The 57,671-nt window shown below is 46.9% G+C and carries 58 protein-coding genes and 1 riboswitch (1 of these 59 running past the window's edge); of the genes, 14 read left to right on the top strand and 44 right to left on the bottom strand.

Annotated features, from left to right (window positions below; all coding sequences use genetic code 11):
- Both AC6CIF_RS27825 and AC6CIF_RS27820 read right to left on the bottom strand, forming a co-directional pair.
- Positions 1 to 560, bottom strand: the 5' portion of a protein-coding gene (locus AC6CIF_RS27825) for a HAMP domain-containing sensor histidine kinase (RefSeq protein WP_307540032.1). Its footprint begins 529 nt before the window's first position; only the first 560 of its 1,089 coding nucleotides appear in the window; it begins with the start codon at positions 558 to 560; its stop codon lies beyond the left edge, outside the window.
- Positions 553 to 1,248 carry a response regulator transcription factor gene (locus tag AC6CIF_RS27820; RefSeq protein WP_211085189.1) on the bottom strand — a complete coding sequence of 232 codons (696 nt, stop codon included), beginning with the start codon at positions 1,246 to 1,248 and terminating at the stop codon, positions 553 to 555. Before AC6CIF_RS27820 ends, AC6CIF_RS27825 begins: the two co-directional genes overlap by 8 nt.
- Positions 1,249 to 1,332: 84 nt before the next feature.
- Between AC6CIF_RS27820 and AC6CIF_RS27815 the strand changes: the two genes are divergently transcribed.
- The 4 genes from AC6CIF_RS27815 to AC6CIF_RS27800 all read left to right on the top strand — a co-directional run bounded on the left by AC6CIF_RS27815 (position 1,333) and on the right by AC6CIF_RS27800 (position 4,676).
- On the top strand, positions 1,333 to 2,283 hold the full coding sequence (locus AC6CIF_RS27815) for a helix-turn-helix transcriptional regulator (protein ID WP_036614123.1): 951 nt from the start codon (positions 1,333 to 1,335) through the stop codon (positions 2,281 to 2,283).
- A 73-nt stretch (positions 2,284 to 2,356) separates the two neighbouring features.
- On the top strand, positions 2,357 to 3,178 hold the full coding sequence (locus AC6CIF_RS27810) for a zinc ribbon domain-containing protein (protein ID WP_498202340.1): 822 nt from the start codon (positions 2,357 to 2,359) through the stop codon (positions 3,176 to 3,178).
- Between the two features lie 466 nt (positions 3,179 to 3,644).
- Entirely contained in the window at positions 3,645 to 3,812 is a 168-nt protein-coding gene (locus AC6CIF_RS27805; RefSeq protein ID WP_017690769.1) for a hypothetical protein, read from the top strand.
- 177 nt (positions 3,813 to 3,989) lie between these two features.
- On the top strand, positions 3,990 to 4,676 hold the full coding sequence (locus AC6CIF_RS27800; RefSeq protein ID WP_498202339.1) for a hypothetical protein: 687 nt from the start codon (positions 3,990 to 3,992) through the stop codon (positions 4,674 to 4,676).
- A 453-nt stretch (positions 4,677 to 5,129) separates the two neighbouring features.
- On the opposite strand, the gene thiC is transcribed toward AC6CIF_RS27800, so the two are convergent.
- Positions 5,130 to 6,914 (bottom strand): phosphomethylpyrimidine synthase ThiC, encoded by a 1,785-nt coding sequence (gene thiC / locus AC6CIF_RS27795; protein ID WP_498202373.1) that lies wholly within the window; start codon positions 6,912 to 6,914, stop codon positions 5,130 to 5,132.
- Between the two features lie 424 nt (positions 6,915 to 7,338).
- Positions 7,339 to 7,452, bottom strand: a riboswitch (TPP riboswitch).
- A gap of 148 nt (positions 7,453 to 7,600) precedes the next feature.
- Complete coding sequence (locus AC6CIF_RS27790) at positions 7,601 to 8,344, bottom strand: IclR family transcriptional regulator (protein ID WP_221818682.1); 744 nt, start codon at positions 8,342 to 8,344, stop codon at positions 7,601 to 7,603.
- Positions 8,345 to 8,703: 359 nt separating this feature from the next.
- Between AC6CIF_RS27790 and AC6CIF_RS27785 the strand changes: the two genes are divergently transcribed.
- Together AC6CIF_RS27785 and AC6CIF_RS27780 are read left to right on the top strand one after the other, a co-directional pair.
- Positions 8,704 to 9,729: an alpha/beta hydrolase gene (locus AC6CIF_RS27785; protein WP_498202338.1), complete on the top strand. Its 1,026-nt coding sequence runs from the start codon at positions 8,704 to 8,706 to the stop codon at positions 9,727 to 9,729.
- A gap of 151 nt (positions 9,730 to 9,880) precedes the next feature.
- Positions 9,881 to 11,161 (top strand): Fe-Mn family superoxide dismutase, encoded by a 1,281-nt coding sequence (locus AC6CIF_RS27780; RefSeq protein WP_498202337.1) that lies wholly within the window; start codon positions 9,881 to 9,883, stop codon positions 11,159 to 11,161.
- Between the two features lie 145 nt (positions 11,162 to 11,306).
- Here the strand turns inward: AC6CIF_RS27780 and AC6CIF_RS27775 are convergent, their stop codons facing one another.
- From AC6CIF_RS27775 to AC6CIF_RS27740, 8 genes are all read right to left on the bottom strand, one after another.
- Positions 11,307 to 11,531 (bottom strand): hypothetical protein, encoded by a 225-nt coding sequence (locus AC6CIF_RS27775; RefSeq protein ID WP_036614132.1) that lies wholly within the window; start codon positions 11,529 to 11,531, stop codon positions 11,307 to 11,309.
- Between the two features lie 70 nt (positions 11,532 to 11,601).
- The gene (locus AC6CIF_RS27770; RefSeq protein ID WP_498202336.1) at positions 11,602 to 12,456 is read right to left on the bottom strand and encodes a lipoate--protein ligase family protein; all 855 of its coding nucleotides are present in this window, start codon (positions 12,454 to 12,456) and stop codon (positions 11,602 to 11,604) included.
- Between the two features lie 189 nt (positions 12,457 to 12,645).
- Positions 12,646 to 13,239 (bottom strand): GTP cyclohydrolase I FolE, encoded by a 594-nt coding sequence (gene folE, locus AC6CIF_RS27765; protein WP_036668229.1) that lies wholly within the window; start codon positions 13,237 to 13,239, stop codon positions 12,646 to 12,648.
- A 113-nt stretch (positions 13,240 to 13,352) separates the two neighbouring features.
- The gene (locus AC6CIF_RS27760) at positions 13,353 to 13,616 is read right to left on the bottom strand and encodes a YneF family protein (RefSeq protein ID WP_017690778.1); all 264 of its coding nucleotides are present in this window, start codon (positions 13,614 to 13,616) and stop codon (positions 13,353 to 13,355) included.
- A 166-nt stretch (positions 13,617 to 13,782) separates the two neighbouring features.
- Positions 13,783 to 14,814: an HD-GYP domain-containing protein gene (locus AC6CIF_RS27755; RefSeq protein WP_076216714.1), complete on the bottom strand. Its 1,032-nt coding sequence runs from the start codon at positions 14,812 to 14,814 to the stop codon at positions 13,783 to 13,785.
- 15 nt (positions 14,815 to 14,829) lie between these two features.
- Complete coding sequence (queG, locus tag AC6CIF_RS27750; protein WP_076329857.1) at positions 14,830 to 16,710, bottom strand: tRNA epoxyqueuosine(34) reductase QueG; 1,881 nt, start codon at positions 16,708 to 16,710, stop codon at positions 14,830 to 14,832.
- Between the two features lie 171 nt (positions 16,711 to 16,881).
- Entirely contained in the window at positions 16,882 to 17,466 is a 585-nt protein-coding gene (gene lepB / locus AC6CIF_RS27745; RefSeq protein WP_498202372.1) for a signal peptidase I, read from the bottom strand.
- A 347-nt stretch (positions 17,467 to 17,813) separates the two neighbouring features.
- A complete protein-coding gene (locus AC6CIF_RS27740) occupies positions 17,814 to 18,239 on the bottom strand; it encodes a GNAT family N-acetyltransferase (RefSeq protein ID WP_017690782.1) in 426 nt (141 codons plus the stop codon).
- A 420-nt stretch (positions 18,240 to 18,659) separates the two neighbouring features.
- Here AC6CIF_RS27740 and AC6CIF_RS27735 point away from each other — a divergent pair, with 420 nt between their 5' ends.
- The gene (locus tag AC6CIF_RS27735) at positions 18,660 to 19,271 is read left to right on the top strand and encodes a superoxide dismutase (RefSeq protein WP_145326472.1); all 612 of its coding nucleotides are present in this window, start codon (positions 18,660 to 18,662) and stop codon (positions 19,269 to 19,271) included.
- Between the two features lie 310 nt (positions 19,272 to 19,581).
- Here the strand turns inward: AC6CIF_RS27735 and mutY are convergent, their stop codons facing one another.
- Together mutY and acpS are read right to left on the bottom strand one after the other, a co-directional pair.
- The gene (gene mutY / locus AC6CIF_RS27730; RefSeq protein ID WP_498202335.1) at positions 19,582 to 20,949 is read right to left on the bottom strand and encodes an A/G-specific adenine glycosylase; all 1,368 of its coding nucleotides are present in this window, start codon (positions 20,947 to 20,949) and stop codon (positions 19,582 to 19,584) included.
- A gap of 34 nt (positions 20,950 to 20,983) precedes the next feature.
- A complete protein-coding gene (gene acpS, locus AC6CIF_RS27725; RefSeq protein WP_405171526.1) occupies positions 20,984 to 21,382 on the bottom strand; it encodes a holo-ACP synthase in 399 nt (132 codons plus the stop codon).
- A gap of 369 nt (positions 21,383 to 21,751) precedes the next feature.
- Here acpS and AC6CIF_RS27720 point away from each other — a divergent pair, with 369 nt between their 5' ends.
- Positions 21,752 to 22,567 carry an alpha/beta fold hydrolase gene (locus AC6CIF_RS27720; RefSeq protein WP_498202334.1) on the top strand — a complete coding sequence of 272 codons (816 nt, stop codon included), beginning with the start codon at positions 21,752 to 21,754 and terminating at the stop codon, positions 22,565 to 22,567.
- Positions 22,568 to 22,728: 161 nt separating this feature from the next.
- Here AC6CIF_RS27720 and nadE read toward each other — a convergent pair whose 3' ends face one another.
- The 3 genes from nadE to AC6CIF_RS27705 all read right to left on the bottom strand — a co-directional run bounded on the left by nadE (position 22,729) and on the right by AC6CIF_RS27705 (position 26,030).
- Positions 22,729 to 23,538, bottom strand: a complete 810-nt coding sequence (nadE, locus tag AC6CIF_RS27715) for an NAD(+) synthase (protein ID WP_221818675.1) — start codon at positions 23,536 to 23,538, stop codon at positions 22,729 to 22,731.
- A 140-nt stretch (positions 23,539 to 23,678) separates the two neighbouring features.
- The gene (locus tag AC6CIF_RS27710; RefSeq protein ID WP_017690788.1) at positions 23,679 to 24,113 is read right to left on the bottom strand and encodes a BrxA/BrxB family bacilliredoxin; all 435 of its coding nucleotides are present in this window, start codon (positions 24,111 to 24,113) and stop codon (positions 23,679 to 23,681) included.
- Positions 24,114 to 24,335: 222 nt separating this feature from the next.
- On the bottom strand, positions 24,336 to 26,030 hold the full coding sequence (locus tag AC6CIF_RS27705; RefSeq protein ID WP_498202333.1) for a two-component system sensor histidine kinase NtrB: 1,695 nt from the start codon (positions 26,028 to 26,030) through the stop codon (positions 24,336 to 24,338).
- 195 nt (positions 26,031 to 26,225) lie between these two features.
- Here AC6CIF_RS27705 and AC6CIF_RS27700 point away from each other — a divergent pair, with 195 nt between their 5' ends.
- On the top strand, positions 26,226 to 27,494 hold the full coding sequence (locus AC6CIF_RS27700; protein ID WP_076216708.1) for a BaiN/RdsA family NAD(P)/FAD-dependent oxidoreductase: 1,269 nt from the start codon (positions 26,226 to 26,228) through the stop codon (positions 27,492 to 27,494).
- A 177-nt stretch (positions 27,495 to 27,671) separates the two neighbouring features.
- Here AC6CIF_RS27700 and AC6CIF_RS27695 read toward each other — a convergent pair whose 3' ends face one another.
- From AC6CIF_RS27695 to AC6CIF_RS27670, 6 genes are all read right to left on the bottom strand, one after another.
- The gene (locus AC6CIF_RS27695) at positions 27,672 to 28,055 is read right to left on the bottom strand and encodes a hypothetical protein (protein ID WP_076216707.1); all 384 of its coding nucleotides are present in this window, start codon (positions 28,053 to 28,055) and stop codon (positions 27,672 to 27,674) included.
- A gap of 112 nt (positions 28,056 to 28,167) precedes the next feature.
- The gene (locus tag AC6CIF_RS27690; protein WP_076216706.1) at positions 28,168 to 29,415 is read right to left on the bottom strand and encodes an ABC transporter permease; all 1,248 of its coding nucleotides are present in this window, start codon (positions 29,413 to 29,415) and stop codon (positions 28,168 to 28,170) included.
- A gap of 21 nt (positions 29,416 to 29,436) precedes the next feature.
- Positions 29,437 to 30,168 (bottom strand): ABC transporter ATP-binding protein, encoded by a 732-nt coding sequence (locus tag AC6CIF_RS27685; protein WP_498202332.1) that lies wholly within the window; start codon positions 30,166 to 30,168, stop codon positions 29,437 to 29,439.
- 160 nt (positions 30,169 to 30,328) lie between these two features.
- Positions 30,329 to 30,736 carry a type II toxin-antitoxin system death-on-curing family toxin gene (locus AC6CIF_RS27680; RefSeq protein WP_498202331.1) on the bottom strand — a complete coding sequence of 136 codons (408 nt, stop codon included), beginning with the start codon at positions 30,734 to 30,736 and terminating at the stop codon, positions 30,329 to 30,331.
- On the bottom strand, positions 30,733 to 30,996 hold the full coding sequence (locus AC6CIF_RS27675; protein ID WP_498202330.1) for an AbrB/MazE/SpoVT family DNA-binding domain-containing protein: 264 nt from the start codon (positions 30,994 to 30,996) through the stop codon (positions 30,733 to 30,735). The genes AC6CIF_RS27680 and AC6CIF_RS27675 overlap by 4 nt, the downstream gene beginning before the upstream one ends.
- A gap of 151 nt (positions 30,997 to 31,147) precedes the next feature.
- Positions 31,148 to 31,276: a hypothetical protein gene (locus tag AC6CIF_RS27670; RefSeq protein WP_498202329.1), complete on the bottom strand. Its 129-nt coding sequence runs from the start codon at positions 31,274 to 31,276 to the stop codon at positions 31,148 to 31,150.
- Between the two features lie 382 nt (positions 31,277 to 31,658).
- Here AC6CIF_RS27670 and AC6CIF_RS27665 point away from each other — a divergent pair, with 382 nt between their 5' ends.
- A complete protein-coding gene (locus AC6CIF_RS27665; RefSeq protein WP_076216696.1) occupies positions 31,659 to 32,120 on the top strand; it encodes a MarR family winged helix-turn-helix transcriptional regulator in 462 nt (153 codons plus the stop codon).
- A gap of 84 nt (positions 32,121 to 32,204) precedes the next feature.
- Here the strand turns inward: AC6CIF_RS27665 and AC6CIF_RS27660 are convergent, their stop codons facing one another.
- From AC6CIF_RS27660 to AC6CIF_RS27650, 3 genes are all read right to left on the bottom strand, one after another.
- A complete protein-coding gene (locus AC6CIF_RS27660) occupies positions 32,205 to 33,710 on the bottom strand; it encodes an MDR family MFS transporter (protein ID WP_498202371.1) in 1,506 nt (501 codons plus the stop codon).
- Between the two features lie 128 nt (positions 33,711 to 33,838).
- A complete protein-coding gene (locus tag AC6CIF_RS27655) occupies positions 33,839 to 34,411 on the bottom strand; it encodes a GNAT family N-acetyltransferase (RefSeq protein WP_498202328.1) in 573 nt (190 codons plus the stop codon).
- A 199-nt stretch (positions 34,412 to 34,610) separates the two neighbouring features.
- Positions 34,611 to 34,907 (bottom strand): hypothetical protein, encoded by a 297-nt coding sequence (locus AC6CIF_RS27650; RefSeq protein ID WP_036614170.1) that lies wholly within the window; start codon positions 34,905 to 34,907, stop codon positions 34,611 to 34,613.
- A gap of 185 nt (positions 34,908 to 35,092) precedes the next feature.
- Between AC6CIF_RS27650 and AC6CIF_RS27645 the strand changes: the two genes are divergently transcribed.
- Entirely contained in the window at positions 35,093 to 35,590 is a 498-nt protein-coding gene (locus AC6CIF_RS27645; protein ID WP_498202327.1) for a GAF domain-containing protein, read from the top strand.
- Positions 35,591 to 35,741: 151 nt separating this feature from the next.
- On the opposite strand, the gene AC6CIF_RS27640 is transcribed toward AC6CIF_RS27645, so the two are convergent.
- From AC6CIF_RS27640 to AC6CIF_RS27610, 7 genes are all read right to left on the bottom strand, one after another.
- Positions 35,742 to 36,554, bottom strand: coding sequence for a MerR family transcriptional regulator (locus AC6CIF_RS27640; RefSeq protein WP_498202326.1), 813 nt, complete (start codon positions 36,552 to 36,554; stop codon positions 35,742 to 35,744).
- A gap of 369 nt (positions 36,555 to 36,923) precedes the next feature.
- Positions 36,924 to 38,348: an aldehyde dehydrogenase family protein gene (locus AC6CIF_RS27635; RefSeq protein WP_498202325.1), complete on the bottom strand. Its 1,425-nt coding sequence runs from the start codon at positions 38,346 to 38,348 to the stop codon at positions 36,924 to 36,926.
- Between the two features lie 162 nt (positions 38,349 to 38,510).
- The gene (locus tag AC6CIF_RS27630; protein WP_498202324.1) at positions 38,511 to 38,933 is read right to left on the bottom strand and encodes a universal stress protein; all 423 of its coding nucleotides are present in this window, start codon (positions 38,931 to 38,933) and stop codon (positions 38,511 to 38,513) included.
- Positions 38,934 to 38,951: 18 nt separating this feature from the next.
- Positions 38,952 to 40,172: an MFS transporter gene (locus tag AC6CIF_RS27625; RefSeq protein ID WP_498202323.1), complete on the bottom strand. Its 1,221-nt coding sequence runs from the start codon at positions 40,170 to 40,172 to the stop codon at positions 38,952 to 38,954.
- A gap of 228 nt (positions 40,173 to 40,400) precedes the next feature.
- Positions 40,401 to 40,853, bottom strand: coding sequence for a helix-turn-helix domain-containing protein (locus tag AC6CIF_RS27620; RefSeq protein WP_101315043.1), 453 nt, complete (start codon positions 40,851 to 40,853; stop codon positions 40,401 to 40,403).
- A gap of 198 nt (positions 40,854 to 41,051) precedes the next feature.
- On the bottom strand, positions 41,052 to 41,414 hold the full coding sequence (locus AC6CIF_RS27615) for an SdpI family protein (RefSeq protein ID WP_076216689.1): 363 nt from the start codon (positions 41,412 to 41,414) through the stop codon (positions 41,052 to 41,054).
- A gap of 103 nt (positions 41,415 to 41,517) precedes the next feature.
- A complete protein-coding gene (locus AC6CIF_RS27610; RefSeq protein ID WP_498202322.1) occupies positions 41,518 to 43,863 on the bottom strand; it encodes a heavy metal translocating P-type ATPase in 2,346 nt (781 codons plus the stop codon).
- A 227-nt stretch (positions 43,864 to 44,090) separates the two neighbouring features.
- Here AC6CIF_RS27610 and AC6CIF_RS27605 point away from each other — a divergent pair, with 227 nt between their 5' ends.
- A complete protein-coding gene (locus AC6CIF_RS27605; RefSeq protein ID WP_036614212.1) occupies positions 44,091 to 44,462 on the top strand; it encodes an ArsR/SmtB family transcription factor in 372 nt (123 codons plus the stop codon).
- 150 nt (positions 44,463 to 44,612) lie between these two features.
- Here the strand turns inward: AC6CIF_RS27605 and AC6CIF_RS27600 are convergent, their stop codons facing one another.
- The 11 genes from AC6CIF_RS27600 to AC6CIF_RS27550 all read right to left on the bottom strand — a co-directional run bounded on the left by AC6CIF_RS27600 (position 44,613) and on the right by AC6CIF_RS27550 (position 55,221).
- A complete protein-coding gene (locus tag AC6CIF_RS27600) occupies positions 44,613 to 45,773 on the bottom strand; it encodes an AI-2E family transporter (protein WP_047841385.1) in 1,161 nt (386 codons plus the stop codon).
- 315 nt (positions 45,774 to 46,088) lie between these two features.
- Positions 46,089 to 47,123 carry an LLM class flavin-dependent oxidoreductase gene (locus tag AC6CIF_RS27595; RefSeq protein ID WP_051449565.1) on the bottom strand — a complete coding sequence of 345 codons (1,035 nt, stop codon included), beginning with the start codon at positions 47,121 to 47,123 and terminating at the stop codon, positions 46,089 to 46,091.
- A 159-nt stretch (positions 47,124 to 47,282) separates the two neighbouring features.
- Positions 47,283 to 47,594: an ArsR/SmtB family transcription factor gene (locus AC6CIF_RS27590; protein ID WP_036668255.1), complete on the bottom strand. Its 312-nt coding sequence runs from the start codon at positions 47,592 to 47,594 to the stop codon at positions 47,283 to 47,285.
- Between the two features lie 114 nt (positions 47,595 to 47,708).
- Positions 47,709 to 48,290 (bottom strand): NAD(P)H-dependent oxidoreductase, encoded by a 582-nt coding sequence (locus AC6CIF_RS27585; RefSeq protein WP_498202321.1) that lies wholly within the window; start codon positions 48,288 to 48,290, stop codon positions 47,709 to 47,711.
- A 166-nt stretch (positions 48,291 to 48,456) separates the two neighbouring features.
- Positions 48,457 to 48,879, bottom strand: coding sequence for a MarR family winged helix-turn-helix transcriptional regulator (locus tag AC6CIF_RS27580; protein ID WP_338590618.1), 423 nt, complete (start codon positions 48,877 to 48,879; stop codon positions 48,457 to 48,459).
- 181 nt (positions 48,880 to 49,060) lie between these two features.
- Positions 49,061 to 49,738, bottom strand: coding sequence for an NAD(P)H-dependent oxidoreductase (locus AC6CIF_RS27575; RefSeq protein WP_338590616.1), 678 nt, complete (start codon positions 49,736 to 49,738; stop codon positions 49,061 to 49,063).
- A 210-nt stretch (positions 49,739 to 49,948) separates the two neighbouring features.
- Positions 49,949 to 51,694, bottom strand: a complete 1,746-nt coding sequence (locus tag AC6CIF_RS27570; RefSeq protein WP_498202320.1) for a methyl-accepting chemotaxis protein — start codon at positions 51,692 to 51,694, stop codon at positions 49,949 to 49,951.
- A 195-nt stretch (positions 51,695 to 51,889) separates the two neighbouring features.
- Positions 51,890 to 52,348, bottom strand: coding sequence for a 2-thiouracil desulfurase family protein (locus AC6CIF_RS27565; protein ID WP_340965714.1), 459 nt, complete (start codon positions 52,346 to 52,348; stop codon positions 51,890 to 51,892).
- 58 nt (positions 52,349 to 52,406) lie between these two features.
- Positions 52,407 to 53,681: a hypothetical protein gene (locus AC6CIF_RS27560; protein WP_498202319.1), complete on the bottom strand. Its 1,275-nt coding sequence runs from the start codon at positions 53,679 to 53,681 to the stop codon at positions 52,407 to 52,409.
- The gene (locus AC6CIF_RS27555) at positions 53,678 to 54,256 is read right to left on the bottom strand and encodes an RNA polymerase sigma factor (RefSeq protein ID WP_498202318.1); all 579 of its coding nucleotides are present in this window, start codon (positions 54,254 to 54,256) and stop codon (positions 53,678 to 53,680) included. The genes AC6CIF_RS27560 and AC6CIF_RS27555 overlap by 4 nt, the downstream gene beginning before the upstream one ends.
- Positions 54,257 to 54,486: 230 nt before the next feature.
- Positions 54,487 to 55,221: a class I SAM-dependent methyltransferase gene (locus AC6CIF_RS27550; protein ID WP_498202317.1), complete on the bottom strand. Its 735-nt coding sequence runs from the start codon at positions 55,219 to 55,221 to the stop codon at positions 54,487 to 54,489.
- Between the two features lie 162 nt (positions 55,222 to 55,383).
- Here AC6CIF_RS27550 and AC6CIF_RS27545 point away from each other — a divergent pair, with 162 nt between their 5' ends.
- A complete protein-coding gene (locus AC6CIF_RS27545) occupies positions 55,384 to 56,739 on the top strand; it encodes an MATE family efflux transporter (protein WP_498202316.1) in 1,356 nt (451 codons plus the stop codon).
- Positions 56,740 to 57,109: 370 nt separating this feature from the next.
- Positions 57,110 to 57,532: a hypothetical protein gene (locus AC6CIF_RS27540; RefSeq protein ID WP_498202315.1), complete on the top strand. Its 423-nt coding sequence runs from the start codon at positions 57,110 to 57,112 to the stop codon at positions 57,530 to 57,532.
- The last annotated feature ends 139 nt before the right edge of the window (positions 57,533 to 57,671 follow it).

The following is a 57,671-nucleotide window of genomic DNA, read 5'->3' as shown; positions in this document are numbered from 1 at the left end:
GATTTGGTGAATGCAATCGACGTAAAGTGCCGCACCTGCTCCTCCGTTAGCTGATCATCCTTCATGAGCAGATCCAAATATCCAAGCACAGACGTCAGCGGTGTTCGCAGGTCATGCGCCAGATTGACAACAAGCTGGTCCTTACTATTTTCAGCAAAATCCCCTCGTTCCACCGCTTCCCTTAACTTCTCACTTGCCAGGTTCACATCCTCCGCAATCGTACCTAACTCGTCCTTCGAGGAAATCTGCACACGGTGCTGAAAGTCTCCATTGGCCAAATGTCTGATCCCTGTAGAAATGTCCTTGAAATACGTCGCGTAAGGCTTGGTAAACCAAAAGAAAAACAGAATGGCCAGTGGGATAAATAAAATCAGGAAGAAATAAATATCTCCGATACTTTTCATAAAATGACGATATTCAGCGAGCTGATCTTCTGCACGGACACCCGAATAATAGGCTTGTAAAAGCTTGTAAATCCCATAGGTAATTGCGCCAGAGGCAAGCATGCTTAACCCTAACAACATAATCATGGTTGTGCGAAAACTTCTTCGTTTAGTCATTAAACGTGTACCCCACACCCCAGATGGTTTTGATAAACTTGTTCTTGTTCACATCTTCCCCCAGCTTTTTACGCAGGGTCCGAATATGGACCATCACGGTATTCCCACTCTCGTAATAGGCTTCTCCCCATACCTGTTCAAAAATATTTTCTGCACTGAACACCTGCTTGGGGTGGCTCGCGAGCAGATACAGAATATCGAACTCCTTCGGTGTTAGTTCCACTGGTTTGCCGTAGAGTGTAACACGATGTTGATCTGGCGTGATGATGAGCCCACCCTTCTCCAGAATGGACCTCTGAACAGGCACAGACTGGCTGAATTGCAGAGAACGACGCAACTGAGAGTTGACCCGGGCAACAAGCTCCATCGGATTAAACGGTTTGGTCATATAATCGTCCGCGCCCATCACAAGTCCCGTAATTTTGTCCATATCTGACGTTTTGGCACTTAGGAAAATGATTGGTAAATGATGCTGCTCCCGAATTTTACGGGTCACCTCATACCCGTCCATGCCAGGCATCATAATGTCCAGAATCGCCAAATCTATCGCTTGGGTCTGAACAGCTTGAACCGCCGCCTTCCCGTCAAAGGCCTTGATGGTGTGATATCCTTCTTTTTGTAAATGTAAAGCAACCAGATCAGCGATCTCAACTTCATCGTCTGCGATCAGAATCGTAATTCGCTTCATTGCTTATTCCACTCCTATGTGTGATGCTCAACAATATAACATATTTGAATCCAACAGATAAACCAATGAAAGGAATCCATACATATGAAACTGGAGCGTTTATTAGCCATCGTAGTGCTACTAATCAATCGTGGGCGAGTCCAAGCCAAAGACCTGGCAGATATGTTCGAAGTATCGATCCGGACCATCTACCGAGACATCGATACATTGGGTCAAGCAGGCATCCCTGTGGTGACCTATCAAGGGGCAAGCGGCGGGATTGGTCTGGCAGAGGGTTACCGTCTGGATCGAAACGTATTAACAGACAAGGACCTCGCTTCCATCGTCACTGCACTGCGCAGTGTGTCCACTTCCCATGCTAATGCGGCGCGTGAGCTTCTGGTCGAAAAACTCAGCAGTATCGTACCTGAATCCAAAAATGATGATTTTCAGGCCAATACCAATCGATTCATCGTTGATTATTCAACCTGGACGCATCCCGAAGCGCTGAAAATTAAGCTTGAACTTATCGAACAGGGTATGGATCAATTACGCCCCGTAACCTTTACCTACTGCAGTGCGGAAGGTATCCATACTCACCGAACTGCCGACCCTCATACCATCGTACTCAAGAAGCATTCCTGGTATCTGTATGCTTTTTGTCACGAGCGGAATCAATTTCGCATGTTCAAGCTTGTGCGTATGCAAGATGTCACACTTGCTAATGAGCACTTCGAGCGTAAAGTCATCAACCCACAGGACAGACCCTGGCAACAGGAATGGAGCCGTCCGGACAATCAAGCTAGGTTAACCTTGAAATTCCATGCTCGCGTCCGTCATATTGCGGAAGAATGGTTTGGGATCGAGAACGTCATGCCTGATGGGACTGGGTATTACATCAGCCAGGTTGCTTTTCCCGAGGATGGCTGGTTATATGGGTTCATTCTGGGCTTCGGCGCGGACGTTGAAGTATTGGAACCTCAGCATATTCGGGATGAAATCTGCCGTATCGCGGAGCAAATTGTACAAAATTATATACCTCCGACTCAAACCTGACAGACAGCTGTCCAGTTCCTACCCGTATACTTCAGATATATTCAATCTGTACATATATGAGGAGGAACTAATCATGAACGTTACTGTATGTCAAAGCTGCGGCATGCCGCTCACAACCCCTGCCCAATTCGGAACGGAAGCAGATGGAAGCACAACCCGTGAGTACTGTATCTATTGTTACAAAGAGGGCAAGTTTGAGCAGCCCGGTATGTCACTTGAAGGCATGACGGAGATGTGCACTGCCATTCTGAAGGACGAAGGCATGAATGAGGAATCCGCTCGTTCGATGTTGCGTAACCAGCTTCCTTTTTTGAAACGTTGGCGCACAAATACACCGGATCAACATGCTCAATCTCTTGCGGAAAACTCTACTACTGCTTCTGCCAACCCTGGTCAGGTAACAACAGATCATTCGTTCTCTGCCCAGCCCGTTCGTTATGTCACGCTCCCAGGCAAACGTCTTGCTGGCGTATCCGCCCGCACAACCAACGCCATTGAGGTCAGTGGCAAAGGCTGTATTCAGGGACTCTGGAACAATTATTTTGCCTCAGAGCACCTCCCTGCACCCGAAGTTATTCGCTATGGTTGTTACACGGATTACACCGATGGCATAACCGGAGAATACACCATACTGGTAGGGCATGAGGTCAGTCCGAACGAATCATTGCATGAAGGATTGAATGACATTCTACTCCCTCCTGCAACTTACGCCGTATTCACCTCCAGAAAAGGACCGATGGCAGAGGTTGTTGGCGAAGCTTGGGGAGCCGTGTGGGCATGGGAGAAACAAAGCGATCGTACGTTCACCGGGGATTTTGAATTATATGATGAACGCAGCCTGAATCCCGAAAGTGTACAAGTAGATATATACATCGCTGTTCATCAAAATAGATAAAACCAACACAATGCCACCTCATACAGGATCAAAGTTTCCTCGCATCCTTTTTCATATCACGAAAGCTGCCGGGTTCGCTCGGCAGTCTTTTTGTTATATCCGGAACTACATTACGCCCTAAACAACCCGACCATGGTACCAAGTTAGTTAGCATGCTTTGCATCATTTAACCAGACAATATGCCTCATAAGCGGGTACCATTGACTTCCTTAAAATTGGGACTATTCACATAACAACCGATTCGATCCTCCCATATCAAACCTCTCATATCAGGTTCTTTACTCCTGAATTTTCCTAAAACCGTTTACATCTCCTTAAAACCGGGTAAAATCACTACAATCCAATTGGAATTACATTCTAAAGTCATCTATTTCGTCTAACAAGTCATATGTACCTATATGCGCACCTGGCAACATAACCAGTCGAAATACATAATTTAAAAAAATGCTTTAAAGGAGGAACCAAGATGATCCGCATGCCTATTCAGCAAATGATCCCGTACCACCACCAATATCCGCGCAACACGGCGACCACTGCTCCTAAAAAGGAGAATGAGAACACTCAAGGTCTATCCTTTCATGAAATTTTACAGCAAAAAATGGCGAAGAAAAATGCTTCTCCTTCCCTTAGATAAAATGGACACCGGATCCTATTCGAATCCGGTTATCGACCGTCTTTCCGCGGCTTGGCGGAAGGGCGGTTATTGGCGTTGAGCAATAAACAACTGTACAGTCCTCGGTCATGTTTCTATAATGGTTTAAATATCTACAAGATCCATGACATATACGAACTGTAAAAGGGGACTTAGCACATGATCACCATTGGTTGTTTTCACGCTCATTATTCCAACATCGCCTTAATCGAAGAAACGCTTGCTCCTTATGAAGTTGAATTGGTCCATTACGTCGATCCAGGTCTGGACCGTCTTAAACATGACGCTGACTTTTCCGAGGTCGTCATTCACGAGAAGGTAGCCCAGACGCTCCAATGGATCGCTGAGTGTCATGCCGATGCCATTCTGGTCACCTGCACCCTGTTTGCGACAGTACTGGAGCAGGAAGCCACACAGGTCCCTGTGCCTGTGATCGGCATAGATGATCCGTTATTGCAGGAGATGCGGCGAGTACCAGGAGATTACATAATAGCATTCACCAACCCGGCAACGATTGAAGGAACGATGACGCGGGTGAATCAGGCATTACAGCAAGAGGATGAGAATGGGCAGCTACACGTTGCCAAGACATCTCAGACGGAAGCAGTGTGCATCTCTGGGACATTTGAGTTGATTATGCGTGGAGATCAGCAAGGATATCTCGAAGCGGTACGAGAAGGCTTACATCAGATTGCTGAGCAGTATCCGGATAAAACGGTAGTGGCAGCCCAACTGTCTATGGCTCCCGCTGCTGCACAGGTTACAATAGATCGCGGTATTCCAATCCATAGCCCGCTGGCATTGCTTGCGACGTATTTGGAGAATAATTTGGGCCTGGCTCGATAGTAGTGGCTGGTTTGAAGTGAAATTTTACAATCGCTAAAACATGTGAAAACTACTGTGGTGGGAAATAGGCTTGCCCCCAGTGGGAGGTGATCCTATGAACTTCTCTTTTAACGATGTAATCGTGTTCGCGATGTTAATTATTGCGCTCCTGACATACATTGATCGTAAAAAGAAGTGACCCGCCACAGGTTGACGGCCTGACGGGTCACTTCATCTGAACTTGCTGCACTCGGAGGAATACCCACCGCAAATGCTGTGCAGGAGTAGCCATTGGCCTGGCTACTCTTATTGGTGTTTACTTACATTCATTTTATTAAACATCTGCTAGACAATCAACCATAATGCTGATAAAAAGTATCAGGAAGCTGATCAATAAGATGAAAAAGTCGACATGATAGCAGTATTCTCACCTTCAAACGATGTCAGACTGCCCAGCTTGCGCTGTACCGGCGCCTAGGAGCGTGTCCGATATTCCTCGGCCTTTTCCTGCATCCCGGCAGCTACAGCCTCATTCTCGGACAATCCTTTGTCCGCCGCAAAGGCACGAATGTCCTGCGTGATGCGCATGCTACAGAACTTTGGTCCGCACATGGAGCAGAAGTGAGCTTCTTTGGCTCCTTCTGCTGGCAGCGTCTCATCATGGTAGGACAGCGCACGTTCAGGGTCCAGTGACAGGTTGAACTGGTCACGCCAACGGAACTCGAACCGCGCTTTGGACAATGCGTCATCGCGGCGCTGGGCACGTGGATGTCCCTTCGCCAGATCGGCAGCGTGGGCCGCGATCTTGTAGGCGATGACCCCTTCCCGCACATCATCCTTGTTGGGCAGGCCCAAATGTTCTTTTGGCGTAACATAACAGAGCATCGACGTGCCGAACCAGCCAATCATGGCCGCACCAATGGCGGATGTGATGTGATCGTAACCCGGGGCAATGTCGGTCGTCAGCGGCCCCAGCGTATAGAACGGTGCTTCTTTACATATCTCCATCTGCAAGTCCACATTCTCCTTGATCTTATGCATCGGCACATGCCCAGGACCTTCGATCATCACCTGCACATCATGCTTCCACGCGATCTGCGTCAGTTCCCCGAGCGTAGCCAGTTCCGCCATCTGTGCTTCATCATTCGCGTCGTAGATACTGCCAGGACGAAGTCCATCTCCCAGCGAAAACGCCACATCATACCTTTTCATAATCTCGCAGATTTCTTCAAAATGAGTGTACAAAAAATTCTCCTGATGATGCGCAAGGCACCATGCTGCCATAATGGACCCACCGCGAGACACAATGCCTGTCATCCGCTTGGCCGTCATCGGGATATAACGCAACAGTACACCTGCATGAATCGTAAAGTAGTCCACGCCCTGCTCTGCCTGCTCAATTAGCGTGTCACGGTATAACTCCCAGGTCAGCGCTTCCGCTTCGCCATTCACCTTCTCCAGCGCCTGATACAGCGGTACCGTCCCAATCGGCACAGGTGAATTGCGGATAATCCATTCCCGGGTGGTATGAATGTCTTTGCCTGTGGACAGATCCATTACGGTATCCGATCCCCAGCGTACCGCCCAGGTCATCTTCTCGACCTCTTCCTCGATGGAAGAAGATACAGCAGAGTTGCCAATGTTGGCATTGATCTTCACATGAAAATGACGACCGATCAACATCGGCTCACTCTCCGGGTGATTGATGTTAGACGGCAGGATGGCTCTTCCACTCGCCAGTTCCTGGCGCACGAATTCCGGCTCCACGCCTTCACGAATGGCGGCGAATTCCATCTCTGCCGTAATGACTCCCTGTCTCGCGTAGTGCATCTGGGTCACACAGCGTCCCGGCTGTGCCCGCAAGGGTTTGCCACGTAATCCGGGATACTCTTCGGCAGCGGCTCTCTTCCCTCCGGGTTTCAGTCCGTTATCCTCCGGTTTAACCGTACGGCCCTGATAAGCTTCGACATCGCCACGCTCTGTGATCCAACGTGTGCGCAGGGATGGCAGACCTGCACGGATATCCGCATGAAATTCGGGATCGGTCATCGGGCCGCTCGTATCGTAGACACGCAGCGGTTCGTTATGCTCCACCCCTTGGGGAGTATTCGTGTCATGAAGGGCTATTTCACGTTCAGGAACAGCAATGTCTGGCCGTGAGCCCTGAATGTAGACTTTGCGGCTGCCGGGAAAGGGCTGAACCCGTCCGGCCGCCCCTGTTTCTTTTTCCACCTGCTGATCGTTATGTTCCTGTTCCATCGCTTGTTGTCCCGTTTGATTTCCTGTACTCATGTTCGCTTGTCTCCTCCTCAGTGTTCGTTCGCTTGGTTTTGGGTTGGCATCATCATTAGCTCGCTTACGTACCTGTCCCAAATCATGCGCAATGCAGAGAAGAAAGAGCGATCCTACACCAGACCAGGGGAGACATTATTCATGTACAGTTCACAACAGACCGAAGGCTGCCGCAGATCATGGATCTATGGTGACTTCCCTCCTCATCCAAGCCCACTTTCGCAGGTTATTGAAAAAGAGGCCCATAGAATCCGCGCTATATCGCCTGTTCCCTGTATATAAAAAAGCCGGTCCCCGAAGGAACCGACTTTTAATGTCCATCACCAATAATGCACCTTTATGAAGCTCCTTAACGGAGCCCTACAAGGGTCACATCATGTGGTGGTTGTGGTCATATCGCCGATTACTTCCCTACGCTGGTATGATCCAGATCAGGTGCAAAGGGTCCGGAATCTCATGCGATTCCGTCTCAGTCCGGACAATTCGGACTCCCCCAGTAACGTTAATAAGTTGCGGCTTACATAAGCCGCCGTTCATATTCAATGAAGCTGGCCCCGTTGGGCCGTCCATTACAGAGTAGCGCAACCGGAACATAAAAACAACCTTTATATTCCAAATTACTAACTTAATTGGTGACAGACCTTACATCAACATCAGGATAACATGAGCCCCATTTGTGTAGCCGCTTCCTTTAGCACAGGTGCGTATTCGTGCAAAGTCTCCTGCGAAAGTCGGCTGACAGGTCCTGATACCGAGAGTGCGGCTGCAATATTGCCTCTGCGATCCATAATCGGTACCGATACCGCGGCAGCTCCCGGCTCACGTTCCTCATAACTCGTCGCATATCCGTTATCCCGAATGTCTACCATTTGCGCCAAATACACCGCTGGATCGATAAATACCGGCCATTCAGGACCATTCATCAATTCTTCACGATCCTCGTCCGTGGCAAACGCCATCAAAACTTTGCTGGAAGCGCCCACAGACAGCGGCAGTCTAACACCAACGGGAGCAACTCGGCGAATCGCCTGATCACTTTGCACAGCCTGAATCCGAATCCGTTCACTGCCATCACGCAGGTACAGACTCACGGTCTCCCCCAATCGATCTCTCAGTCGCTCCATCGCAGGCAGCAGCAGAATAGCGGGATCATCACTGCGGGACATATGAGCTGACAGCTCCCAGATTCGGATGCCAAGTCGGTACTTCTCTGTTGCTGCATCGCGGATTACGAACCCTCGATCCTCCAGCGTAGCCATCAAACGGTGCACTGTACTTTTGTGCAGGCCGATCTGGCTGGCAATTTCGGTGAGTCCCAGATCACTGCGTGTGGTAAAACATAATAATATATCCAGCGCCCGCTCCACAGCCCGGACGGTTAACTTGCGATCTTCCATGGCATAATGCCCTCCTCATGTTTCATCACATGAAACTTGGTTACATAAATTATATGAGAAACGGTCTCATCTGTAAACCAAAAAGAGCCAAAATCGAAATAGGCAAACGTGTAAATTTTTCCTTTTTATAAGACTTAATCCCCTGTAATTTACACACTAAGGTAATGTTACCCATATATCTTAAGAACTATATAACAATTGCGTAACAAATGCCCTCAATCAATTGACTTTGACTATATTGGAACATACGATAAAGATATATTACATTAAGATATCGCTCTGAAGCAGGCTCTGAAATCGACGCAATTCTCTTTTCATGTCGTTGTTATCTTCAACTGAACTTCAAAGGAGGGGCATTCATGTATCCAACATCCCAGAGCGAAGCCCCGCTGCAAACAAAAGTGTCCGATCTGCCCTCTTCCCTATCACCGAGGCTGATTCGGTTCAAACATATTATCGTAGCGTTGCTGCTCTCCGTTGTATTTTTTCTACTGTTTTGTTTTATTGCACTGCATGGTTATATCGCATGGGTATTATCCAATCCAACGGTAGCGCCTGTCTTCTCCAATCCGATGCAGGCCAAGAACATGAAGTATGAAGACATCACGTTCCCGGCAGCAGATGGCAGCCGGACGATGCAGGGATGGTATATACCTGCTGACAATGCTGCAAGCAAAACGATTATTTTCAGTCACGGCTATGGTGCCAATCGTGAAGAAACATGGGTACCCATGTATGACCTGGCCCACTATGCCCATCAACTTGGGTTCAACGTGGTCATGTTCGATTATGGCTTCGCCTCACAGGTGAACAAAGCTGTAGCCACAGGTGGCAAAGCTGAGTCACAGCAATTGCTGGGTGCCATCCAGTTCGCCAAGCAGCGAGGTGCGCAGGAACTGGTTGTCTGGGGTTTCTCCATGGGTGCCGGTACGGCCCTTCAAACTGGACTGATTACCCAGGAAGTGGATGCGATGATTCTGGACAGTACGTTCCTGCTTGAGCCGGATACGCTGTACCACAACATTCATAACCAGATCGATCTCCCGCGTCAGCCTACACTCGAGATCATGAATCTGTTGTTCCCTGTTCTGAATGGTACCGGATTACAACAGATTCCATACCAGGAAGTGAAAAAGAAAGATTATCCGTTCCCGATTTTCTTCATTCATGGCACAGAGGACGAGAAGGCGCCTTATCCAATTGCGGAGCAACTCGCCGCCAACCAGACCAATCCGTACTCTGATGAATGGATTGTCCAGGACGCGCATCATGAGTTGATCTTCCGGGAGCATCCAAAGGAATATCTGCGCCGTGTCTCAACTTTCCTGAGTCATGTAACGAAAACAAGCAGTGACGATGTGCAAAACACGAATAATGGACAATAACCAAATTCCAATCCATCGAATTTTTCCAGAGCCCTCAGGGGCTCTTTTTTTTGCAATCATAGGACAACAGGCTCGCAGAATATACTCTTGGGACGCATGAACAGACGGTCTGCATGCAATGAATTTCATCTGAAGGAGGTTCAAAATAAAGATGAACTGGTATGGATATGGTCACCTGCTGCCTCTGCGGACATTGGAGGAAATCCGTTTCTGGAAAGAGCAGGAGAAAGAACATACACTCGTCATTCGTGCCCTGCTTCCTGATCTGGAGCCCCCATACGTCAAGCTACTGGAGGAATGGGAGGTTACCTTTGCAAACAGTGAGCGAGTAGCCAATCAGCTTTTAAAACAACTATTGCCTGGAACCCATCCGCCTGCTCCCTACATCGTTCGTTGTATCGATCAACTTGTGTTGGCAGCTCGACAGCAATCGAGAGAGTTCATCAAACAGCTGTATGTTCTTCTGGAACAAAGTGCTGCTGTGCAAGCTGTTCCGCTTGCCAAAGTACTTATTCTGCATTTTATCCGCGAGTCGGAGTATTTTCTGGGCGTATTGGATACGCTTAGCCAACCTGGTATCTTGCGTGAAACGGATTCGGATCCATCACTTTTTCTGAAAAATGCGCTGCATACGTCGGGGTCAGGAAACATCCAACGCCAAGCTTCAGAAGCTCCAACTTCTCCAGAGGGAAATGTAAATGCACCTGCCGCTTCAGCTCAGATCCAATCCGCAACCGTTCAACCGCCTTCTACCGGAACAACTCAAGCCACACCCAGCTCTATAGCACCTCCCGTAAAAGAAAAGCCGGTTCCCATTGGAGGACACACACTGCCTCCCCTTCCCTATGCGTACAATGCGCTGGAGCCACATATTGATGAGCTGACGATGCGTATCCATCATGACAAACACCATCAATCTTATGTGGACGGACTAAATGTAGCAGAGAAGAAGCTGGCGGAATCGAGAAAAAAGAATAACTTTGAACTCATCAAACATTGGGAACGTGAACTCGCTTTCAACGGGGCAGGCCACTACCTGCATACGATTTTCTGGACAATTATGAATCCTGCTGGCGGCGGCAAACCTTCCGGTATGCTGGCAGAACAGATCAAGCGAGATTTCGGAAGTTATGAAGCGTTTAAGAATCAATTCACAGAAGCCGCGAACAAGGTGGAAGGCAGTGGCTGGGCGATGCTTGTCTGGAGCCCGAGAGCACATCGTTTGGAGATTTTGCAGGCGGAAAAACACCAGAACCTGTCCCAGTCCGATATCGTCCCGCTCCTTCCACTGGATGTGTGGGAACATGCCTACTATCTGAAACATCAGAATGAACGCAAAAAGTATATTGAAGACTGGTGGAATGTGGTCTACTGGCCCGCTGTTGCCGAGCGTTACGAAACGGCACGCAAGTTGTTGTGGCCGCCTTATTAAGCTTGGGGTTAGATGGATTAGAGAAAAAAGAGATATCTCCAGCCGAATGACTGAAGATATCTTTTTTGGTGTATACAAAAAAGCAAGCCTCCTGTAAAAGAGACTTGCTTATATTTTGAGAGACTTCCTATTTCTAAATGTTCACTTAAGAAGCACAGCCCTCGCAAGCCACATAGTTGTCGCCAACCTGTTTGCTAATGGAGATCAGATCGCCCAGCTTGATATCAGACTCATCTGTAAACTCCAGATCGGCTATACGTGCAACGATCAGTGCAGCAGCCTCTTCCTTGCTTGTTGCCATTTGGCTGAACTCGGATTTTTCGCCTGTTGATACAACCTCATATAAATACGTATATCTCAATGTGTCCATCCTAACACTCTCCTTCCGAAATCACATCATATCATCTCTATTAACCAATTCCAAGCCCTAGTAAAAAGTGTTAATCGTATCGCAGCTTCATCTGCTCAGCTGTCAGGCGTACTTCTTCAGAGCCAACGCTAAGCACCCTGCTGGTCTCCGCCTGCGGATAGCGATCGCGCAGTGTTCGAACCAAAGCCGCAGTATATGCCGCAGCTGAAGGTACACCTGCCAGTTCTTTCAGACTTGCCATCGTGCCAGGTTGAACATCAGGATATCCTTCACTCGCCCCACCTGCTGCATGCTGATAGAATTGTCGCACGTCCGCTGCCAGTTGATCACCCTGACCTTCCACGATGATAAAAGCCGTAATGATATACGCCTTTGCCTGCCTGCGCTGGGCAATACCACAGAATTTTAGGCCACCTACACTGACATCATAATCTCCGGGGCAAAAAGCACCCTGAACCTCACCAGTTTGCGCCTGATTCGACCACGGCGTTAGCGACTCGGCAATAATCGAAGCCATCTCCCGGAAATCATCATGAATATTGATGACATGTCCGGGATTAGGCAGAATCAGCGACACATTAACTACCCCTGGGTTTAAGGGTACTGCCGCTCCACCCGAAGGCCGAACACAGACCGCTGTCCCTTGGCTTCTAATCTGTTCCATCGCTTCTACAGCCTGTGGCAACCTGCGGTCACGCAGACCCGCTACAAAGGCATCTGGGTGTCTCCATATATGTGCAACAGGTAGATGCCCTGCCCCAACCCGCCTGCACATAACTTCTTCCCAAGCAAAAGCTTCGAGTACACTACTACCTTGTCGCATGAGTGGTGTCTCCCAGATTTGCAGACGCAATGTAGCCTGTTTATCTGCCTGTAGTCCCTTTTCCGGCTGAACCGGTTGATCTGAATGGGAAGGTACACTCATCGTTCCATTACCTCCGGCTTAACGAATTCATATGTATCCAGTATATAGGAATGACAACGCATATATAAATAAGCCGGTTCCCAGGGAACACGGCTTATTTATATCACATCCTACGGCTTAGAAACTGCTGCATCCAAAACCAAAGGAACTTACTCATCCGGCTTGTCCAGCGAGTGGACATACCTGATCTTAATCTTTTACCAGTGACAAGAACTCCGCACGTTGTGCCGGATTCTCACGGAAAGAACCACGTACAGCAGACGTAACCGTCTTGCTTCCGGGTTTCTTCACGCCGCGGGAACACATGCACAAGTGCTCGCCTTCCACAACGACCATAACACCATGAGGTTCAACGGCCTCTGTCAGAATGTCAGCGATCTGTGAAGTAATACGTTCCTGAACTTGCAGGCGACGTGTTACTGCTTCGACCAGACGAGCCATTTTGCTCAGACCAACGATCTTGCCGCTTGGTACATAGCCAATATGCACCTTGCCGAAGAACGGCGCCATGTGGTGCTCACACTGACTGTAGTAGACAATATCCTTGACTATAACCAGTTCTTCATGATTCTCGTCAAACGTGACACCGAGCACATCGCGCGGGTCTACTTCATATCCGCCAAAAATTTCTTCATACATTCGGGTCACACGTGCAGGCGTTTCAAGCAGCCCTTCACGTGTACTATCTTCTCCGATCAATTTCAGGATCTGCTCTACATGATACTCGATCTTCTCCCGATTGTCGGATACTTTTGAATTCAAATAATCTTTAACGCCAGCCACTGCCAAACGCCTCCTTTCGAACCACTACTGTAAGAGGTTGTTCAAAAAGTCCGCTTATCGGTACTGAAAACCCAACTTTTTGAACACGCACTTTAAGCAGTTATTCCCTGCTATTATTTTCGGCGGCCCGAACTTTTACGCGCAGGATGCTGTTGCGGCTGAGGCATTTTCGCTCCTGGCTGCTGATTCTTCATCATCTGCTGGGCACGCTGCATTTGCTTGCCATTCAGGTTGTAGCCCATTTGCTTCGCCATTTTCTGAAGCATGTCCGGATTGCTTTGCATTTTCTCAAGTTGTTTACGCAAGTAGAACACCCCGATGAAAAATCCCCCGACCAGACCAACAATCAATGTGATAATCGGTATAACAATATCCATCTCTTAGACACCTCTGTATGCATTCTAAAAAGCCTGATAATCCGTGTAAACTTCATGATGTTCGACACATATGTTGCAAGCCTGACACAGACCGGATTTCCTGAAAGTATCATAGCATTTCCGCACGCCTTGAGCAAACGGATTTTCCAGTTGAACCGTACACAAGCTACGTCATGACAGCTTCAATGAAAACGGTTGTATGCTGAGCCAGATCGATTTCAACCACATCCAGAGAATAACGCGTACTTCCGCGCGCCACCCTGATTACAGGTCTGCCGGGCAATCCCCGATGTTGACGCACAATGACTCCAGTCTCTTTGGTGGACAGTCGTACCGCTGTACCATTGGGATACACGGATACACTCTTGTTGAACTCAATCAGAATGTCCCGATCCAGCTTTGTACCAGACAACGCCATCATCTCTTCACAGGCCTCATGTGGCATCAAACTGTCCTTGGATAAACCATTAATGAGATTATCATAGATATTAGCCACACTAACGATTCTCGCAAACAGATGAATGTCACTCCCCTTGATCCCTCTCGGCATGCCTGTACCATCTACATGCTCATGATGTTGCAGGGCTGTATGGGCGACCAACAGACTGAACTCCCGTTTGTTCTTAATTACTTCGAATCCACGCCATGTATGGTGCAGCGAAGAATTTGCAGCAGAGCCACTGCCCGGAGGTTCCCCCACTTTGCCTATATCATGCAATAATGCCCCCACAGCAAGGTCCTTCAGTTGATTATAATTGAGTCCCATATTCAGTCCGATGACCGAAGACAACAAACATACATTCATCGCATGAACATACTGTGCATTGTCTTTGGTACGAATATCGGTGAGCTGCACAAGCATTTCACGCCCGTTCAGTACATCATTCAGCAATTTCTCTATACTGAGGGCAACCTTTCTCGGACTCCAGTCTTTCCCGGATCGAATGGATTCGAGTGTGACACTCATTTCATTAATTATTGCCCGTTTCGTGGTCTCATCCAGAATGTCTTCTGTATCCACATCTTTATACGCTTCATCCTGGATGTATAACATGGTCACGCCAATACGCTTCAGCGTATTGACCATGTATACGGTGAGCTGGACTCCGGCAGACAGCAACACCGTGCCGTTACTGGAATATACCGTCTTGCCCAGAAGCTCCCCCGCTTCCACGCTCTCCACGTTTACATACTTCATGAACGTCCCCCGCTCTTACGATAGCTGCTCCAATGCGAGCAATTGCTCCTTGGTTTGCAGACCGCCTACATAACCCACCAGGGTACCGTCTTTACCACTGATACGGTGACAGGGAATAATAATCGGAATCGGATTCTTGCTAATGGCGTCCAGAACTGCACGAACAGCCTTGGGTCTGCCGATGATTTCCGCAACCTGTTGGTGTGATGAGGCCTCTCCATAAGATATATCGGACAGAACTTGCCATACTTGTAGCTGGAATGGTGTTCCAAGCCGATCAAGCTGCAAGTCGAACGTTTTTCTCTCCCCTGCAAAATACTCCTTTAACTGCTTTGCAGCTTCGCTGAGCTTCTCTTCATTCTTCTCATATCGATACTCGCCAATCCAGATGCGGGCCCATTGTTGCAGATGAGCTTCGCGTACGTGAAAGGCGCCAAAATCGATGTGACACAGCCCTTCATCCGTCGCGCATAACGTAAGAGTACCAATCGGTGTCAGTACCTCATCGTAATATACGGGCTTGCCATGAAGACCCGTAACGGCTGAAGGTTTCCACGCTGCGGCTTCCGGTTTGTCAGGCTGTGCAGACTGCTCACTACCCGGTTCAATCCCGGCTTCCATTTTCAAATCCTGTTGTAACGCACGTAAGGCATTGTTCTCGTTGTTCTGTTCCTCTGGCTGCTTCTCACTCACTTGTCCAGCCTGTGGCTGTTTGGGTAAGGTCTCAGACGAACTCAGTCGCTCCTCGGCCTTCTGCAGCATGCTTAGTACGTTCCCATCTTGTTCGTTAGCGGCAGCTTCCCCAATTGCTCTCATGGCGTCTTCTCCTCCAATTCTGCTTAACGCCCAGGCTGCGGTTCCCCGCAACTCGGGGCGCGGATCACGTTTTAATACTTCTGTAAGTTTGGGTACAGCACTTTTGTCTTTGAAATTGCCCAGGGCAATAACGGCGTTGCGTTGAATCGGCTTCTTGCCCCGCCAAGCGGCGGAACTCTGACCGAAACGTTCCTTGAATTCCCGGTTACCGATGTCCAGCAACGGCAGCAGGAGTGGCTTCACAATCTCCGGATCGGGGTGAAACTCGGGATGGTGATCCCAGTTCTTGCCCCGGTTCTTCGGACAAACAATCTGACACGTATCACAACCGTACAGACGGTTGCCTATTTTCAGCATAAATTCTTCATCCACGAACCCTTTCGTCTGGGTTACAAAAGAAATACAACGTTGTGCATTCAACTGCCCCGGCCCCACTAATGCTCCTGTAGGACAGGCATCGATACATTTTGTACATTCACCGCAGTCTTCGGTCACAGGTGTGTCTGGTTGAAAAGGAATATTCGTTACCAGTTCCCCGAGGAAAATCCATGAACCAAATTTGGGTGATATAATGGCACAGTTTTTGGCGCTAAAACCAATCCCCGCACGCTGGGACACCGCACGATCCACCAATGCTCCGGTGTCTACCATGCTTTCGATCATGGCTTCAGGTACGCGTTCCTTTATAAAATTGACCAACTTGTCCATCGCTGCACGCAGGACCTGATGATAATCCTGACCCCAAGCCGAACGGGCAAAAATGCCTCGATACGCACCAGGCTCCGATTTCGGCGGATTCACCATTTTGGATGGGTATGCCACGGCTATTGCAATAAGTGAAGCGGGCTCGCCATCTTTTAAGGCGGGGTGCACTCTTTTTTCAATATCCGGCTCTTCAAAACCTGAAGCATACCCTTTATCCCGCGACTGCTCCAGCAGCGACTTCAGGGAAACAAAGGGATCAGCCGAAGCAAAACCGATATCATCAATGCCCAGTCCGGGGCCAGCTGCCTTGATCTCCTGTTTTAACTTTTCCCATACGGAGGCATCCTGTGCTGCCCCGGTCTGTACGCTCGTCATTTCTCTTCCCTCTCTTCTTCCAACACATATTCCGTAAATAGTGAACGCCCGCCTCACGGTAAGAGGACAGGCGTTAATTTCTATATATGCCTTACATACTTGAATTCAAACGGAACGAGTCTATATGGTTTAACGCAAAATGCAGTCTGAAGTTGTTGTCCTGTCAGCATTTTACAATTTCTTCAATTCAGAAAACGGCCAGAAAATAAATTCAGCCTTGCCTACAATCTGGTCGGATGTAATACTGCCAAACACTCGGCTATCCTTACTTTTGCCTTCATGACGATTATCCCCCATCACGAAGAAATGATCCGGCTCCAGTGTGATTGGGCCAAAATCCGGGTCCTGCACCTCAATATCGGTGTACGTTTCCGCTTGTTGCTCGCCGTTCACATGTAGATGGTGATCCCTAACTTCAATTGTATCTCCCGGAAGTCCAACGATCCGTTTCACCAGAAAATCTTTCTTCTCTACACCTTCACTTGGATCACGAAGTACGATCACATCTGATCGGGAAGGAGCACCCAGATGGTATACAATTTTGTTGACAAAAAGGCGATCTCGCTCAACCAGTGTCGGCTGCATGGACTGTCCCTTGACCATCGACAGATTGAACACAAACAGGTTCAGCAGCATCATAATTACAAAAGCAACAACAATCGTTTTGACCCAGTCCCACAGCTCGACAACCCAGGATTTCCCCGGTTGTTCAGGCTTTGACGGTTCATTTCGTTGCTCGGAAGTCACATGTTCCATTGAATGATTATTGGAATTCAAAGGGACACCTCATTTATTAAATAGTTAAATTAAACTTGTAACCTGGTGACCATACTCCCTTTCAGTCTACTTCATTTGGGAGAGTGAAACAATTGGTTATGAGCACCAATACCCTGGTTATCGTGAATACAGCCGCGATAGTCGCGGTGATTTAAATAAAATTCGGAGACTTTGAAGCATGTTCATAAAATGAGGAAATCAGAGGAATATGACGCGAAGAACACTCATATAAATAGAAAGGCACATCCCTCACGTTCTTACACGTTAAAGAGATATGCCTAATATGAAATGAAAATCTTTTTTTTATTTCTTTTTAAACATGCAAACTAAGCTTTGGACAAAATACTAAGAGTCTGGAAAGCGCTCATAATCTGATTGGCACCGTAACCCATTGCTTCATATAGAGGCATGGCTACTTTGTTGTGCTCATCACCCGCCACCCATACTTGGCTGACTTTACGCTGCTGGAACCGCTGTTCCATAGCCTCAACAAGTGTTTTGCCGACTCCACGGCGACGATAGTCTGGATGAACCGCAATACGGTAGATACAACCCTGGTTGTGATCAATCGTACCGATCAAAGCGCCTACGAGGTCTCCCTCTTCTTCCGCAACCATGATCAGGTCAGAATCCCATGACAATTGACGGGCAAACGGGCCCATCGTGTTCTCATAACACTCTTCCGATAGTGCAACCTGGAGAAGCTCCGTCATCTGGCTTGCATCACTCAACTGAAAGGAACGAACGTGCATGTCTTAAATCTCCCTTTTCGTTAGCTTAGATGAGGTTTTTTATAAAAAGGGAATCCCTTTTTACCAAAAACCCAATGTTCATATAATGACAAAAAACGAGAAAATACCGCTTCTTCGTCAATTAAACCATACTTTTCTCCATAAAACACGCATTTTCTTTTGAAAGCGCTTAATTGTAACCGTTTACATACGAATATTAAACTTTACATCCATTTTAAGGCCTGAAAACACATAAATAGTTGCATAAAGGGTAAAATATGTTTGTTATCTCTGGCCCATCATTAGATCAACGCCTTGGGGGACTTAATAAACAAAAATGTTGCTTAATTAGCCCGAATGCGGTTTAATAATAGTGGCAAGGGTATTATTACATATGTACCTGATTTCAAAAAAACCTAAAATCTCAGGAGGTATTTCATTATGGCTTTTCAATTACCGGCACTTCCTTACGCTAACGACGCACTGGAACCACATATCGATGCAAAAACGATGGAAATCCACCACGATCGCCATCACAATACTTATGTAACTAACTTGAACGCAGCTCTGGAAAGCGCTCCTGAACTGCAAGAAAAAAGCTTGGAAGATCTGATTGCTAACCTTGACAGCGTACCAGAAGGCATCCGCACAGCGGTTCGCAACAATGGTGGTGGACATGCTAACCACAGCTTGTTCTGGGAAATCATCGGACCTAACGGCGGCGGCGCTCCTACAGGCGATATCGCAGCAGCTATCGATAGCGAACTGGGTGGCTTTGATAAATTCAAAGAAGATTTCGCTAAAGCAGCTACAACTCGTTTCGGTTCCGGCTGGGCTTGGCTCGTAGTTGGCAAAGACGGCAAGTTGTCCATCACTAGCACACCTAACCAAGACAGCCCTCTCTTCGAAGGTCTGACTCCGGTTCTGGGTCTGGATGTATGGGAGCACGCTTACTACCTGAACTACCAAAACAAACGTCCTGACTACATCGCCGCTTTCTGGAATGTAATCAACTGGGATGAAGTGAACAAACGTTACGCTTCTGCAAAATAAGACTGTTAGCATGCAACAGTTAACATAAAAGAGAGCCTGATTCGGTCATCGTGACCGTGATCAGGCTCTCTTTTTGCTATCACTATAGTTAATGGGTGTTTTGTTTCTAACGAACCCAGGACACGTTATTGCTCCATATTTCATCGTATCGGGAACCTAACGAATCTCAGAGTAGCTATTTCCCCAAATATGGGTTTTGATGCGCACTTTTGGGTTGATTTGGCTATGATAACGTCACTCAGGTTCGTTAGAATTTATAATTGTGGTATATCCACATGATAAGACCTCTGGAGTTCGTTAGCTCCCCCATTTAATCATTCACTTGATCATAAGCCCCAGCAAAATAACTGCTGATCAGCTTCAGAAATATGTTGGGGAATGCCATCTTGTCCATATCTTCCGGACCGATCCAGCGGTAGGTCAAGCCATCGCCTTTACCTGTCAGTGTCGCAGTGCTCAGCGCTAGGTCACTAACATCAGATGATGATATCAACATCTCTCCATCATTAAGCGATGTTGAGATGTTCTGCGCATTAGGCGTGCCTGACTCCGATGAATGCGTTGTGTCTGACTCAGGTGACACAGCTGATGATGAGGCTGTGCCCTCCCTTGTTGCCGCCTGTGTATCGTAGGCGGCTCTGGCTTCCGCTGCGATCAGCGGAAGCTCACTGCTCTGGTCCTGCTCGGTACACTTGTACACCTGCAGGCTCCAGACAATGTGGCTGAACACATGCTCCGCATGGGTAGCAAGCCCTTCCGGGCGGGCAGCGAAGCCTTCCGCCCACAGACTGCCGGCCAGCAATGCCATGGCCGGCTCATCCGCCAGCGGCGCCGCCTTCTTGCTGGCTGCGGCAGGCGCCGCGAGCACATGCGGCAGCTCCCACATGCGGGCCAATAGGCCCGTGTCTGGGCGCTGGCGCACAAGCACTTGGCCGCGATGAGCACCGCGGCCCTCCACAATCGCGACCAGCCGCTGCTCAGGGCGCGGCGGCTTCGCCTTCGTCTTGACCGGCAGTGTAAGCTCTCTTCCGGCGATGCGGCCGGAACATTGCTCCATGACCGGGCAAGTCAGGCAGTGCGGCGCTTTGGGTGTACACACCAGCGCGCCAAGCTCCATCAGCGCCTGATTGAAATCACGCGCCCGCCCTTCCGGAATGAGCTCTCCTGCGAGCTCTTCCATCAACACCCGGGTGCTGCCCTTCATAATGTCCTCATCGATGAGGAAGTATCGGGACAGTACCCGCATGACATTGCCATCCACCGCAGGCTGCGGCTGGTTGAAGGCAATGCTGAGAATGGCCCCGGCCGTATACGGGCCGACCCCTTTTAATGCAAAGACGTCCTGCTTGTCCTGAGGCATCTCGCCTCCGTGCAGCTCCATGACTTGTCTCGCAGCTGCCTGAAGATTACGTGCACGGGAGTAATAGCCGAGTCCCTCCCAATTTTTCAAGACATCCTCTTCGGGTGCTTCCGCCAACGCCTGCACGGTCGGGAAATTCCCGATAAAACGATTAAAATACGGAATTACCGTATCTACCCGAGTCTGCTGAAGCATAATCTCCGATACCCATGTGAAATACGGATTGTTGTGGCGACGCCACGGCAAATCCCGTCGGTTGATCATATACCAGTCCAGCAAATTCACACTGAAATGTTGTTTCTGTTCCTGTAAACCCATATTTCCGTCCTCTCCTATTGCCAAGCTATGCTAGCTACTTTTCTATCTGCTCCACGATCGCAAAGGCCGCTGCCAATTCCGTCTGATGTGTAATACTCAAATGAATGTCATATTGCTTATCATATGGCAGCTGCAGACGTTCCCAGGCTTGACTGGACAGCGAGGCCACGGGACGTCCTGTCCCATCAGGCAGCACCTCAATGTCAGTGAAACCCATAACGCCACCAATACCGCAGCCAAATGCCTTGGACACCGCTTCTTTCGCTGCAAATCGACCGGATACAAACTCCGTCATCCGCTTCCCTCGACGAACCGCAATCTCCCGCTCTGCTGGCGTTAAAATTCGTTTTATGAAAGCTTCCGCATGGCGACCAGACAACAGCTTCCGCATACGTCCAATCTCCAGCACATCATTACCTATGCCATATATCATCAACGCTTCACCCGCTTAATCTTTTATACTGTAAGAGGTTATTCAAAAAGTCCGCTTTTGATTACGAAGGATGCCTAATGGCATCATCAGCTTCGAACATGGAATTCAGCCGAAATGTCCGTTGCTCACGTAGCTTATACTACGCTCCGCTACTCCATTTCTAGCTTCATTCCATCTTCTCGGTACTGAAAACCGCTCTTTTTGAACCTTCATTGTAAAAGATCTCCATTCAATCACATGATTCGTAACTCTCCGAACACGTATTCTATTGTAGCAGGAGGGGCGCACAGAAGCGAGTACCTATCCGCATTACCATATATGCTAAAATATGAATCAGGAATCGTCTGAAATTCTTAGGAGGTCTGAATAATGCCCATAACTTTTGAATTGCCCACTGACGTAGATGCGATCATTCGCGGGGACTTTTTCCCTGCACAACAACCCGCTCAAGGTGTCATCGTTCTGTCTCACGGATACAAAGGCTTCAAAGACTGGGGCATGTTCCCCTATGCAGCTTCACAGCTAAGCCAGACGCATCATGTGCTGACCTTTAATTTCTCTCACAACGGTATCGGCGAATATCTGGAGCAATTCTCTGAACTTGAAAAGTTCGCAGTGAATACCTACAGCCGGGAGCTTGGCGATCTGGCCCTGGTACTGGAACATGTAGCTACACAACCTGAACTCGCTGGACTTCCTGTATATCTGGTTGGTCATAGCCGCGGTGCGGGCGTAAGTCTCGTCTATGCACTGGATCATCCCGAACAGGTGGAAGGTGTCGTCTCCTGGAATGGTATAACCAACCTGGATCTTTTTACAGCGGAGCAAAAAGAAGAAATGCGCACACATGGCCGGAGCCATGTCGTTAACGGACGAACAGGCCAGCAGATGCCACTGGACGTGGCTATTCTGGAAGACCTGGACAAGCATAGCGAACGTTACGCTATCATTGACCGCTTGGCTTCTTCACCTGTGCGAGTCGCACTCATTCAGGGAACAGAAGATCCACAGCGTCTGCGGGACGGTTCTGCCGCACTGGTTCAAGCCCGCACTGATATCCCATGGCACCAGATTCCTGATGGGAATCATACCTTTAATACCGTACATCCATTTAAAGAAACCACTCCGCAACTGGAGCAAGCCATCACCCTAACCCTGCAACAGATCAAAGACTGGAATAACTAACACATCTTTAATATAGTAGTCACCTGGATTTTTGCGGTTTCTCGTTCCACATAACAAAAAGAGTCACTGCGTGAGCAGTGACTCTTTTTGGATTCCCTAAGAGGGACGTTATTTCATTGTTGGTGTTAACAGCTTATAACCAGCATGCTTTTCCACCCGTATTAGATACCAGGAATGGCATTGCGTTTGTGATGTGTGCGCTTATAGAACGCTTCAAGGCGCTCTTGTGCAGCCGGATCGATCTGTTTGCCTTCGAGATAGTCACTGTTCGCTTCATACGAAATTCCCAGCTCATCTTCGTCCGTCTGACCTTCCCACAGTCCTGCCGATGGTGCTTTGTCCAAAATAGCCTGTGGCACGTTCAGATATGCTGCCAACTGGCGTACCTGACGTTTGTTCAGGGTGCTCAGTGGCGTGATATCCACAGCACCGTCGCCCCATTTGGTATAGAAACCCGTGATGGCTTCGGACGCATGATCCGTACCTACAACGAGCAGGTTCTCTTCAAACGAAAGCGCATATTGCATAACCATACGAGTTCTCGCCTTGACATTACCTTTGCCTTGGTGAGTCATATGGCGTGGGCTTCCCAAGGATTTGAAACCTTGCTCCACTTCCAGCGCAATCTCGTTAACTGCATCTTCGATATTGGTTTCCACGACATGCTTCAGATCGTATGCTTTGGCTACAGCGTAGCTGTGGTCGATATCGGATTGTTCACCATAAGGTTGGAACACACCAAGCGTTTTGTACTCTTGGTTGTTCTCTTGCGTAAGCTCGTCCGTCGCTTTTTTGCAAAGCGCCGTAGCCACTGCACTGTCAATACCGCCGCTGATCGCAATCAGCAAACCCTTGGCACCCGCATTTTTCACATACGTCTTCAGAAAATCAACACGCTTGCGTACTTCCTCTTCTTCATTAATGCTTGGTTTAACCTTCAATTCAGCGATGATCTGTTGTTGCAAACTCATCGTTCACACACCCCGTTTCTAAATGAATGAAATTTGATGTCCAGCTTGAAAGGTCCGAATGGTTCAATAACCTTATCTATCCAAAATGAAACGCCCCGGCATCGGTGATCCGAAGGGCGGGGCGTTCTATTGGAGCGAAATTAACGGCAGTAACGGTCAAATGCACTTTTGAGATCAGCCGCAATATCCTCTGCAGAACGGTCTTCCACTTGATGACGCTCGATAAAGTGAACGAGTTCGCCGTCTTTCATCAGAGCGATGGACGGTGAAGATGGAGGATACGGTGCAAAGAATTCACGTGCTTTTGCAGTTGCTTCTTTGTCCTGACCAGCAAATACAGTGTACAAGTGATCTGGTGTAATATCGTGCTGCAGTGCTTGGGACACACCTGGGCGACATTGACCTGCGGCACATCCGCATACAGAGTTAATGACAACCAGCGCTGTTCCTTTTGCATCCGGAAGACTTGCTTCCACTTCTTCAGGAGTACGCAACTCCTGGATTCCTAGACGAGTTAAATCATCCCGCATCGGTTGAACCATATCTTTCATGTATTGATCAAATGACATCGACATTCGGTTTCACTCCTTATAAATGGTTGTTCTATGATCTCGATAAAATTAAAGGCCAATAAACTCTCCAAAACAACGTTACATTCATATCGAACATTATGGATGTAATGATGTGCTATTCCTATTATACATCCATAAGCAATGAAAGCAAGATTCAGAAACCGCCTGCGGAAAGGCTTCTTCCATAATATTATGTCTCAATGTCTGGCAAAATATGCTGAATGACTAACGTTCAAATGCCACTTTGAAGGTCGTGCCCTGACCTTCCTCCGATTCCACAGTAATGGTTCCATTATGTCGTTCCACAATACTTAGGCACATGGACAATCCAAGTCCGGTTCCCTTGGCTTTTGTGGTATAGAAAGGTTCAAACAGCTTTTCCTTCTTCACTCTGGGTAGACCAGGCCCTGTGTCACGTACACACAGTTCCACTTTGTCATCGACTATCCGCGTCTCCAGCGTAAGCACGCCCTTCTCATTCATGGCTTCCATCCCGTTACGGGCCAGATTGAGTACCACCTGTTTGATTTCCTTTGGATTGAGGTGCAACTTCGGTACATTATGGTCCAGCATGAGTTCAATACTCTGACCACGCAGGTTCGCATCGGCCCACAACAATGGACTGAGTTCATGAATGATATCATGCAGCTGGGATTCCTCTTTTTCCGCAATCCGATCCTGGGCCAGCGATAGAAAATCATTTATGATACTATTCGCCCGGTCCAGCTCTTCCAGAACGATTCGATAATAGTGATCGAGGGAATCAGGACTCTTTTCCTGCATGAGTTGAAGAAAACCACGCACAACCGCCATTGGATTACGCACTTCATGCGTAATGCTTGCAGCCATCTGCCCCACCAGACTGAGACGATCCACATTATCCAGTTCACTTCGCAACATCTCAAGCTCCGTGATATCCTGAATGATCAGCATAGCACCTGTAACTTCACTCGCAGACTCTGTTGAAAAGGCATAAATCGGTACGGTTCGGGACTGAAATACGTGCGCACCGTAACGAACGGTCAACCCACTAATCTCACCATGAACGATGGCTCTGCGAATGCTTTTATCCATCTTGTCCGCCTGACCTTGTTCAACAAATTGACTGGCAGGCTGTCCAATGAGATCAGGCGTGGACGTACATGGTAGCTGCTCCCTTGCGGTTTGCTCCATCATCTCATTGACAAATATCACTGTGCCTTGTTTATCTACGGTGGCAATGGAGAGAGGCACTGCGTTCAGAATCTGATGAAGTTTCTCCGTTTCGGCTATGTATCGATGGTGGACTTCCGAGAGATGCTGCTCCAGCCCGCGATAGTGCTTCATCCGTTCCAGCCATAGCAGACTCAGACTACCCGCAACAATGGCTCCAGTGGTATACCCAAGTGCTGTAAGTATTATGTAGGTCGCAGAGTACGTGGATTCATTCTGGAGGGATGCGATCCATAACAAACTCGTTACAACCAGTTCCATTGTAATCAGGATGATGAGGATCGTCATTTTGCGGGAAGGTGTATTATGCTTGAATCGTTTGGCAGACAACCATACAATAGGATAGAGAAGAATGCCCGTATGAAGGAGAAATCCGTACAGATCATAGGAATGCGCAAAAAGGAAATAGAAGAGAATATGTAGTATGGACAGCGTTAAGCCTATAACGGACTTACAATACAAAATAACAAGTATTACAGGTACGATGCTTAGTGATATGGGTACAGCCCCTGGACTCCCGTGAAGCGCGAACAGCAAACACAATAGCATGCTCGCGACACTCGTCACAGCAAAAACGGTCTGCATCATTCCGGCCTGTTCCAGCTTGGCCACAGCCCGCTTGGAGAGCCCCAGATGGAATAAGGGAATCAGGTATACCGCCGACCCCGCCAGCAGTACTTGTAAAAGAATGTCCTTTAACGCAACCACAATGCCATCTCCTCCTCTGCCTGCACATTCCCTCATGTATTTCTGATTAAAACATAGGCGACAGTATATTACAATATATCCCTTGAGGCTCCATAATAGAACTACTCATAACTCCATTATATTTCAGAAAAAGCCAGGAGTAGACACATTTTACGTAAAACAGACAAAATCAATGAAAAAAGAGGGTAATAACATATGTATGATGTCATTGTAATTGGTGGCGGATCTGCGGGCCTGATGGCTTGCGTTGCTGCTGCCGAGCATGGAGCCTCCGTGCTTCTGCTGGATAAAGGAGATCAACTGGGTCGTAAACTCGGCATCTCTGGCGGAGGTCGATGCAATGTAACCAATGCCAAGGAAACGGATGAACTCATCCGACATATTCCAGGTAATGGACGCTTTTTATATAGTTCGTTTCAGAATCTGGACAACCAGGGAATCATGCGTTTCTTCGAAAATCTCGGAATTGCCCTGAAAGAAGAAGACAACGGCAGAATGTTCCCTGTAACCGATAAAGCGAAAACAGTCGTGGATGCGCTGGTAGGCAAAATTGTTTCCCTCGGCGTTGAGATTCGCACCAAAGAACCGGTCAAGGAAATTATTCAGAATGGTCAGCAGGTACAGGGTGTTAAATTGATATCAGGTAAAACCATTCTTGGACGCTCTGTCATCATCGCTACCGGCGGCAAATCCGTACCCCAAACCGGATCAACCGGAGACGGTTATCCTTGGGCCGAGGCTGCGGGTCACACCATTACAGAGTTATATCCAACCGAAGTGCCCATTGTGTCTGGGGAGAGTTGGATCCAATCCAAAGAACTGCAAGGTTTGTCTTTGAGGGATATCGCTCTATCCGTAGTGGATGCCAAAGGAAAAACGGTCATCTCCCATCGCGGGGATATGATCTTCACGCATTTTGGAGTATCGGGACCCGTCGCACTGCGTTGCAGCCAATTTATCCGCAAGGTTCAGATGAAGTCTGGAAACCCACAGGTCATGATGAGCATTGATCTGTTCCCGGAGCTGTCCTTGGGTGCATTGGAAGCACAGGTGCAACAGGTATTGGAACAAGAATCCCGCAAGGCTGTCAAAAACATTTTAAAAACATGGGTTCCTGAACGCATGATTCCCTTAATGATGAAACGGGCAGAGATCAGTGATGACCTTACGTTCCACCATTTTCCCAAAGGTATGTTAAGCACCTTGTGCGGGCTAATGAAAGCTTTTACCTTCCGTGCAGACGGAACGAGATCGCTCAAAGAAGCCTTTGTTACTGGGGGAGGAATCCACTTAAAGGAGATATACCCAAAAACAATGGAATCCAAGCTGCTGCCTGGACTATTCTTTTGCGGTGAAGTTTTGGATATTCACGGCTACACCGGAGGGTATAATATCACTGCTGCTTTCTCCACGGGATATACGGCTGGCATGCATGCGGCTGAATATAAACACGTTACATCATAATAAAGGTTGTTCAAAAAGTCCGCTTTTGATTACGAATCATGCCTAATGGCATCATCAGCGATGAATTGCTTCAGATGCCAAAAACCCCGATATCCACTATCTGTGGACAATCGGGGTTTTTGGGCATTGTTCCATTTTAGAAAAATTGGATCGAACTGCTCTTAGCTCGTGATGCTTCTATGCTTTCACACTACCTGAGAATCCATCAGCCGAATCATCGTATGTCGGGTCATCGCTATAGTTATGTCTGCCTTGCTCCGTCTGACTTCCCTGGTTTCCGTTCGCATAACCCTCATGCCAGTCTTCATTCACAAGATGAGCCGGAATTGATATATTCTGAAACTGATCCAGCTCTTCCGTTTGCGCGGCAAATACGGCACTTCCTCCATGAGATTGTACAATCTCTACGGCAGACTGGGGATCTTGGCGATCTGTGGGGATGTACAATTCCAGCGGGCCGGACTGATACGGCTTATATCCCAATTCCTCCAAGGTTGCCCTGGCGGCATTCAACGCTGAATCGTCTGAAAAATGCACCTGTAGTTCGCTATTATCCATCATCGTCTCTTCCTCCTTGCTACAGCTAATCTCTCATCATCCAAGGATGAGATTCTTCTTCTATAGCATGGGCAGATATAGCGCGTCATATGCTCGGAAATACAAAGGAATTCTTTTAGGCCCGGGTCAGCCGGACCCATCCGGCAATTGATAACACACATAGTCCGAAGGCCACCGCACCTGCAGCTGTCAGAATACCGACGATCCAGCCGAGCCAGGCCAATCCCAGCGTGAATCCCATAAGAATACCAATCGGGACAAACAACATCCGAACCATCATTGAACCTGCAAGATGCAGCGCCTCCGAGTCATACGTTATGAGCTGAACATAGTCCGACGTTGCAAACACATCCCAGGAACGATAAAACATCACCGTCAACATGATGATTAATAACGCACACACGATGATATTGACCGGAAAAGGTGGCAAGGCAACTGCTGCGATGGATAGTCCGCCAAGCTGCAGATACAATTTCATCGTGGCCGAGTTCCGGAAAAATGACTTGAATGCAATCTCCGCTGTCCGATTCGCGATGGAACGATTACGTAACAGTTTACGCGGTTTGCGGAAGATGATGGACCGTGTTCGTGGGGCTTTCGGCTTGCTCACCGCCCGGCTTAACATTAGAGCTGTAAGCTGCAGCCTGCTCCGCAGATCCTCCCGCACATCCCCTTCAAACGTTCCCTTCATCAATAGCCTCATCTGTCCAACTGTAATTAGAAGAAGCATGATAATTACGATTCCAAAACTGATTTTCCACGTCTGTCCATGCATCCATGATGTCGCATGAATGGTCATATAACCTATGCCAATGACGAGAGGGATCATCTGAATCCAACGCCGCCATCCTGTAAGTCGAACCTTTGTCATATGTAGTGTTATGGCTTGTAATGAAGCTACTGCACCAAACCAGACAGCCATAAGTGCAATCTGGAGATTCGACATCTCATAGACACGGGACCACAGGGGAGCGGTCAGCGCTGTAATCAGGATCATTTTGCCCAGATGTTGCAGACAGGACCGGTAGAGCCCTTGCCTCATTAACGTGCGCATCCACAACGGCCTTGATTTCAGAAACAATACATCCGCTTCCTCCACAAATATCAACACACCCCCTGTAAGCATAACGACGTCAATCAACCCGGTCAGTAGGGGGAGCGGTAATCCTGTCGCCCATGCAGGCAGTGGTTTGGTCCACAGACTCGTGTACCATCCAATCAGATAGAGCAGACCCGGAACAAGCAGGTATACCCACACCGTCCAATCCACGACGAGTCTGAGATTTTTCATCTGTTCCTTGAAGTGCTCTTTGCGTCTTCGTCTGTATAAACGAAGTGGGGTATAACGCTGGGAAGTTTCCATTCTCTCTCACCCTCTCTCTATCTAAGACGTCAGTACATCGAAACAGTCAAACAAAGAGGCTTCCGGCAATCCTGCCGCTTCACGGATCTCATCCAATGTTCCCTCGGCAGCCGATCTGCCCGAAGCGATCAGAATAAACCGGTCGCAGATTCGTTCAGCGGTATCCAGTACATGCGTAGACATAAGCACACCCGCGCCGCGGCGACGTTCATCATCAAGTAATTTTAGAAAATCCTTGGTTGCACGAGGGTCCAGTCCGATGAACGGCTCGTCCACAATATAAATATCCGGCGAAGACAGAAATCCGATCATCAATATCATTTTCTGGCGCATGCCCTTTGAGAAACTGGCTGGAAGATCATTCCGAACATGGTCCATACCGAAACGAACCAACAGTTCCTCCGCTCGGGCAACAAAAGCTTCTTCCTCCATTTCATACGCCGCTGCGGCCAGATCAAGATGTTCCCATAGTGTCATATATTCATAAAAAACCGGTTGCTCCGGGATATAGGCATAACGACCATCTCCCCCAATCGTCACTTCATAGTTCGCATGTTCCAGCAAACCAAGAAGTGTTTTGATTGTGGTACTTTTGCCCGCACCATTTGGTCCGATAATACCTACCAGTTCTCCTCGCCCCACATTCATTCGAATATTGCGTATGGTTGATTGTCCCGGCTCGTATCCTGCCTCTGTAATATGTACGTCCAATATGGACTCCTGTACGGCTGTACTGTTATATTCCGTTCCCATATCATTCACTCCCTGTTCTGATCAGGCGTTTATTTCATTCTTTATGTTTTATTGTAATCGAGTTGCGGGTTGTATGTTTGATCATTTTGAGCATTTCTATATAGATGGCAAATAAACAAAGCAATAAATCATAGTAATGTATGATTTATTGCTTTGTTTGTTATTCTTCATTTTCAGTAACACAGTATGTACGAATAATTGAGACTAGTTGTTCAAATGTATACTTGTGGTTCACCATATCAACAGTAAATTCCTCAGCAAATGTTTGATCCATTTTAAGATACACATTGTTATAACGTAGAAAGATTACCAATGCGGTAAAAGCCGTTCTTTTATTAGCATTATGGAAAGGATGGTTTTGACCCAAAGATTGAAAGATCGCAGCAGATTTTTCATATATAGATGGGTAGGCTTCGTTACCAAAAGCTGATGATTGTGCTCTTACAACCGCAGATTCAAGCAGACCAGAATCTTTAACTCCAATCTGCTCTCCAGGACTGTAACGCTTAATCATAGCGACGTTGATCGCAATAACCTCTTGAATACTCAAATACCGGGTCATGCTCATCTATCCTTGAGACCTTTCAGGGTTTGATCATATTCACCCATCACATCAGCCAATGTATCCATAAAATCACTACTGATTCCGTTAGGCAAATTAACTTTTGTAGACTTTTTAATAATAATCTCCCCATTGGACTGATTTACCTCGATTTGAACCATATCGCCTTGCTCAAGACCAATTTGTTTGAAGGCATCTGTCATTGTTAATCCAAGACTATTACCAAATTTCGTTACTTTGCGTTCCATCTCATTCACCCTATTCATTCATTTCTCCTCCTTAATTATACTATTCAACTGTTATAACAATTATACTGAAACTTTTGTCCATTTGTATATTATTTCGAATTTTGGAATGCAAAAAAGAAGCAGAGGTTCCGGAGCCCCTGCTTCTACATATTACAGTGAAAATCTCATATTACCGATTTGTCTCCACCACAGATGCAGTTTCACTCTCTGCATCCGCATCCACGTTCAGATCCAGATCCAGTGCGCCGCGGCTTTCGCTCGCGTAGCTGCTGTTCACGTTACGCTCACGATCATTCACGCTATTGTTGCATTCAGATTGAGTCCATTATCATCCTTCTTCTCCTCCATTACCTTCCGAATTCATAATATGAACTCATTATATAGAGCAGCCCTTGACTCAACCTCCTGCCAGAGGCGGAGAAGAAGCGACATCTGAAGGATGATTTTTCAGCATGATGAATGATCAAATTTTAAATGCTAAAAATGCAAATCTTGTGACATATCGCATGTTTTTCGTAGAAATAGAAGTTTACAATTAAACCATGGCGACAACCTGAATCGTCAAACATAACTAACCAACTTATATAAGTTGAAATACTCTTTTACATGAACAGCATAACGGAGAGGACCCCTCTTCATCATTTCAACTTATAAAACTAATCTGAAAAGGCGGGATCAGCATGCTGGAATTACAAGAAATCGGAACCGAACGTTCACTTCATCTGTACCGCACCTTGGCCCAGACATTCAAGAGCGTGAATGAACACGCTGTATCCGGAAGCAAAGTGCATGGCTTCAACCCCACCGCATACGGGGTGCTCGAAGTGTTATATATGAAAGGAGCTCAGCCGATTCAACAGGTTGGTGCACAACTTCTGCTGCAAAGTGGTAATGTGACCTATGTGATCGATAAGCTGGAGCAAAAAGGATTGTTACACCGCAAACATTGTCCGCAAGACAGACGTATCATCTTTGTGGAACTGACCGAAGAAGGACAGCGCACCATGGATGACATCTATCCAGGCTATGCGTTGAAGATTGATCGGGCTGTAAGTGGACTGAGCGAGGAAGACAAGGAATTGCTGTCCGAACTCTTGGGAAGGCTTGCACATTCTGCAGACCGTTTATCAGCGAACAGCTAGACCATTCTTTGCACATGTCCATCAACAAAAATAACCGGATTTGCCTGACATCGGCGAATCCGGTTTTTCGTATATATCTTCTTTTTACTTTGAGCCTTGTGGCTGCGGTGGAGCATCTGCATCTTCGGGTACAATTAAACGTTTGCGTAGAGCAAGCGTCGTTACCCACGAGACCAGTGCAATGACAAACATAATCACAAACAGGGAATGCAAGCTTCCTTCCAGCACGTTACGCAGCAACGCCCATTTATCATCCGATAGGGCAGCATCCGTATGTGGTGCGAGAAGCTCGTTCAGATCATTTTCCGAAATTCCGGCTTCCGCCAGATTCTGCTCACTGGATAACGTGGAGATCCGATAATTCAACCAGGTACCAAAAGCCGCTGCACCAATCGTCTGACCCAATGTACGCATGAACGTATGCAGTGCGGTAGAGGAGCCACGCTCCTTATACCCTACAGAAGACTGCGCAATAATGGTGAAGATCGTGAACGCAAATCCGAAGCCGAGACCATAAATAAAGGTCAATATGAAGAGGACAGCCTGTGGAGATGTCCCACCCACCAGAAAGAGTCCACCCGATCCAATCGCAATACCAGTTAACCCAATCAATGCGGTCATATGTGATCCAATCTTCATCAACAGGCGGCCTGCCAACACACTACCAATGAGCCAACCCACCGACATCGGTGCGAGCAGCAGCCCGGATTCCGTCGCATTACCTCCCCGAACCCCCTGCACCCAGAGCGGCAAATAGCTGGTCAGGCCGATCATCAAAGTACTGGTCAGCAGTCCGGCGATATTCGCCACACGGATGTCCCGAATTCGGAACAAATGTAGTGGAACCATAGGGGCCTGAGCTCTTTTTTCCACCACGAAAAATAAAATGATAAACAGAGCGGCGACCACACTCAGCACAACAATCAACGGAGAACTCCAGGCATAATACTGCCCACCCGCCGACAGGACGAACAACAACGCGGTAATACCCACCGTGAAGGTCAGTGCACCGACATAATCAATTTTGGCCGTACGCGGAGAGATATCTTCCTTCAGATAACGAAATACAAACCACATCGCGAGCAGACCAAACGGCACATTAAAACCAAAGATCCACTGCCAGCCGAGATTATCAACAAAATAACCGCCAAGAAGCGGTCCAGCCAGAGAGGAAATACCCCACACGGAGCTAATCCAACCCTGGATTTTGCCACGTTCTTCAATGGCGTAGATGTCCCCAATAATCGTAAATGTAACAGGAACTACCGCACCCGCACCAATCCCTTGAATAGCACGGAAAATAATCAATTGCTCCATGTTCTGCGACAGACAGCACAAGAGTGAACCCAGTAAAAATAAGGCACAGCCAATCAGAAATACAGGCTTTCGTCCATACAAGTCACTGATTTTGCCGAAAATGGGCGTACTCACAGCCATCGTCAACAGGTATGCGGTGAAAATCCAGCTCAGCAGCTGTACACTCCCCAGCTCACTGACAATGGTCGGTCCTGCCGGACCAATTACGGTGCCTTCAATCGCTGACAGAAATGTCGCGAGCAACAGCCCCGTCAAGATGAAACTGCGCTTCAAACCTCCAGTTGCATTCACACAAACCCTTCTCTCTTCGTTTCTCTATATAATTGGTACGTTAATTTACACATCTACTACGAACCAGAACAAGCTTCCGATCGCTGTTATCCCCAGATTTTTTGTCTCTTTTATTTAGCTTTCTTACGAAGGAACTCATCATACAGCATGGAATACATCACCATATCCTTGTATCCGGTGGACGTATGTTGCACCTGTCGCAGCAACCCTTCTCGCGTGAAGCCACGGTTCGTCAGGAACTCGCCAGACGCCAGATTACGCGGATCAACCAGCGCTTCAATTCGATTAAGACCCATGGTCTCATATCCAAAGGGCAGCAATGCCGAGAAAGCCTCCGACATATAACCGTGTCGCCAGTAATCACGTCCCAGCTCATAACCGATCTCACCCCGGAATGCGCCTTCAAGCTGCCATGTGTTAAAGCCACAGCTACCGATGAGCTTGCCTGTTTCTTTGAGTTCGATCCCCCAGCGGATCGCATCCTCTTCTCCTGCCATTTGGTTGAGCAGTCCAATCATGTCCGCCGCTTCGCTTGTCCCAATCATGGGTGCAAGATTCATGTAACGGGTCACCTCGCGATCTGACCAGCATGCGAACATCTGGGCCGCATCCCGGCGACGCATTTTACGCAGACGAAGCCGCGCAGTCTCCATTTCGGGAATTCTTCCTTTGCATTTATACATATAAAGACACTCCGATCCGATCTATCTCCGCAGACCATAATATTCACTAGTCATCTAATCATAACCTGCGCCGAATGGCAACTGTTCAGTCATGGACACACGTCAAAAAACCGGGCCAATTTCGCTCCCGGTCTTGTTGTACGTATGGAACAATTCAAGTTTGAGTGAATTACGGAATCATGGCTTGTCCTAATGAATTTTAAGCTTTGGACGTTTTCTTGCCCTTCCCCAGTAATTCATCGCTAACTCGGCCAAACACAGCCGTGATTTCCTTGAATTCTTCGATGCCAGTCCCGGTCAGGCTCCATTGGTCCCCGTGGGCGGTCAGGAAGTTCTCCTGTGTCAGGTGTTCAAGCTCCTGCTTGATCTCCCTCTCTCCAACGCGATATCCCCGTTCTTCCAATAGGGGCAGTGCCTCGCTAACGTTCAAATCCTGATTTTGCGCGAAATATAGTAGATGAATCCGTACAAAAAGATTCTGTACCTCTGCATGCATAAGCCAAGCTCCTTCCCGGGTTGTAGCCCTCCGTGGTTGCTAAGTAATTACCCCACGTAAGAAGCTGAGAAACAGGAGGATTCTTCAGGTATTCCCTTCCCTTTCCGAAATCCTCCGCTTGACTAACCGCATCCTCTGCACTATCTTGAAAATAAGTACCATTTTGCTCGGGAGGGTGATTTACCATGTTTCAAGCTGTTTCCTATGAAGGAACACGAAGTGAGCAGCACACCGCCGTCCTGGGACAGTTAAGTGCTCTGATCCGCGATGAACCAAGTGCGATTGCCAATCTGGCGAACGCTGCTGCGCTGCTCAATGTATTTATGACCGACACCAATTGGGTCGGCTTCTATCTGTATGATGGAAAAGAACTGGTCCTCGGGCCATTCCAAGGACTGCCTGCCTGTATCCGAATTCCATTGGGACGTGGTGTATGCGGCACATCTGCTTCGGAAAAACGTACCCTGGTCGTTGATGATGTTCATGCCTTCCCAGGCCACATTGCCTGTGATGCAGCATCGAACAGCGAGATTGTCGTACCTATTATCAAAAACGGCGAACTGTACGGGGTGCTGGATATCGACAGCCCGATCAAAAACCGTTTTGACGACGAAGACCGCGTCTTCCTGGAGAAAGCCGTAAGCCTGCTCACAGAGCAGTTGGAGGCAACCATACCCCTTTAGGAAATGATGAATAAGGTGATCGGAGTCTCATCACACACGATGATGAAGACCCCGTAATAACAAAGAGCGCAGTCCTCTCAGAGGTCTGCGCTCTTTGTTATCCATTATGATTCACACCCATGTTCTTGCTCGCCCATGTTACTTTATGCATCTAGGATAAATCATGTTCCGCTTTAATCATCATCCCATCCCGCAGGAATTCAGCCAGCCTTGGGTGGTAACCATCATACATCTGACGGAAATTTTTATGCTCTACATACAGATTGGCCAAATCCCGATAGATCTCAGCGGTGGGTGTATAATAACCTTTGATCCATTCAAGATGCCTGCCAATAATCTGTTGTACTTTTGCACTACCGGGCTCCAATCCATCCTCAATGGCCTGTTGCAAGTCCAGATGAACTTGATCAATTTTCGCCTGGGAATCCAGATAATCTTCTTTTGACTTCATCTCCTGATTTTCAGGTAATGTGGATGTATTGGAAGATTGGATGTCAGACCTCTGAGTACCTTCTGTCTGCACATGGTTCATATCATTAGTGACTACAGGGTCAGAACCCGATTCATTCAGCAACTGGTGACGTCCCTTATTTACAAAACCGATATACAGCTCATGTTCATCAAGTTCCTGTTCACCTTGCAAATGAGAGATCGTTTTGTCCAGTGTCTGAATCAATCCATGCAGACGGAGTGCCTTCTCCAGCATGTCAATCCGATGCTGCTTCATGATGCGTATGACATCCTGGGGATTATCCCGGAGCATCGGGGCAATCTCATTCTCCTTCATACCTACTTCCTTACAGAAAAGGATTTGCTGGAGTCTTAGCAATTCCTGCTTTTCGTAATAGATGTCCTCATCTACATCCCCAAAGGCCGGATTCAGAAGACCTGTCTCTGCATACTGGCTCAGTTCGTTCAGACTTACGCCTGACATTCCCGATACGTCCACCATGGAATACGCCATTTGAATACACCTCCTGCCTGTCCTGCAACTCCAGAGTTCAGGCTTAATTCATACTGCATTTTATTTGAATAGTGAGAGAATATAAGACTTTCGGCAATGCTGTACCGCTTCATTCCGCTCGTGCTCTGGATGGGTACATCATGCTTCGGTGATATGAGCGGCGTTTGGTCAGTTATGTTGCGGTATGTTAACTATGTTATACCCGTCTCATCAGATGTGAACCCGCAGTCGGCTAAGAATCCGCATGTATTTTTGAAAACTTTTTCCATGATCTTCATATAAAAAAACCTGTGCCATTATTCTGGCACAGGCGTGTGTGGTTATGTTTTCATTGGCATACGGTATATGGAGTAAAATAATGGAAGATAATCACCCTTTGTTAAACATAACAAATTTCAATTCCGTCATTTCCTCTACAGCATATTTTACACCTTCACGTCCGATACCACTCTGTTTCACCCCACCATAGGGCATGTGATCCACTCGGAACGTCGGAATATCATTAATCATAACTCCGCCTGCTTCGATCTGATCGACAGCATGGAGGGCGGTATGGATATCGTTTGTAAATACCCCTGCCTGAAGCCCGTATATCGAATCGTTAACATGTTCAATACCCTCTTCAACGGAATCTACCGTATTGATCACAACGATGGGTGCAAACACTTCCTGACAGGATACCTTGGCATCACGCGGAACGTTAATCAATACCGTTGGACGAAGAATGCCTCCTTCAGCTTGACCGCCTGCTGCCACCTCAGCCCCTGCCTGTTTGGCTTCTTCAATCCAATCGAGTGTACGCTGTACATCCTTGGAGGTAATCAGCGCAGAGACCACCGTATCCGGGCTTAGCGGGTCTCCGACCACCACTTGTTTAGCCGCTTCAGCGAAACGCCGGATGAATTCATCCGAGATGTCACGATGTACGTAGATTCGTTGTAGTGAGATACATACCTGTCCCTGATACGTGAAAGCTCCAGTCACACATCGAGGAACCACTTTGTCCAGATCTGCGTCCTTATCCACGATCACCGCTGCATTCGACCCAAGCTCCAGTGTCACGCGTTTGAGTCCTGCTTTGCTACGAATGCTCGTCCCTACCGCTGGACTGCCTGTAAACGTAATATGAGCAACACGGGGGTGCTCCACAAGCACATCACCAATGGTTTTGCCATCACCGCTCACCACGTTCAGTGCACCATCCGGCAGTCCGGCTTCCTGAAGCAGATTAGCGATGTAATAGGAAGACAGAGGCGTCTGTTCCGCAGGTTTGAGTACGATCGTATTGCCCGCTGCCAGCGCTGGGCCTACTTTGTGGGCTACCAGATTCATTGGAAAATTAAACGGTGTAATCGCACCGATGACACCTAGAGGTTGCCGCATCGTATAACCGATACGTCCTTCTCCACCTTTGGCTGCATTCATCGGAACCGTCTCTCCGGTCAGCCGCTTGGCTTCCTCAGCGGCAAAACGATATGTTTCCACCGTCCGGTCAACCTCGGCCAGTGCTGCCGTAATTGGCTTCGCCGCTTCAAGCGCAATGATTCGCGCTGCTTCTTCCTTGCGTTCTTCAAGCATGGAGGACAACTTGTACAGAATATCTGCACGCTGATGTGCAGGCATCTGGCGCATTGCCTTCCCAGCTTGAACCGCAGCTGCAACAGCAGCCTCCGCTTCCTCGGCTGAAGCCGAAGAGACTTCTGCCAGCGTTTCCCCGGAGTATGGTGCTTGAAGTGTTTTATAATCTACGGATTCGGTCGGTTTGCCACCGATAAACAGATGTTGTTTTTTCATATGCTGCATCCTCCATCCTTTTAGATCCTATTGAACTTAATCTATTTATACACTATTTCCTTGCCATCAACCCACTACGATATTCGGCAATCATAGCTTGTAACGTTCCTAATGAGCCATTGTGGCGATCTTGAGCTATTGCATTATAAAGGAATTCACAACCTATTTAACTGTCAGGACGGGGCACTCTGCATGTTTTAACACGCCATGGCTGACACTGCCCACGATCATCTCTGCGAGCATGCCTTTCCCGCCTGTACCCATCACGATCATTCCACAATCTCGTTCGCGCGCCACACGGCAGATCTCATTAACGGGATCACCCGCAATTAGCAATGTCTCATATGGAACGTCCCGTCCAGACAACTGTCTGGTCACTGGCTCTATGATATGCTGCCCTTCTTCGGCAATCCGAGCTTCCAGATCAACACCCAATGCAGGTTCATTGATAGAGATAGCCGGATTAACATGCACGATCAACAGACTTGCGGGATGTTTCATATCTTCAGCCAGAATCAATGCTTGTTCCAAAGCCTTATGCGCATGATCCGAACCATCAACAGCAACCAATATACGTTTCAGCATTGCAATTCCTCCTGTGAATTAATGAGATGTAATAGCGGAATCGATATCCCGCAGATGATGACGGCGTACCAGCAATACCACGACACCAATCAGAACCATTAATGCGCCAAAATAAAACGGCGTTTCCGGCAGGAACCACTCGGACAATTTACCTGCAAGCCATGGAGCAAGTGCACCACCCAGGAAACGAACAAAGCTGTATGCAGCAGAAGCAACAGAACGCTCCACAGGTGCAGCTTCCATAACAGCCGTTGTAATTAATGTGTTGTTAATCCCAAGGAAAATCCCCGCTACAATGACTGCCACAATAACGGTAGTTGGTGAACCCATCACAGTACCTACTGCCATAACAACCAGATCAATCGCAAACAATGTAAGCATGACACTCATGGACGGAACCGATCCGAATCGGCGTTGCAATCTTGGTGCGACGAATACCGACGTAATCGCCAGCATCAGTCCCCAGCCAAAGAATACATAACCCAACCCGTGCTCATCCAGATTCATGACATATGGTGAATAAGCCATCAAGGTAAAGAAACCAAAGTTATAAAGGAAGGCGGTAATCGCCAATGTTTTCAATGAAGGATAACTTAATGCTTTGAACGGATCAGACAAAGAACTGCGTGTTTTCGGTTTGGCCATCTTGGGCAGCATAAATGTAATACTTATAAAGGCAATCGCCATCAGGACAGCTACGCCATAGAACGGGCCACGCCAAGAGATGGAACCCAGCTCACCACCAAGCAGCGGTCCAACCGCAATCCCCAGACCAAGCGCTGCTTCGTACAAAATAATCGCTTTGGCTGTCCCCGACGTGGACAGTCCAACAATGGCAGATAACGCCGTTGCGATGAACAAGGCATTACCCAGTCCCCAACCGCCACGGTAACCGACCAGTACACCTACCGTGTCTGAGGTACCGCCAAGGAACGAGAAGATAATAATCAGCAATATACCGCTGAGCAACGTCCACTTCACACCAATCCGGCTGGATACAACACCTGTAATCAGCATCGCTACCCCGGTTACAGCGTTATAACTTGTAAATAGCAGTGACACCTGGCTTTTCGAAGCATGCAGCTGATCTGCAATCGCGGGCAGGATCGGGTCAACCAAACCCAGACCCATAAAGGATATGATACATGCAAAGGCAACCGCCCATACCGCTCGTGGCTGGGATAACAAGCCCCCACGTGATGACGGCAATTCGTCCGGTAATGATGGCTCTCTTTTCATACTTAATTCCTCCTGTGAATAATTTATGTGGTGAAACTTTTTATTTGAAAACGAACGTGAAAATAATGAAAACATTTCATTATTTTCAGAATTAGAGGTAACAAAACGGCACAAATGACACCGAAACATCCGGTGTTTGTACAGGATCGCCACAGGTACTATGGTGCTCACTCCATGTAGCGATATGTGTATACAGTTTTGTTTATTAAATACTAGATGCTAATTGGGTTAGCCGTCTTCATCACCCTGCGGATCATGTGCCTGTAACTTCTGAATACCGCTCCGAACGCGTTCCCGCAGCTCTTCCAGTTCAGTCTGTACGGCATGTATACTCTGAAGTTTCTGCTCAATCAGTTGCAACTGACCATCCAGCGTTGTCTCCATCGCGGTAAGCTTCTCGATCCGTTCTCTTACTTCGGTCGTCTGCTGGTAGTCAAAACGTTGTTCGTTCAAGGCATCTGCCGTTGCCACATAGGTATGTAGCTCCTGAAGGGAGAATCCAAGTACCTCTTTGGCGCGAACCACCTTTTTCAGATAATCGATATCCTCCCGAGTGTACAATCGCGTCCCGCCATCTGTCCGCTGAGGTGAAGGCATGACACCAATCTCTTCATAATACCGAATGGTTCGCTTGGTCAAACCACATTCCTTGGCTACGTCGTCGATTTTATATAAACTCATTTCCCTCACCTCTTTCATATGTATGTAATGTTATGTACATAATTATATATAATATTAACGTTAACGTCAACGTTAGATTTCATGTATGAAGTATTAGCAAGTTTAACAGCCTCTTCGCTTCTCTATCTTCAACAAAAAAAGACCCGCTTCAAACGCGAGTCTTCCCCTCTACACTCTACACGATTCATTCATTATACCTTAAACGTTCTGCTCATTCTGTTGCTGTTGCTGTTGAGCACGCTGCATTTGCTTCAACCGGCCTTCAACTCTGGTAAACAATCTGAACGTATAAAATCCTGTAGCAACCAGACTCAGCACCAAAGCTCGTACATCTGTAAGCCAGAAACCGATAATGCCGAATATCGTAATGATCACACCAAATTGCATCATCAGATTGGCGCTATAACTTTGCGCTTCGTCCCACAACTCGGGATTACTCATTGCACGCGGGGTCCGATAACCATATATTCCGTTAATCATTTTCGGTGGTTTTTTGAACACCATGAACCCCAGAATGAAATAACACACTCCAATGATGATCCCAACTACTGCTCCTGTCAAAACGTTCTCCCCTTCACTATATAACTTCCTAAACCACATGCCATAAAAAATATAAAAACGGCTCTACGTATATACGAAGAGCCGCCTGGATCGTTTCGTAAACTTAGATATTCTTCACACGAAGTACACGCATGGCGTTCAGGACAGCCAGTACTGTGACACCGACATCCGAGAATACCGCTTCCCACATGGTGGCAATGCCAAACACACCGAGTAGCAGGAAGATCGCTTTAACCCCCAGAGCAAACGCGATATTTTGCCATACAATCATTCGTGTACGCTTTGCAATGCGGATTGCACTCGCTAGTTTCGACGGTTCATCGGTCATGATGACCACATCAGCCGCTTCAATCGCAGCATCTGAACCAAGTCCCCCCATGGCCACACCCACATCGGCGCGCGCCAGTACAGGTGTATCGTTGATGCCATCACCGACAAACACCATTTTCTCCTTCGGAGATTTGGCAGCTTCCAGTTGCTCCAGCCGCTCGACTTTATCCTGTGGCAACAATTCAGCGTAGACCTCATCCACACCCAGCTCACGTCCTACCGCTTCACCTACGGCTTTGGCATCACCTGTCAGCATGACCGTTTTGCGGATGCCGAGTTTCTTCAGCGCCTGAATGGCTGCGGCTGCGTCATCCTTCACTTCATCAGCAATAATTAGATGACCAACATACGTGCCAGCTTCAGCCACGTGGACTATCGTTCCTGCCGTCTCTGGTGTGGTATAGGATATACCTGCCTGCTCCATTAATTTGGCGTTGCCTGCCAGCACTTCCCGACCATCGACACTCACCTTGATCCCGTGTCCGGCAACTTCATCATAACCTTCTACACCTTGCGTGGGAATAGCTTTGGCCCAAGCTGCCCGAATGGATTCAGCAATCGGATGATTGGAATTCGCTTCGGCAATGGCTGCCAGCTTCATCAGTTCATCTTCCGTGCGTCCACCTTCAGGACGAATGGCTGTTACTTTGAATACACCTTTGGTTAGTGTACCCGTTTTATCAAAAACAACAACTTTCACATCGTTCAACGCTTCAAGGTAGTTACTGCCTTTGACAAGAATCCCGTTACGTGAAGCTGCTCCGATACCACCAAAGAATCCAAGTGGAATAGAGACCACCAGCGCACAAGGGCACGAGATAACCAGGAAGACCAATGCACGATAGATCCAGTCAGCAAATGTTGCACCACTAAGTATCAACGGCGGAACAAATGCAATCACGGCTGCAAGGATAACAACAACCGGTGTGTAATAACGGGCGAATTTACTAATAAAATGTTCTGTTTTCGCTTTCCGGCTGCTCGCGTTCTGCACCAGGTCCAAAATTTTGGATACCGTTGATTCACCAAACGTTTTGGTCACTTCAATCGTCAACATACCATTTTTGTTCACAAATCCACTCAGTACATCATTTCCGGGCTCCAGCTCACGAGGTACCGATTCACCTGTCAGAGCAGAAGTGTCCACCATGGAGCGGCCAGCTCTAACGATACCATCCAGCGGTACTCGCTCTCCTGCTTTCACGACAATACGATCACCAATCCGTACGTCTTCCGGAGATACACGTCGGGTTTCGTCACCCGAACCCGTCAGGATATTTGCGTAATCCGGGCGAATGTCCATCAGTGCCTGAATCGACTTGCGTGACCGATTAACCGCCATGCCCTGAAACAGCTCCCCGAGCTGATAAAAGAGCATGACCGCTACCCCTTCCGGATACTCTCCAATCGCAAAGGCACCCAAGGTAGCGACGGACATCAGGAAGTATTCATCGAATACCTGACCGCGGATAATGTTTTTGGACGCCTGGAGTACTATATCTCCCCCGGCAATCAGATAAGCGAGCGCATATAGCGTAAACTGTGCCCAGCCCTCCAGCGGCGACCAGATCGCAGCTGCGAGCAGCACAGAACCTGCAGCAAGACGAGCAAGCAACACTTTCGTCTGTCCTGCACCATGTTCATGCGAGTGGCCTGCATGGGCATCATCATGGGTATGGCTGTGATCATGTCCAGCATGACTCCCGTGCTCATGTGTATGATCATGTGCGTGACCATGTTGATGTTGATCATGAGCATGCGAGTGTTTGCCATGTGAATGTGAATGTCCATGATCATGTCCAGTATGGTCATGACTGTGGTTATTTGCACTACCTGCACTCCCTGTATGGGTGTGCACATGTCCGTTCACGTGTTTTCCTTTTTCCGAAATGCGAATATGCGGCTCCAGCCGAAGCACTTTGCGTTTTGCTTCTTCCACTACCTGTTCGTCCATGTCGGAAGTGGTGTGTAGCGATAATGTTTTGGTAACAAAATTGACAGAGCATTCGTTAATGCCCTTAATTTTTTTGACGCCATTCTCAATCTTTAATGCGCAGTTCGCACAATCCAGTCCATCAAGCAGCAGTTCCCTTTTCACCTGTTCCTGTCCGGTTCCCATGTGAATTCTCCCCTTTGCAGTACAAAAACGATGTTATATTTCAATTGTATTCAATATATGAGCACTCATTCATATGTTTGGTTACCCCTATTATATGCACGCCTAAACATGAGTGTCAACAATCGTTGTTGATTTTTCATACAGATTATGCTAATAGTAATCATTTCGCTTTAGGCGGGTTTTGGATATAATAGAGCTATAGTTGTTAACATAGGTGGTGATAGGAAATGGAACAACCGGTTAAAGCACCAAGCGAATGTGATGCAGCCTGCTCAGGTACTGAAGCGGACGTGCAGACGATTCGCACTTCACTCATAGATCGGGAGACCTCTTCCGAGATGGCAGATTGGTTCAAGGCATTCAGCGACCCTACACGTCTACGTATTATTGATGCGCTGTTACAGAAGGAATTATGTGTTCATGACCTGACGGTTCTGCTCGACATGGGACAGTCGGCCATTTCACACCAGCTGCGTTCACTCCGCAACATGCGGATCGTCAAGCGGCGTAAGGAAGGCAAGACCGTGTACTACTCTCTGGATGATGCTCATATTGAGCAGATTTTCCTGCAAACGCTCCAACATATTAAACACAGCTAGGCAGCAGCCAAGCTTGTTCATGCAGAAGAACCCCCGCCTCTCGGCTGTATGCCGATGGACGGGGGTTCTTCTTGGTAAGGGTACCGTTTTATACGGATACAAAGTAACTAAATCTTCTGATTAACTATCCATTGGAGCTTGCCACTTTGGTTATAAAAGATTGTTCTTGTTCGGATCGTACAGGCCGGATCTGTCCTTAAACCAGTTGAAGATATGTGATACACATACTTTCAGCACCGCGTATCCTGGAACAGCGAGCAGAATGCCCACGACTCCAAACAGATTACCCGAAGTCAGAATGACAAAGATAATCGTGATGGGATGAATCTTCAGCGTTTTACCCATGATCTGTGGTGAGATGAATTTACCTTCAATTAACTGTACGATCGTCCATACGGCAACCATTTTCAGCAGCATCACCGGGGAAGTGACGAGTGCCACGATCAATGCTGGTGTAATCGCAATTGCAGGTCCCAGATACGGAACAACACTCGTGAACGATGCGATAATTGCAAGAATCAGTGCATAATCCAGACCAATGACCATATAACCGATGTAGAGCAGAATACCGATGCAGAAGCTGACGATAATCTGTCCACGAATGAATGAACTGATCTGGTGATTGATATCTTCCAGCACATGCATTGCGCCCGTACGGCTCTTGATCGGCAGGAAAGACAGAATTTTCGCTGGCAGCTTCTTGCCGTCTTTCAGCAGATAGAACAGAATGAACGGAACCGTTACGATGGACAGCACGGTCTCCGTGAAAGCTCCGAGGAATCCGCCCAATTTGGTCCAGGTCGAGTTCAGAATTTCAGTAGCCTTTTGGGAGATTGTTCCCCACCAGTCCTGCGAATTCAGATTCACCGTCTCCTGGAACTGACCGAACAGTTGGCTGCCCGTGAGTTCCTCAAACTGCTGTTTTACCGTCTCGCTGTATGTTGGGAAATTTTCGATCAGCCCCATAATCTGGTTCCGTACAACCGGAATGACCGCCAATACTACGACTGTCAGAATGCCTCCAATCGCAAGATACAGGATCAGAATGGACCAGCCTCGCTTAATTTTCCACCTTTCCATCACATCCACAATCGGATTCAGCAGATAGTAGAGTATGCCTGACAGAATAATAGGTAGCACAATGGTTTTGATGAGTACTGCGAGCGGATGAAGAACAAAGGATACTTTGGTCAGAACCATCACGTTCAGTCCCACCAACAGCAGAATCAGCAGGAATAGGACAAACTTGTTGTTAAGAAAAAATCGCTTGAACCGCTCCGGCCAAACGCGGGGTTGCTCAGGTTGCTCCATAGGCGTGTCGTCCTCTCTTATGACCCTTAATCAAAACTTAACTATAAAGCTAGATAAATGCCCATACACACGAATAAAAAAATACCTTGTACAAGCCAACATATGTATAACACTCTGGATTTATACGTATGGTGCTGATTAACAGTTTCAAATTAAACCGGGTAAAGTCATTTTACCCCAAAATGAGTCTTCTGCCCCACACGAAACGTTTGCAAATTCTCCCTATTCAAAAACGGCCCACCTCACTGGGAGACGAACCGTAAATTTATAGCTATACCCTACCAATAAGCCAGCTTTTATGCTGAAAAATGAAGATTAAGCTTTTCCCGCTAATTGTGCGATTAACTCATAGGAATGCAGACGTGCCTTATGATCATAGATCATCGACGTAATAATCAGCTCATCTGCCTGCGTCTGCCGAATGAAGGATTCCAGCTGTCCACGTACGGTTTCTGGCGAACCATTAACAGCTGCCTTCAGCGTCTGCTCCACACCAGCTTTCTCACGATCCGTCCATTTGCCTTCCATCTCTGCCGGAGGCTGTACCAATCCCGTTGTGCCGCGAATAATGTTCAGGAACTGCTGTTGCATCGTTGTACCCAGCCATGCGGCTTCCTCGTCTGTATCCGCAACAACAGCGTTAACACCAACAATCACATGTGGCTCCTTCAAGCTATCAGATGGTTGGAAATTATTTCGATACGTCTCTAGTGCAATCCGGGTGTAATCGGGAGAGAAGTGGCTGGCAAAAGCAAACGGCAATCCCAGTTGACCTGCCAGACGTGCACTGAAATCACTGGACCCCAACAGGTAGATTGGAATATTCAATCCTTCTCCAGGAACTGCACGAACAGGCGCATGATAAGATGTCGCCGAAGCATCAAAGTACGCTCTGAGCTCTGCCAACAGTTCCGGGAAATCTTCCCCGCTGTTCAGATCTTTGCGTAGCGCCAGCGATGTACGGCGGTCACTACCTGGTGCACGGCCCAGTCCCAGGTCAATTCTTCCAGGATACAGGGATTCCAGTGTGCCGAACTGCTCAGCGATGACAAGCGGTGCATGGTTAGGCAGCATGATGCCTCCTGAACCCAGACGAATCGTTTTGGTTCCACCAGCCAGATATCCAATAACAACCGAAGTTGCGGAAGAAGCAATACCCGGCATGTTGTGATGTTCAGCTACCCAGTAACGGTGATATCCCCAACGCTCTGCATGCTGTGCCAGATCCAAACTGTTGCGCAAAGCATCAGCAGGTGTTGCACCCACAACGACGGGGGCCAGATCCAGGATGGAAAGCTTAACGTCATTAATATGTTCTTTATGGGATGAAGCCGTATTTTCAGTAGTCATTATCGTTTAATCTCCTCGATGATTATATTTTTGTATATCCAGATATATAGATTAATTAAATCGCAATTGGATATGGTGATGTGTTCATAAACTAGCCGTTTACATCCGGACGGAATCCCTGCCTGCATATGCATCCTAGCTTCCGTTCCGGCATCCGGCTTATAACTCGTTCTGTACGTACTCGGCAAACTGACGGATTGTCTCCTCGTTGCGCCGATAATACGTCCATTGTCCTCTTCGCTCGGAGAGCAGCAACCCTGCCTTGAGCATAGTCAGCAGATAACTGGATATAACCGACTGAGCCAGTCCAGCCTTCACTTGAATCGTGCCAACACAGATTCCGTTCTTGCCACCATCCGGATGCTGAGATAGTTCCAGCGGTGGAAAGTGTTGCTCCGGGTTTTTGAGCCACAACAAGATTTGTCTACGTGTCTCGTTCGATAATGCTTTGAATATAAGTATAGGTTCCATGGGTACGATTATACCCCCTTTCATCCATTTTGCAAACACATGAACAAACAAACCGACTCATGATCGAGTCGGTCTGGTATCATATGGAATCCGCATCTGGATTCAACATCCATATTAGAAATTGGTTGTAATCGTCTGTTTAACCTGATCCAACATGGCTTGATATGCGGGTGCATCCAGGTATCCAATACTACCGAAAAGCAGATGATCTACGGCTTCAATACCTACAAAATCGAAGATACCTACGTCTGAAGTTAATTTCAGTCCAGCAGTCATGCCAATTTGATCATAAATTTCACTTGGTGTACCATGGGTGTTGATGATGAGGCCTTTTTTGCCTGCCAGCAATTTCTCGATTCCCGCTTCACCTGCTACATATGCAAAACCATAGGCGAATACACGGTCAACATATCCTTTCATAATGGCAGGAAGACCTGTCCACCAGATCGGATAGATGAATGTGATAACTTCTGCATCCGTAACAAACTGTTGCTCTGTAGCGATATCCTGGGGTGTCTGTCCTGCACGCATGGAAGCTGTGTCAGCTTCGGTCAGTACGGGTTGGAATCCAAGTTTGTACAAGTCACGAACGACTACTTCATGGCCTTGAGCTTCGAGAGCTTCTACAGCAGTATTGAGGATTGCGTTATTCAAGCTGTCTGTGTGCGGGTGAGCATATACGATAAGATGTTTCATAGTGTTAATCCCTCCAGGTTTGGTTTGAGTTAGGTTGCGAAAATGGGGTTACATTGATACGTGCCTATATACATAGATATCTATGTATATAGGCAAAAAATATTTGGGCTCCTCTGCCTCCATCCCAGTCAAATCTGGAAGGGTTGCAGACAGAAGAGTTCATTCATTATAACTTTCGGACAATCATGGACAGCAAGCTCTCCAATTGCTCCGACTGTTCATCGGACAAGCCACTATAGATGATGTCATTAATCTGCTCTGATACCTGATGGAAGATCGGTTCGAGTCGCTTCCCCTGTTCGGTTAGGCGAATCATCGTCACTCGGCTATCTTCGGCACTCTTGCTGCGTTCAACATAGCCAAGCTTCTCCAGCTTGTTGACCAGTACCGTTACCGTTGGTTGCGTGCGTTGAACACGTTCAGCCAACATCTTGATCGACAGCGTCTCTTCCCGGTACAAGAACATCAACACATCTCCATGAGAAGGAACAATCCCTGTTACCTCATGCTGTTCCAATTCGTGTACAATCCGTTTGTTGACATGGTCCCTGATTCTTGCAATCAGTGCAATTGCGTTGTATTTAGGCATGACCTCATTATACATAGACATCTATGTATTTTCAAGTTCTTTTTTATAAAAAGAAAAACAACCCTCTCCACCCTTCTAGCATGTGGAAAATATCGGGCTGTTTCGATTCTACTTTGATCCTGATCTATAATGTTAGATCTTAGCTAATCGTTTTTGAATTCATGTTGGATTCATGCTGAATTCAGTTAATCCATTGGGTAATTTTCTCAACGGATTGACGGGACTTCTCACGCGCGGGCTCCTCTGCCCGATAACCAAAGGCTGCCATCATAGAAACGCCCCATGCGCCATCCTCCAGCAAGCCCTCTTCTTCCATAATCCGGTGGACATCCTCACGGCTGAAACCTTCAATCGGACAAGAATCAATCTCGATCTGAGCTGCCGCCGTCATCATGTTGCCGAGTGCAATATAAGTCTGTTTAGATGCCCAGTCGAATAATGATCGTGGATTATCCAGAATTTTCTGGTTATTTTGGAACTTTCCATAAGCCTCACTTGTTAGCTCAAATACGTTATTTGGCATTCCCTTTGTTTCCTTCAACATGTACTCCGCATAGGGAGAATTATAACTGGCATCTGATCGGGCCAAAATAACAACAAAATGGCTTGCTGTAGCCAATTGCTTTTGAGCGCCGGAAGAGACTTCGGACAGACGCTTACGCAGGTTCGGATTTTGTACAATCAGAAACTTCCACGGTTCAAGACCAATGGAACTTGGAGATAATCTGCCTGTTTCCAATATAAATTGGAAATCCTCATCCGAGATTTTGCGGGTATCATCAAATATCTTTGTTGCATGCCGGAAATGATATGCCTTTAAGATGTCTTCCTTTGTCTTAGACTTTGCTGTAACTTCCATGGAGCTCCACGTCCTTTTTATATATTTTTTATGTTGAACAATAATGTTAAAGTGGTTTCATCTCAAGTATTAGTTTAGGACCTATGTGTATAAATTAAAAGTACGCACATTATTGTTTCTTAGTTTATAAAAGTAAGTATTGGATGAAAGACAGCAATAATCCACTGGGCACATACATGGCCCTAGTGGATTATCTATGACTCTTTTCTTTTAAATCTTGAAATCTTGAACCAGCTTATTCAGATTTAATGCACTATCCTTGACTTGATCAGATTGTTTAACTACTTCCACAGATTGCGCAGCAGAAGCGACCATGTGTCCTGCAATTTCCTGACTGGATGCAGCTGATTGTTCACTTGCTGATGCAATCTCGTGAATGGAGCCCACTAGTATTTTGATATTCGCAGTCACTTGTTGTGAGGTTGCATTGAGATCTTTAACGGCATTGGCATGATCAAGAGAATCGACATAATACTGTTCAGCTGTATCCTCCAATAATTTATAATCTTTGCCAACCTGATTGAACATAAAGGATAGCAACTCTTTGGCATTCGAGGACAGATTGGTTACAGACTGCATAACTTCTTCCGTGACCTGCTGAATTTGATCGGCAGCCTGTCTGGAATCATCAGCCAACTTTCGAATCTCGCTTGCTACAACCGCAAAACCCCTGCCTGCTTCTCCAGCCCTTGCAGCTTCAATGGATGCATTGAGTGCCAGCAGATTAGTCTGCGCTGTAACATCCAAAATAGATTGAGATAATATACCAATCTGATCTACAGCTGTTGCACGCTCCAGCGCTTCTGACATCTTCTTACTCGTATGATCATACATGTCTATGGCTGCTAAGCTCGATTCGCGGGCTTCCTGCTTCAACTTTTCAGCCTTCGTGCTGGTCATATAGGCGGACTCTGCTTGTTTAGATGTCTGTTCCGATATATATTCAGCTCCCTGTTGCATCTCATTAGCCGAATGATTCATATTTTCCGTATGGGCTGAAGCCTCTTCCATTGCAGCCGAGAGCTCTTCAACTGTAGCTGATACTTCACGAATCCGTTCATTCAGACCAGCCATATTCTGGTTGGTATAATCGCTAACCTGGTTGATATGATGAGATTCCTGAACTACACCACGAATGACATTTGTTGTGGAATCGGTCATTGTACGAATAGCTCGTGCGATGACACTTATCTCATTATTTCCCTGTGTTAGATGCGGATCTAAAGATGCCGTTAAGTTGCCTTGTGTTATTTCTTCACAATAACGGGTGATCGCTTTCATTCGTTGACGTATACTGCGAATCACTACAAATGAAATAAGAATGAGTGCTGCAAGTGAAAACAAAAGAACCGAACCGAGCACCAATGCTCGCTGCTGAATCACTTCCTGTGTATCCGTATAGAGCTTGGCTGACTCTTCTTCGTTATGCACACTCAAAAGGGTGATCGTCTCCACAATCGCTGTACTGCTTTTGTTAATTCTTCCTCTCTCTTCACTATCGTAGGTGCCCGACATCTTTTTGGTATTCATGATTTGCTCAATATCCTGATAATATGTATCCATCTTTGCTGCCAGATCTGCAAATATCTCTTTTTCTTTGGTATCCAATGTTCTTGCTGAAAATTCATTCAACCCATCTGTGATACTCTTCTTACCTTTCTGAACCTGATCGTACTGTTTGTCGGTATACTCTGCATTATCAAGAACCTTTGTATAATTGGCGCGCATATTATAGAAATTACTTTTCAATTCAAGAACATTGGTTTGATGCTGGAAGCGGTCATTGTAGAGGATACCTTGTCCCGTTTTTGCTTCGTTCATTCCGAAAATCCCAATCAGAAAAACAGTAAACAAGCCGATTAGACTAATCACAGTCATGATGATCATCGTTGTTGTTAATTTCATATTTTTGAGTTTATTTCCTTTCTTATATATTGGCTTAGACTGAATTGACATGATTATTCCCCCACTTTAAATAGTAGATAGCCTTATATATCTTATATCTATATCGTATGTATCCATATTGTTTGTTAGCATTTCAGGAAAATCGACTTTATTCATTTAATGAGAAAAGTAATGGAAGACAACAGAAAAGCCGCCAGGATATAATCCAGCGGCTTTTCTGTGAATATGAAACGATATCCGTGCGACCTATAGTTGCTCCATCCATTCATTCTCAGAAATGACGGTATATCCTTCTTGTCGCAGCAATGCTGAGGTGACACCTTCTCCAGTTACCTTGTGATTGGCAAAATTCCCATCATAGATCATCTGTGTACCACAGGACGGACTAAACTCCTTTAATACCACACACGATACATTCAATTCTCGCGCCCATTCGAGCGTCTGGTAGGCTCCCTTAATATACAGCTCTGTGACGTCCTTGCCACTTTTCTCGATCACTTTTGCAGTGCCTGCCAGTACGTCCTTACCCGTGCCACCAATAATTTCAGCCGGTTCCCGTGGAGTGGAGAATCCGCCAAGCAGCTCCGGACATACCATCTTAGCCTGCCCCTGCTCCACAAGCTCCTGAATCTTCTCATCCAGGCTCGCTGTTCCATTGTAACGGCAAGCTACCCCTGCCAGACATGAACTCACCAAATATTTCATCGTTATCTCCTTATACTTATTCCATCTATGAAGTAAATTGTAACATATAAGATCAGCCCTATAACTCGCCTCTGGTGATCATCTTGATCCGTCCATCTTCCCTATATTCAACCTGAAAAACATCCTTGCTCGACTCCAGTTCAAATGTGACCATGCCTGGATGGTCAGGATTACGGTGAAGTTTATACGCTTGAAGATCCATTTTAAATATTTTTTTAATTATAGGTTCTACTTCTCCTCTAAGAAGAGACTCCTGTATGTTATATAGTTCCTGATAATAAGCCTCTATTTCTTCCCAGTCTGCAAAGTCTTGCTCATAGTGATTAGCATCCCCAACCGTATAACCCAAGCCCGCTTTTCCTTCGGTCATCTGGACAAAGTAGTTATCTTTAAAGGAAAAGGAGACTGTATCCTTGCCGAGTTCATCATCTTTGCTTCGGCTTGCTCTTACCAGATCAAGATTGGCTTTACCAGACAGAGCCTCAATCGCGTTTCTGGCATCCGCCAGCGCTGCCTGGGATACTTGATCAGGTCTAAGGTCACCTGTGATCGAGACAGCCTTGTCCTGCTGCCATACAATTTCCCCATAACCATCGCCAGTCTCATTCTCTAACGCTAATGTCGTATGCGATATCGGCTCCAATTCCCCTTGCTTCATACTCACAAAACGTTGGACTGATGCAGGTTTAAGCGTTGGAGTGCTGCCTATACTTTGCAAAAGCGATGGAACTTGACGCAGATAACGGTGCTCCAACTCGCTTGGCTGCATCTCACGTCTCATTCCTACTTCACGCAGATTTCCTGTTGCCGCATCAAGCCATATCTGTGCATACTCCTTCTCGCTTTCATTTCCAGCCTCTACATATATTCTGCCGGACACAGGCAAATCTTCCACTTTCGTAATCTTCAGCTGTTTACCCAGATCATCTCGCATCGTAGTCGCAACATTTCTTTTCATTTTGTCGGTTAGCAGATTTGTGTTCAAACCATCGGATAACTGTAACGCTGCTGTCGGATAGACCTGCTCGATCACGGGTTTCACCAGTTGTCCATCATCCCAGATCCATAGGAACAATCCAGCAGCAATAACCAACGCACCCGTGCCGGCAACAAGAGGCCCTCTTCTATGGCGACGCCTGTGTGACACGTTGCCTACTTGTGGCCTGGACAACCTCGATCTGCTCTCTGGCCTATCTCCCTTGCTTCCCTCTTCCGACTTCTTCATCCACTCCACCTGTTGAAGCACCTTTCGCTTGTGATCCTCTGTAAAAGGAGACGACGCAAACGGTCCTTTCCGGATTTCCTTCTCCCATTGCTCATCCTTGTGTGTCATTTGCTTCGCTCCTCCCATTGTTTCCGTACCTTATCCTTACCTCGGGAAAGTCTGGATTTTACTGTGCCTAAGCTGATTTTCAACATCTCAGCAATCTCACTCGTCGTAAGCTCATATTTCAGATTCAGCAAAAGAATCTCTCGAAACTTCTTTGGCAACGCCAGAACAATATCCCAGATTTCATGGATATGCTCCTTACGCATCACTTCCATCTCGGCCGAAGGATGTGCAGGCTGCTCTGCAATCATGACTCTTTGCCCCGAACCCCCACGCTCTGTCTCAATGGGTAATGTCTCTCCCCACAGACTGCTACGAAAAAATCTGGATTTTCGATATGTAAAAGTGGTGTTTCTAGTAATCGTCAACAGCCAGGTTTTCAGTGAGCAATCTCCACGATAATGAGCGATCCCCGAATACGCCCGAATGAATACCTCCTGTGACAATTCATCTGCCTGTTCGGCACTTTTGGTCAGAAAATAAGCATAATTCCACACGTCATTTCCGTAGTCATCCATTATGCTACTAAGTGTGTAATTGTCTATAGTCTGAGCCAGTGCCAGTAATTGATCATCCAACTGTTGTTCACCTCACTTAATATGACTGAGTCTAATGTGATTTGGTTCCCTGTTTTGGACATTATTTCTTATTATTGTAGCAAAATAAAAAAACAGCATGTTCAACATCGCTGAACACGCTGATTCCTTCAAGATTGCTTAGTTAGTAATCTCTATCAGAAAGCTTTTAGGCGAACGCTCCACTTCCACAGTTTCTTTCTGCCCTCTAGTCTAACGTATCATTTTCATCGTTATACTTTCACCGCAGCGATCATCAGAAACATCGGTCTTCGATTCTCGTCTCGCATGCCAGGAACCTGTTCAATCATCTCCGGTGATGGTTTGGATTCAGCCACCTTTTGAATAGCAAACCCAGCCCTAATCAGTTCATTGAGATGTGTTGCCAGTGTGCGATGATATTTAACCACATCCTGATTCAGAAAGTTCGCCACACGTTTCCCTTCATCGTGGTAATCATCCACGGGCCAGTGAAGAATCTCACCTGTGGGTCCGTAATGCCAATCCTGCGCAGCGCGAGCGGTGAAGATCGGATGTTCGGAAGATAGTACAAATGTGCCCCCTTCTACGAGACAATCATTGATCTTAGCGTACACCGTGTCTAACCGTTCAATATAATGCAAGGCAAGTGAACTGATCACAACGTCGAATTGTCCCGGTGCAAAATCAATATCTTCAATCGCCAGCTGCTTATACTGGATCTGTGGATCGTCCGTCATTTCACGAGCACGCTGAAGCATATTTTCAGACAGATCTACACCGATCACTGAACTCGCTTGTTGCTCTCGCGCATACCGGCAGTGCCAACCGAAACCACATCCCAAATCCAGCACATGCTTGTCCTTCAAATCAGGCAAAAGAGTCTGCAGTTCATGCCACTCCCCGGCTGCATCCAGCCCTTGAACGGAACGAGCCATCTTACTATAGTTGTCGAAAAATTCAGCTTCATCGTATTTATTTTGTTTCATCAAGAGATTCCTCCCGCCTTATAAATATCCACCTACTCTATCACATAAACGATATTTAAACGCAAAATTTGCCAAGAGAATTCATGGCGTGTTATCATACAGAACGAACGTTCAGTATTATTAAATACAGAATGAACATTCAGTTTACTAACGGAGGTCATTATGAATACGATTTGGACGCATCCATTGGAAGGGCAATCTGTAGGTAAAGCTTTTATAAGTTACCTCGTGCCTTCTGTATTGGGGATGCTGGTAGTTGCTTTTAATTTTATTATCGACGGCATTATGGTTGGACACAAACTGGGTTCTACCGCGATGGCCGGGATCGGCATTGCCTCACCTGTCTACACGCTTTTTGTTGCCATGTCGCTGTGGATTGGTATGGGCGGGGCAACCTTGTACTCCAACGCTATGGGTAGAAAAGATATCACATCAGCCAAACAAATTTTCACCAAATCAGTCATGCTAATAATGCTAGTTACGATAGCCATTGGATATACTGCATTTACGTTCAAAGACAAGCTGGTATACTCCCTCGGTGCGAACGCCGAGACCTTCCCGTTTGCTTCGGACTATATGAATATCATGTTATTGTTCGGGTTCGTTTTCACTATTGAGAATGCACTCTCTATCTTTGTACGAAACGATGGTAATCCCAATACATCCATGTACGCTCAGATTACGTTTGCAGTGGCCAATATCATTATCAATTATATAACATTGTATGTACTCGAATGGGGTGTACGCGGTGTGGCCATCGGTACAATTGTATCGGCGTCTCTTGCGCTACTTGTCCTGTTCACTCACTTTTTCAAAAAAACAAATAATCTCACATTCACCCGGTTCAAATGGAACAACAAACTGCTGGCTTCCCTTCTACTCATTGGTTTCCCCAGCTTTCTGGCTGAACTTGGCATGTCGGTCTTCTCTGTCTCCCATAACATATCGATGGACCGCATTGCGGGCACGGATGGCGTAGCATCCTTTACCGTGTTGAACTATATTCATGGTGTTGTATTGTTGGCTTTCCTGGGTCTGGCATCCGCTGCCCAACCTCTGATAAGCTATTATCACGGTGCCAATCAGATCAAACGGGTACAACAAACGATACGTTTAGCCACTAAAACAGCTCTGGCATGCGGTCTATTGTTACTGGTTGTTGTTCAGATCGGTGCACCTTATTTCGTGCAAATCTTTGGAAACTTCAGTAGTGGCGTAACGGATAATGCCGTTTACGGATTACGTATATTTACATTTGCCTATGTGTTTATGGGTGTTAACTTTGTTATGAGCACCTATTTCCAATCTGTGGGTAATGCCAAAATGGCCATCTGGATTACAGCTGCGCGTGAAATGATTATCATGATTGCGTTGATTGCAGTCCTGCCTTCATTCTTTGGTGTCACGGGTGTGTGGCTTGCCGTACCGCTGTCCGAAATGCTGGTTCTCGCAACCATAGCCGTATACTATAGAAAACGATCCCTTACGGATCGAATAAACGCGTTGCGCCCTGAGTAGCCATAACGGATTAAATGAACGTATAGAGAAAAGATATAGCCCTGCTCGGTCTACATAGATCGGGTAGGGCTTTGTTTTGCTTGAAGCAAAAATAGTCAGAACCAAATATCCATTGTTATTAACGGTTGCTTGAGCACTATAGCTATAGAAAATGTGAATGATGTATGAATAAAGTGTGTATTTAACAAAAATAGGATATAAAACCACCTTTATATAATTGTATATATTTGTTAATTGGAGTATGGTTGTCTTGTCAAACAATATACGGCGCTAGATCTCCCCTCACTTTTATCCTAGGAAATGACTGTGAGGAAGCTACTACGAGTATGATTAATCTCGATTTTTATATATGAAAAGGAGATGTTCGATTGTGAAGAAATATCAAAAAACTGCAATTTCAGCTCTCTCTTGCATGGCTCTGCTCCTAGCATCTGTTCCAGCAGTATTTGCTGATGAAACGTCTATCCCTGTGATCCCTTCACAAGATGCTCAGATAAAACAGGAACAAGAAGCTACTATCTTTGCCCAGAACTTTTTAGTAGAGTATTTCGAAGGGGGTTACTCAACAGATATATATTTAAGCGGAAATGTCACGTTTACTTTTCTTCCTCGGACGACTGGGGAATATGTCTTTAATGTTGTTGATATGAGTGGAAATTTGAAGAGTAGTGGACGAGTAATCGCATCAGACTTAAGAACAAAAACTATCACTCTAGGGAATCTGTATGGTTACCATAAAATCGTAGGGTATTCACCTAATGGTGGAGGTGGAGATTACCAAATTCACTTTTAAGATATACTAAGTCCTAGGAATCACACTATATTTGTTTTTATGGAATGTCATAGAACGTGAGGGGCGACCTATCGGTATTCACTCGATTCTTTATATGCATTGTTGTAAAAACATAATACAACAAAAAGACACACTCGAT

It is taken from the genome of Paenibacillus sp. GQ49, from assembly GCF_059759055.1.
This window is presented reverse-complemented; position numbering and strand designations above follow the sequence as displayed.

Coding starts and splice junctions, on each gene's coding strand:
- AC6CIF_RS27820 (WP_211085189.1), bottom strand. CDS start 1,248: ATGAAGCGAATTACGATTCTGATCGCAGACGATGAAGTTGAGATCGCT.
- AC6CIF_RS27815 (WP_036614123.1), top strand. CDS start 1,333: ATGAAACTGGAGCGTTTATTAGCCATCGTAGTGCTACTAATCAATCGT.
- AC6CIF_RS27810 (WP_498202340.1), top strand. CDS start 2,357: ATGAACGTTACTGTATGTCAAAGCTGCGGCATGCCGCTCACAACCCCT.
- AC6CIF_RS27805 (WP_017690769.1), top strand. CDS start 3,645: ATGATCCGCATGCCTATTCAGCAAATGATCCCGTACCACCACCAATAT.
- AC6CIF_RS27800 (WP_498202339.1), top strand. CDS start 3,990: ATGATCACCATTGGTTGTTTTCACGCTCATTATTCCAACATCGCCTTA.
- thiC (WP_498202373.1), bottom strand. CDS start 6,914: ATGGAACAGGAACATAACGATCAGCAGGTGGAAAAAGAAACAGGGGCG.
- AC6CIF_RS27790 (WP_221818682.1), bottom strand. CDS start 8,344: ATGGAAGATCGCAAGTTAACCGTCCGGGCTGTGGAGCGGGCGCTGGAT.
- AC6CIF_RS27785 (WP_498202338.1), top strand. CDS start 8,704: ATGTATCCAACATCCCAGAGCGAAGCCCCGCTGCAAACAAAAGTGTCC.
- AC6CIF_RS27780 (WP_498202337.1), top strand. CDS start 9,881: ATGAACTGGTATGGATATGGTCACCTGCTGCCTCTGCGGACATTGGAG.
- AC6CIF_RS27775 (WP_036614132.1), bottom strand. CDS start 11,531: ATGGACACATTGAGATATACGTATTTATATGAGGTTGTATCAACAGGC.
- AC6CIF_RS27770 (WP_498202336.1), bottom strand. CDS start 12,456: ATGAGTGTACCTTCCCATTCAGATCAACCGGTTCAGCCGGAAAAGGGA.
- AC6CIF_RS27760 (WP_017690778.1), bottom strand. CDS start 13,616: ATGGATATTGTTATACCGATTATCACATTGATTGTTGGTCTGGTCGGG.
- AC6CIF_RS27755 (WP_076216714.1), bottom strand. CDS start 14,814: ATGAAGTATGTAAACGTGGAGAGCGTGGAAGCGGGGGAGCTTCTGGGC.
- queG (WP_076329857.1), bottom strand. CDS start 16,710: ATGACGAGCGTACAGACCGGGGCAGCACAGGATGCCTCCGTATGGGAA.
- lepB (WP_498202372.1), bottom strand. CDS start 17,466: ATGGAACATGTGACTTCCGAGCAACGAAATGAACCGTCAAAGCCTGAA.
- AC6CIF_RS27740 (WP_017690782.1), bottom strand. CDS start 18,239: ATGCACGTTCGTTCCTTTCAGTTGAGTGATGCAAGCCAGATGACGGAG.
- AC6CIF_RS27735 (WP_145326472.1), top strand. CDS start 18,660: ATGGCTTTTCAATTACCGGCACTTCCTTACGCTAACGACGCACTGGAA.
- mutY (WP_498202335.1), bottom strand. CDS start 20,949: ATGGGTTTACAGGAACAGAAACAACATTTCAGTGTGAATTTGCTGGAC.
- acpS (WP_405171526.1), bottom strand. CDS start 21,382: ATGATATATGGCATAGGTAATGATGTGCTGGAGATTGGACGTATGCGG.
- AC6CIF_RS27720 (WP_498202334.1), top strand. CDS start 21,752: ATGCCCATAACTTTTGAATTGCCCACTGACGTAGATGCGATCATTCGC.
- nadE (WP_221818675.1), bottom strand. CDS start 23,538: ATGAGTTTGCAACAACAGATCATCGCTGAATTGAAGGTTAAACCAAGC.
- AC6CIF_RS27710 (WP_017690788.1), bottom strand. CDS start 24,113: ATGTCGATGTCATTTGATCAATACATGAAAGATATGGTTCAACCGATG.
- AC6CIF_RS27700 (WP_076216708.1), top strand. CDS start 26,226: ATGTATGATGTCATTGTAATTGGTGGCGGATCTGCGGGCCTGATGGCT.
- AC6CIF_RS27695 (WP_076216707.1), bottom strand. CDS start 28,055: ATGATGGATAATAGCGAACTACAGGTGCATTTTTCAGACGATTCAGCG.
- AC6CIF_RS27690 (WP_076216706.1), bottom strand. CDS start 29,415: ATGGAAACTTCCCAGCGTTATACCCCACTTCGTTTATACAGACGAAGA.
- AC6CIF_RS27685 (WP_498202332.1), bottom strand. CDS start 30,168: ATGGGAACGGAATATAACAGTACAGCCGTACAGGAGTCCATATTGGAC.
- AC6CIF_RS27680 (WP_498202331.1), bottom strand. CDS start 30,736: ATGAGCATGACCCGGTATTTGAGTATTCAAGAGGTTATTGCGATCAAC.
- AC6CIF_RS27675 (WP_498202330.1), bottom strand. CDS start 30,996: ATGAATAGGGTGAATGAGATGGAACGCAAAGTAACGAAATTTGGTAAT.
- AC6CIF_RS27665 (WP_076216696.1), top strand. CDS start 31,659: ATGCTGGAATTACAAGAAATCGGAACCGAACGTTCACTTCATCTGTAC.
- AC6CIF_RS27655 (WP_498202328.1), bottom strand. CDS start 34,411: ATGTATAAATGCAAAGGAAGAATTCCCGAAATGGAGACTGCGCGGCTT.
- AC6CIF_RS27650 (WP_036614170.1), bottom strand. CDS start 34,907: ATGCATGCAGAGGTACAGAATCTTTTTGTACGGATTCATCTACTATAT.
- AC6CIF_RS27645 (WP_498202327.1), top strand. CDS start 35,093: ATGTTTCAAGCTGTTTCCTATGAAGGAACACGAAGTGAGCAGCACACC.
- AC6CIF_RS27640 (WP_498202326.1), bottom strand. CDS start 36,554: ATGGCGTATTCCATGGTGGACGTATCGGGAATGTCAGGCGTAAGTCTG.
- AC6CIF_RS27635 (WP_498202325.1), bottom strand. CDS start 38,348: ATGAAAAAACAACATCTGTTTATCGGTGGCAAACCGACCGAATCCGTA.
- AC6CIF_RS27630 (WP_498202324.1), bottom strand. CDS start 38,933: ATGCTGAAACGTATATTGGTTGCTGTTGATGGTTCGGATCATGCGCAT.
- AC6CIF_RS27625 (WP_498202323.1), bottom strand. CDS start 40,172: ATGAAAAGAGAGCCATCATTACCGGACGAATTGCCGTCATCACGTGGG.
- AC6CIF_RS27620 (WP_101315043.1), bottom strand. CDS start 40,853: ATGAGTTTATATAAAATCGACGACGTAGCCAAGGAATGTGGTTTGACC.
- AC6CIF_RS27610 (WP_498202322.1), bottom strand. CDS start 43,863: ATGGGAACCGGACAGGAACAGGTGAAAAGGGAACTGCTGCTTGATGGA.
- AC6CIF_RS27605 (WP_036614212.1), top strand. CDS start 44,091: ATGGAACAACCGGTTAAAGCACCAAGCGAATGTGATGCAGCCTGCTCA.
- AC6CIF_RS27600 (WP_047841385.1), bottom strand. CDS start 45,773: ATGGAGCAACCTGAGCAACCCCGCGTTTGGCCGGAGCGGTTCAAGCGA.
- AC6CIF_RS27595 (WP_051449565.1), bottom strand. CDS start 47,123: ATGACTACTGAAAATACGGCTTCATCCCATAAAGAACATATTAATGAC.
- AC6CIF_RS27590 (WP_036668255.1), bottom strand. CDS start 47,594: ATGGAACCTATACTTATATTCAAAGCATTATCGAACGAGACACGTAGA.
- AC6CIF_RS27585 (WP_498202321.1), bottom strand. CDS start 48,290: ATGAAACATCTTATCGTATATGCTCACCCGCACACAGACAGCTTGAAT.
- AC6CIF_RS27580 (WP_338590618.1), bottom strand. CDS start 48,879: ATGCCTAAATACAACGCAATTGCACTGATTGCAAGAATCAGGGACCAT.
- AC6CIF_RS27575 (WP_338590616.1), bottom strand. CDS start 49,738: ATGGAAGTTACAGCAAAGTCTAAGACAAAGGAAGACATCTTAAAGGCA.
- AC6CIF_RS27570 (WP_498202320.1), bottom strand. CDS start 51,694: ATGTCAATTCAGTCTAAGCCAATATATAAGAAAGGAAATAAACTCAAA.
- AC6CIF_RS27565 (WP_340965714.1), bottom strand. CDS start 52,348: ATGAAATATTTGGTGAGTTCATGTCTGGCAGGGGTAGCTTGCCGTTAC.
- AC6CIF_RS27560 (WP_498202319.1), bottom strand. CDS start 53,681: ATGACACACAAGGATGAGCAATGGGAGAAGGAAATCCGGAAAGGACCG.
- AC6CIF_RS27550 (WP_498202317.1), bottom strand. CDS start 55,221: ATGAAACAAAATAAATACGATGAAGCTGAATTTTTCGACAACTATAGT.
- AC6CIF_RS27545 (WP_498202316.1), top strand. CDS start 55,384: ATGAATACGATTTGGACGCATCCATTGGAAGGGCAATCTGTAGGTAAA.